47 protein-coding genes and 1 other annotated feature (1 of these 48 running past the window's edge) are annotated in these 57671 nt (G+C 47.0%); of the genes, 37 read left to right on the plus strand and 10 right to left on the minus strand.

The window, feature by feature from the left end:
* The first annotated feature begins 136 nt into the window (after positions 1–136).
* The 8 genes from B5F53_RS08775 (at position 137) to B5F53_RS08810 (ending at position 8210) form a co-directional block, all read left to right on the plus strand.
* Positions 137–964 (plus strand): MBL fold metallo-hydrolase, encoded by an 828-nt coding sequence (locus tag B5F53_RS08775; protein WP_087222457.1) that lies wholly within the window; start codon positions 137–139, stop codon positions 962–964.
* Positions 965–1076: 112 nt separating this feature from the next.
* Positions 1077–2666, plus strand: a complete 1590-nt coding sequence (locus B5F53_RS08780; RefSeq protein ID WP_087222459.1) for a WG repeat-containing protein — start codon at positions 1077–1079, stop codon at positions 2664–2666.
* 50 nt (positions 2667–2716) lie between these two features.
* The gene (locus B5F53_RS08785; RefSeq protein WP_087222461.1) at positions 2717–3343 is read left to right on the plus strand and encodes a sugar O-acetyltransferase; all 627 of its coding nucleotides are present in this window, start codon (positions 2717–2719) and stop codon (positions 3341–3343) included.
* A 356-nt stretch (positions 3344–3699) separates the two neighbouring features.
* Positions 3700–4644, plus strand: a complete 945-nt coding sequence (locus B5F53_RS08790) for an aldolase catalytic domain-containing protein (protein WP_087222463.1) — start codon at positions 3700–3702, stop codon at positions 4642–4644.
* Positions 4645–4727: 83 nt separating this feature from the next.
* Complete coding sequence (locus tag B5F53_RS08795) at positions 4728–5033, plus strand: type II toxin-antitoxin system RelB/DinJ family antitoxin (protein ID WP_087222464.1); 306 nt, start codon at positions 4728–4730, stop codon at positions 5031–5033.
* On the plus strand, positions 5030–5350 hold the full coding sequence (locus B5F53_RS08800) for a type II toxin-antitoxin system RelE/ParE family toxin (RefSeq protein ID WP_087222466.1): 321 nt from the start codon (positions 5030–5032) through the stop codon (positions 5348–5350). Before B5F53_RS08795 ends, B5F53_RS08800 begins: the two co-directional genes overlap by 4 nt.
* A 95-nt stretch (positions 5351–5445) precedes the next feature.
* The gene (gene clpB / locus B5F53_RS08805) at positions 5446–8040 is read left to right on the plus strand and encodes an ATP-dependent chaperone ClpB (protein WP_087222468.1); all 2595 of its coding nucleotides are present in this window, start codon (positions 5446–5448) and stop codon (positions 8038–8040) included.
* Entirely contained in the window at positions 8037–8210 is a 174-nt protein-coding gene (locus B5F53_RS08810) for a DUF4250 domain-containing protein (protein ID WP_087222470.1), read from the plus strand. The genes clpB and B5F53_RS08810 overlap by 4 nt, the downstream gene beginning before the upstream one ends.
* A gap of 73 nt (positions 8211–8283) precedes the next feature.
* Here B5F53_RS08810 and deoC read toward each other — a convergent pair whose 3' ends face one another.
* Entirely contained in the window at positions 8284–8958 is a 675-nt protein-coding gene (gene deoC / locus B5F53_RS08815; protein WP_087222472.1) for a deoxyribose-phosphate aldolase, read from the minus strand.
* 220 nt (positions 8959–9178) lie between these two features.
* On the opposite strand from deoC, the gene B5F53_RS08820 reads away from it, so the two are divergent.
* The 8 genes from B5F53_RS08820 (at position 9179) to B5F53_RS08855 (ending at position 19402) form a co-directional block, all read left to right on the plus strand.
* The gene (locus B5F53_RS08820) at positions 9179–9652 is read left to right on the plus strand and encodes a MarR family winged helix-turn-helix transcriptional regulator (RefSeq protein ID WP_242970279.1); all 474 of its coding nucleotides are present in this window, start codon (positions 9179–9181) and stop codon (positions 9650–9652) included.
* Between the two features lies 1 nt (position 9653).
* On the plus strand, positions 9654–11750 hold the full coding sequence (locus B5F53_RS08825) for an ABC transporter ATP-binding protein (RefSeq protein ID WP_087222474.1): 2097 nt from the start codon (positions 9654–9656) through the stop codon (positions 11748–11750).
* Positions 11743–13584, plus strand: a complete 1842-nt coding sequence (locus B5F53_RS08830; protein WP_087222476.1) for an ABC transporter ATP-binding protein — start codon at positions 11743–11745, stop codon at positions 13582–13584. The genes B5F53_RS08825 and B5F53_RS08830 overlap by 8 nt, the downstream gene beginning before the upstream one ends.
* A gap of 100 nt (positions 13585–13684) precedes the next feature.
* The gene (locus tag B5F53_RS08835) at positions 13685–14113 is read left to right on the plus strand and encodes an EamA family transporter (RefSeq protein ID WP_087222478.1); all 429 of its coding nucleotides are present in this window, start codon (positions 13685–13687) and stop codon (positions 14111–14113) included.
* Positions 14114–14317: 204 nt separating this feature from the next.
* Complete coding sequence (locus tag B5F53_RS08840; protein WP_087222480.1) at positions 14318–15454, plus strand: PsbP-related protein; 1137 nt, start codon at positions 14318–14320, stop codon at positions 15452–15454.
* Between the two features lie 337 nt (positions 15455–15791).
* Positions 15792–16553, plus strand: a complete 762-nt coding sequence (locus B5F53_RS08845) for a class I SAM-dependent DNA methyltransferase (protein WP_087222482.1) — start codon at positions 15792–15794, stop codon at positions 16551–16553.
* Positions 16554–16573: 20 nt separating this feature from the next.
* Complete coding sequence (hslO, locus tag B5F53_RS08850) at positions 16574–17467, plus strand: Hsp33 family molecular chaperone HslO (protein WP_204246923.1); 894 nt, start codon at positions 16574–16576, stop codon at positions 17465–17467.
* A gap of 24 nt (positions 17468–17491) precedes the next feature.
* Positions 17492–19402, plus strand: coding sequence for an NAD(+) synthase (locus tag B5F53_RS08855; protein WP_087222484.1), 1911 nt, complete (start codon positions 17492–17494; stop codon positions 19400–19402).
* Here B5F53_RS08855 and B5F53_RS08860 read toward each other — a convergent pair.
* Positions 19399–19827, minus strand: coding sequence for an FMN-binding protein (locus B5F53_RS08860; protein WP_087222486.1), 429 nt, complete (start codon positions 19825–19827; stop codon positions 19399–19401). The genes B5F53_RS08855 and B5F53_RS08860 overlap by 4 nt on opposite strands.
* Positions 19828–19927: 100 nt before the next feature.
* Between B5F53_RS08860 and addB the strand changes: the two genes are divergently transcribed.
* Genes addB through B5F53_RS08875 form a run of 3 tightly spaced genes read left to right on the plus strand, consistent with a single transcriptional unit; the run spans position 19928 to position 27938 of the window.
* The gene (gene addB, locus B5F53_RS08865) at positions 19928–23257 is read left to right on the plus strand and encodes a helicase-exonuclease AddAB subunit AddB (RefSeq protein ID WP_087222488.1); all 3330 of its coding nucleotides are present in this window, start codon (positions 19928–19930) and stop codon (positions 23255–23257) included.
* Positions 23254–27009: a helicase-exonuclease AddAB subunit AddA gene (gene addA, locus B5F53_RS08870; protein ID WP_087222490.1), complete on the plus strand. Its 3756-nt coding sequence runs from the start codon at positions 23254–23256 to the stop codon at positions 27007–27009. Before addB ends, addA begins: the two co-directional genes overlap by 4 nt.
* Positions 27006–27938: a ketopantoate reductase family protein gene (locus B5F53_RS08875; protein ID WP_087222492.1), complete on the plus strand. Its 933-nt coding sequence runs from the start codon at positions 27006–27008 to the stop codon at positions 27936–27938. Before addA ends, B5F53_RS08875 begins: the two co-directional genes overlap by 4 nt.
* Before the next feature lie 22 nt (positions 27939–27960).
* Here B5F53_RS08875 and B5F53_RS08880 read toward each other — a convergent pair whose 3' ends face one another.
* Positions 27961–29355 (minus strand): RsmB/NOP family class I SAM-dependent RNA methyltransferase, encoded by a 1395-nt coding sequence (locus B5F53_RS08880; RefSeq protein WP_087222494.1) that lies wholly within the window; start codon positions 29353–29355, stop codon positions 27961–27963.
* Between the two features lie 181 nt (positions 29356–29536).
* Here B5F53_RS08880 and B5F53_RS08885 point away from each other — a divergent pair, with 181 nt between their 5' ends.
* The 5 genes from B5F53_RS08885 (at position 29537) to B5F53_RS08905 (ending at position 31868) form a co-directional block, all read left to right on the plus strand.
* The gene (locus tag B5F53_RS08885; protein ID WP_087222496.1) at positions 29537–29860 is read left to right on the plus strand and encodes a PadR family transcriptional regulator; all 324 of its coding nucleotides are present in this window, start codon (positions 29537–29539) and stop codon (positions 29858–29860) included.
* The gene (locus B5F53_RS08890) at positions 29857–30567 is read left to right on the plus strand and encodes a DUF1700 domain-containing protein (protein ID WP_087222498.1); all 711 of its coding nucleotides are present in this window, start codon (positions 29857–29859) and stop codon (positions 30565–30567) included. The genes B5F53_RS08885 and B5F53_RS08890 overlap by 4 nt, the downstream gene beginning before the upstream one ends.
* Entirely contained in the window at positions 30564–31400 is an 837-nt protein-coding gene (locus tag B5F53_RS08895) for a DUF4097 family beta strand repeat-containing protein (protein WP_087222500.1), read from the plus strand. The genes B5F53_RS08890 and B5F53_RS08895 overlap by 4 nt, the downstream gene beginning before the upstream one ends.
* A gap of 15 nt (positions 31401–31415) precedes the next feature.
* A complete protein-coding gene (locus B5F53_RS08900; RefSeq protein ID WP_087222502.1) occupies positions 31416–31613 on the plus strand; it encodes a PspC domain-containing protein in 198 nt (65 codons plus the stop codon).
* 63 nt (positions 31614–31676) lie between these two features.
* Positions 31677–31868: a small, acid-soluble spore protein, alpha/beta type gene (locus tag B5F53_RS08905; protein ID WP_087222504.1), complete on the plus strand. Its 192-nt coding sequence runs from the start codon at positions 31677–31679 to the stop codon at positions 31866–31868.
* Between the two features lie 71 nt (positions 31869–31939).
* On the opposite strand, the gene B5F53_RS08910 is transcribed toward B5F53_RS08905, so the two are convergent.
* From B5F53_RS08910 to B5F53_RS08930, 5 genes are all read right to left on the minus strand, one after another.
* Positions 31940–32674 carry a GTP-binding protein gene (locus B5F53_RS08910; RefSeq protein ID WP_162610565.1) on the minus strand — a complete coding sequence of 245 codons (735 nt, stop codon included), beginning with the start codon at positions 32672–32674 and terminating at the stop codon, positions 31940–31942.
* Between the two features lie 19 nt (positions 32675–32693).
* Positions 32694–34085, minus strand: a complete 1392-nt coding sequence (locus B5F53_RS08915) for an SLC13 family permease (protein ID WP_087222508.1) — start codon at positions 34083–34085, stop codon at positions 32694–32696.
* A 16-nt stretch (positions 34086–34101) separates the two neighbouring features.
* Positions 34102–35214 (minus strand): uroporphyrinogen decarboxylase family protein, encoded by a 1113-nt coding sequence (locus B5F53_RS08920; protein WP_087222510.1) that lies wholly within the window; start codon positions 35212–35214, stop codon positions 34102–34104.
* A 177-nt stretch (positions 35215–35391) separates the two neighbouring features.
* Complete coding sequence (locus B5F53_RS08925; RefSeq protein WP_087222512.1) at positions 35392–36879, minus strand: PucR family transcriptional regulator; 1488 nt, start codon at positions 36877–36879, stop codon at positions 35392–35394.
* Positions 36876–37763, minus strand: a complete 888-nt coding sequence (locus B5F53_RS08930) for a LysR family transcriptional regulator (protein WP_087222514.1) — start codon at positions 37761–37763, stop codon at positions 36876–36878. Before B5F53_RS08930 ends, B5F53_RS08925 begins: the two co-directional genes overlap by 4 nt.
* Before the next feature lie 158 nt (positions 37764–37921).
* Between B5F53_RS08930 and B5F53_RS08935 the strand changes: the two genes are divergently transcribed.
* The 5 genes from B5F53_RS08935 (at position 37922) to yfcC (ending at position 42882) form a co-directional block, all read left to right on the plus strand.
* Entirely contained in the window at positions 37922–38206 is a 285-nt protein-coding gene (locus tag B5F53_RS08935) for a hypothetical protein (RefSeq protein WP_087222516.1), read from the plus strand.
* The gene (locus B5F53_RS08940) at positions 38169–39161 is read left to right on the plus strand and encodes an alpha/beta hydrolase (protein WP_087222518.1); all 993 of its coding nucleotides are present in this window, start codon (positions 38169–38171) and stop codon (positions 39159–39161) included. The genes B5F53_RS08935 and B5F53_RS08940 overlap by 38 nt, the downstream gene beginning before the upstream one ends.
* 350 nt (positions 39162–39511) lie before the next feature.
* The gene (locus tag B5F53_RS08945; protein WP_087222520.1) at positions 39512–40156 is read left to right on the plus strand and encodes a pyroglutamyl-peptidase I; all 645 of its coding nucleotides are present in this window, start codon (positions 39512–39514) and stop codon (positions 40154–40156) included.
* Positions 40157–40166: 10 nt separating this feature from the next.
* The gene (gene iadA / locus B5F53_RS08950) at positions 40167–41336 is read left to right on the plus strand and encodes a beta-aspartyl-peptidase (RefSeq protein ID WP_087222522.1); all 1170 of its coding nucleotides are present in this window, start codon (positions 40167–40169) and stop codon (positions 41334–41336) included.
* Positions 41337–41367: 31 nt separating this feature from the next.
* Positions 41368–42882, plus strand: a complete 1515-nt coding sequence (gene yfcC / locus B5F53_RS08955) for a putative basic amino acid antiporter YfcC (RefSeq protein WP_087222524.1) — start codon at positions 41368–41370, stop codon at positions 42880–42882.
* Between the two features lie 48 nt (positions 42883–42930).
* Here yfcC and trxA read toward each other — a convergent pair whose 3' ends face one another.
* Both trxA and B5F53_RS08965 read right to left on the minus strand, forming a co-directional pair.
* Positions 42931–43242, minus strand: coding sequence for a thioredoxin (gene trxA / locus B5F53_RS08960; protein WP_087222526.1), 312 nt, complete (start codon positions 43240–43242; stop codon positions 42931–42933).
* A gap of 4 nt (positions 43243–43246) precedes the next feature.
* Entirely contained in the window at positions 43247–44167 is a 921-nt protein-coding gene (locus tag B5F53_RS08965; RefSeq protein WP_087222528.1) for an NAD(P)/FAD-dependent oxidoreductase, read from the minus strand.
* Positions 44168–44368: 201 nt separating this feature from the next.
* On the opposite strand from B5F53_RS08965, the gene B5F53_RS08970 reads away from it, so the two are divergent.
* The 8 genes from B5F53_RS08970 to B5F53_RS09005 all read left to right on the plus strand — a co-directional run.
* Positions 44369–45121, plus strand: a complete 753-nt coding sequence (locus B5F53_RS08970; RefSeq protein WP_087222530.1) for an ABC transporter ATP-binding protein — start codon at positions 44369–44371, stop codon at positions 45119–45121.
* 27 nt (positions 45122–45148) lie between these two features.
* Positions 45149–47785, plus strand: a complete 2637-nt coding sequence (locus tag B5F53_RS08975) for an extracellular solute-binding protein (protein ID WP_087222532.1) — start codon at positions 45149–45151, stop codon at positions 47783–47785.
* 23 nt (positions 47786–47808) lie between these two features.
* A complete protein-coding gene (gene phnW, locus B5F53_RS08980) occupies positions 47809–48912 on the plus strand; it encodes a 2-aminoethylphosphonate--pyruvate transaminase (protein ID WP_087222535.1) in 1104 nt (367 codons plus the stop codon).
* A 13-nt stretch (positions 48913–48925) separates the two neighbouring features.
* Positions 48926–49696, plus strand: coding sequence for a phosphonoacetaldehyde hydrolase (gene phnX, locus B5F53_RS08985; protein WP_087222785.1), 771 nt, complete (start codon positions 48926–48928; stop codon positions 49694–49696).
* Between the two features lie 165 nt (positions 49697–49861).
* Positions 49862–50569 carry an ABC transporter ATP-binding protein gene (locus B5F53_RS08990; RefSeq protein ID WP_087222537.1) on the plus strand — a complete coding sequence of 236 codons (708 nt, stop codon included), beginning with the start codon at positions 49862–49864 and terminating at the stop codon, positions 50567–50569.
* Positions 50570–50578: 9 nt separating this feature from the next.
* Positions 50579–54253, plus strand: coding sequence for an FtsX-like permease family protein (locus B5F53_RS08995; RefSeq protein WP_087222539.1), 3675 nt, complete (start codon positions 50579–50581; stop codon positions 54251–54253).
* Between the two features lie 62 nt (positions 54254–54315).
* Positions 54316–54541 (plus strand) — a binding site (T-box leader).
* A 102-nt stretch (positions 54542–54643) separates the two neighbouring features.
* Positions 54644–57298, plus strand: coding sequence for a valine--tRNA ligase (locus B5F53_RS09000; protein WP_087222541.1), 2655 nt, complete (start codon positions 54644–54646; stop codon positions 57296–57298).
* 15 nt (positions 57299–57313) lie between these two features.
* Positions 57314–57671, plus strand: partial view of an LTA synthase family protein gene (locus B5F53_RS09005; RefSeq protein ID WP_087222543.1) — the beginning only. 1706 nt of this gene lie beyond the right edge of the window; 358 of the gene's 2064 nt are visible here — the first part of the coding sequence; the start codon lies at positions 57314–57316; its stop codon lies off the right edge, out of view.

Genomic DNA, 57671 nt, shown 5'->3' on the forward strand with positions numbered 1-57671 from the left:
ATTGAAACCGCCGTGTACCGAACGGTACGCACGGTGGTGTGAGAGGACGGGAGCTAATCACTCCCTCCTACTCGATTAAAACGGACAAGGCTGCTGAAAGGGCTGTCCAAAATTATGAAAGCAGGGAGGAAGAGGTATGGAACTGTTAACATTAATGGAAAATACGGCGTTGTCGCCTGCGTTTGTCTGCCATCACGGCCTGAGTTTTTACCTGGAATGGAAGAACCGGAAAATCCTGTTTGATATGGGACCGGATGGAGATTTCATAAAAAATGCAAAAGCTCTGGGCGTGGATTTAAAGGCGGTTGATCTGGCGGTGCTCTCCCATGGGCACTATGACCATGGAGGTGGTCTGAAAGCCTTTCTGGAAGAGAATGAGAAAGCGTCTGTTCATATTCAGAAGAAAGCAGAGGAGAATTATTATGCCCATGATCCCGATGGAAAAATCCGTTATATCGGACTGCCTGACGGGATAAAGGGATGTGCCCGGTTTGTTTCACATAAAGGGGATTATACTTTGGAAGAGGGGCTTTCGGTCTTTTCCGGGGTAACGGGAAGAGCCTGTTATTCTCCTTCCAATGACCGTTTGTATACGGAGATTCACGGCAGACAGATTCCGGATTTGTTTATGCATGAACAGAATCTCCTGCTGGAAGAAGACGGATATTTCATTCTGATTGCCGGCTGCGCCCACAATGGAATTGTGAATATTTTAAAAAGAGGACAGGAACTGACGAAAGGGAGGATACGTTATGTGATTGGTGGATTTCATCTGAAAAATGCCTTCGATGATGTGGATAAACAGAGAGAGTTCTGCAGGAAACTGGCTGAAACTCTGAAGGAATGGAATTGTCAGTATTATACCTGCCATTGTACAGGTGAAGAATCTTATGAATATCTGAAAGAATTTATGGGAGAGCAGATTCAGTATCTGGCTGCAGGCAGCCGGCTGGTGACCAGGTGAGTTTCCCATATTCTTTGGGAATACCGGCGCGGCTTCTTTAAGATACTTTCTTGCAGTTCTTTTTTGGGATATTTATAATGAGATTATAAACAGAAAGACAGGGGGAAGGCAGATGTTTTGCAGATACTGTGGAAAAGAAATGCAGGAAGGACAGGAATATTGCGGCCATTGCGGGAGGAAAAACTCGCCCGGCCAGCAGAAGAAGCAGTCACCGCTGCTTATTATAGCATGCGTGGTATGTGTGGTTCTTTTAGGAATCGCAGCGGCCGTTTCCGTTTTTTGGGCAGGAAGGAAATTTCTGAGGAAAACGGAGAAAACTTCCCAAGAAAAGAGAGCGGAATCCCCTGTCGTTGAAGAGGAAGAATATCTGGCAGGAGTAGCCTGTGTTATAAATGGAGACAAAAAGTACGGATTTATTGACAAAGACGGAGAAGAAGTGATTCCGCCCCGGTATGATTTAATCGGAGAGTTTCAGGAAAACGGTCTGGCAAAGGTTTCGCAGAAAATAGAAGGAGCCGATGGAGAGAGTGACTATTACTGGGGATGTATTAACAAAAAAGGGGAAGAAATTATACCCATAAAATATGAGTTTATTGGTCTGTTTCAGAACGGCCTGGCCGAAGCTGAGATAAATGCCGGAAAAGACAATGACGGTGATTCCAGAACCCTCAGCGGATATATCAATGAGAGGGGCGAAGAAGTGATTCCGTTGGTATATGATTCTGTGGGAAAATTCGGGGAGAACGGTCTGGCGGTTATTGGAGAACAGGTGGGAGAGGATGCAGACGGTTACAGGATTCTGAAGTATGGATTTATAAACCGACAGGGAAAAGAAGTGATTCCCGTACAGTATGACAGTATCTATGGATTCGCAGAAAATTCTCTGTGTCCGGTAGCAAAGGAAAGCGGAAAGGATGCAGATGGAGATGCAGAATATACCTGGGGATTTATTAATGAGAAAGGAGAGGAAGTCATCCCCCTTCAATACGATGACGTCAGGACATTCTCAGAAAACGGTCTTGTGGCGGTAGCCAAAAAGACAGGAATCGATCAGAATCAGGAAGCGGAATATAAGTGGGGATTTATTGATGAGACAGGCAGGGAAGTCATTCCCCTGATCTATGATGATGTAAGAGACTTTGATACCGGCAGCCTGGCTCCCATAGCCCGGAAAACAGGAAAATATGTGGACGGAGATCCGGAATATGAATGGGGATATGTAAATGAAGAAGGTCAGGAGATTGTTTCTTTCCAGTATGGAAAGGCAGAAGGATTTGCCGAAAACGGCCTGGCGGCAGTAGGGAAAAAAACGGGGGAAACAGCTTCCGGAGATCTGGAATATACCTGGGGATTTATTAATGAAAAAGGGGAAGAAGAGATCCCCATGCAGTATGATGAAGTGGGTTTTTTTTACGAAAACGGCCTGGTTTCCGTTGCCAGAAAGCTGGGTGAGGATGAAGACGGAGATGCGGTATATGCCTGGGGGTGTATTGATTCTACAGGAAGGAAAATCGTTCCTCTGCAGTACGAAGATGTATATCTGTCACACTCAGATGACTGGATTCTGACGGAGATGGAGGCCGGACAGGATGAGTACGATTTTACATTTTATGAATACGAATATTTCGATACCAGCGGGAAAAGTGTTTTAAAACTTCCTGCGAAATACATTGATGCAGATCCCTTTGAGAAGATTTCATAATAAAGATTAGTCTGACAGAACAGAATGGAGACAGAGAGGAGAAACATAAAATGAATAACAGGGAAAGAAGAGATGCCGGGCTTGCTTATATTTCGGATGACAGTGTGATGGAAGAGCAGAAAAAATGCAGAAAGATTACCCAGGAATTAAATACTGTGGATCGCTCGGATTTTGAAAAGATTGCGCAGATTGTGAAGAAACTTTTCGGAAAGTCGGACGGAGCATTTGTTAATCCGCCTTTTTACTGCGACTATGGATCTCATATAGAAGTGGGAAAAAATTTCTTCGCCAATTATAATTGTACCATTATTGACGTGGCGAAAGTGACCATTGGAGATAACTGTCAGTTTGCACCGAATGTGGCCATATATACGGCCGGTCATCCGGTTCATCCTGCTTCCAGAAACTCTCTGTATGAATATGGAGTAGAAGTAACCATCGGAGATAACGTATGGATTGGGGGAAATACAGTCGTTCTTCCGGGGGTCCATATTGGAAGCAATACGGTAATCGGAGCGGGAAGCGTTGTGACAAAAGACATCCCGGATTGGGTGGTTGCCGGAGGAAATCCCTGCCAAGTGATACGAAAGATCACAGAAGAGGATAAAAAATTCTATTATAAAAACAGGGAATTTGATGAAGAAGCTATGGCGCATATTGAGAGCCTGGAAAAGTAGACAAAAATTTGGTTGACAATTTGTATACATTCTTCTATAATACAGATAATTGATGAAAACAAAGGAGTTTTTCCGATGATGGCAGGAGAACAGAAACATGTAAATACAAATGCATATTTCTTTTTTGGTTACTGGTACTTTTTTGGTACCAGCTTTTGTGCTGCATTGGAAACATTCCGGGAAAGTCAGAACAGCCAGTAATCAGATTACTGAACAGATGAATGACGAGCCGATGTTTGCTGATGCAGACATCGGCTTTTTTATGTAATAGGAAATTCCGTTGGATTTCCTGTTGCAGAAAAATCGCTTCGCACACAATGCGCAGAAAATCAGAAAAGGCAGAAAGGAGAGTTTTTATGAAGCAGAAAATTTTGGATTGCACATTAAGGGACGGAGGACTGGTAAACCGCTTTTATTTTACAGATGAGTTTGTAAAGAAACTGTATCAGACGAATCTGGAAGCGGGAATTGACTACATGGAGTTTGGCTATAAGGCGTCTGAGGAGCAATTCGACAGGGATGCTTTCGGAAAATGGAAGTTCTGCCGGGAAGAGGATATTCGGGAAATCGTGGGAGAGAATCCCACTTCCATGAAAATTTCTGTGATGGCAGATGTGGGAAGGACGGATTATAAGAAAGATATTCTGAACCGAAAAGACAGTGTAATTGATATGGTTCGGATTGCCACCTACGGAAACACCATAGAAGAAGCTCTGGAAATGACAGAGGACTGCTCAGAAAAGGGATATGAAACCACTGTGAATATAATGGCTGTCTCCAATCATACAGAGAAGGAACTGGAAAAGATTCTGGAAAAACTGAAGGATTCTCCGGTAAATACGGTTTACCTTGTGGACAGTTACGGCTCTTTCTACCCGGAGCAGATTCGCAGACTGGCAGACTTATACCTGGGAATCATGAAAGGTACGGAAAAAGAAATCGGGATACATGCCCATAATAATCAACAGCTGGCATTTGCAAATACTATTGAGGCAATGCGCCGGGGAGTGTCCTTTCTGGATGTGACAGTCAACGGCATGGGCAGAGGCGCCGGAAACTGCTCCACCGAGCAGCTTCTGGGATATCTGGGAGATGGTTTCCAGGAAATTCCGGTTCTGAAATTTATTGAAGAGCAAATGCTGCCCCTAAAGAGGCAGGGAATTCTCTGGGGATATGATATTCCCTACCTGCTGACGGGACAGGAGAAGCAGCATCCGTCTTCTGCTATTGCATTTATGCAGGAGCAGAAGACCCAGTACAGCCAGCTTCTTAAGAATCTTCAGGCATTAAGCGCTTCATGAAGTTTGAAAAGATATTGCGTTTGTACGCACAATGCAATATAATGAAGATGACAAAAAATTCTATATGAGAGGAGCGCATCTCTATGGCAAAATCAGCAAATTTATATGCAAGAATAGAACCAGAGGTAAAAGAACAGGCAGAGAGTATCTTATCAGCACTGGGTATTCCAGCGTCAAATGCTATTAATATGTTTTATAAGCAGATTATCATGCACCGTGGACTTCCTTTTGATGTGAAAATCCCGACAGAAAAGCCGCTTAACATGGCTGTTTTGTCTGAGGAACAATTCCATGCGGAACTTGAGAAAGGATATGCGGATATGAAAGCGGGACGTACAAAGGACGCACGACAAGCCTTTGACGATATTCGCAAAGATTACGGATTATGATGTTTACAGTAAAATTATCAGAACAGGCAGACAAAGATTTAAGGTCGATATATGAATATATTGCGTATGATTTACAGTCACCAGACAATGCACGTGGACAGCTTGACCGTCTGGAAACTATGATTTTCAGTCTTGACAGTATGCCGAAACGCTATAGGAAATACGAGAAAGAACCGTGGCACAGCCGAGGACTTCGTATCGCTCCTGTAGATAATTATGTCGTATTGTATATCCCTGATGTGGAAACGACAACAGTAACGATTATTCGTGTAGCATATGTTGGGCAGGATATTGAACGATTGCTTGCTTTTACGTAATCTGAAAATATTAGCACTCACCTCTTGACAGTGCTAACAACAAGTGTTATAGTCTCAATAGAACAAGAAGTGAAAGCAAGTGAGGAGGTAAGTGTATGAATATCAGTAAATTTACACAGAAATCCCTTCAGGCAGTGCAGGATCTGGAAAAAACAGCAATGGAATTTGGCAATCAGGAAGTAGAGCAGGAACATCTGCTCTATAATCTTCTGCATCAGGAAGACAGTCTGATTCTGAAATTAATAGAGAAAATGGAAATTAATAAGGAGCACTTCCTGAAGAGAGTGGAGGAAGCCTTAAATGCAAGGACGAAGGTTTCCGGAGGACAGCTTTATATCGGACAGGATTTAAATAAGGTGTTGATTCATTCCGAGGATGAAGCGAAAGCTATGGGAGACGAATACGTCTCTGTGGAACATTTGTTTTTGTCTATGCTGAAACAGCCCAACCCGGGGATCCAGAAGCTTCTGAAAGAGTATGGAATTACCAGAGAGCGGTTTCTGCAGGCGTTATCTACAGTAAGAGGAAATCAGAGAGTGACCAGCGATAACCCGGAGGCCACCTATGATACCCTGAAGAAATACGGCGAGGATCTGGTGGAGAAAGCCAGAAATCAGAAACTGGATCCGGTTATCGGACGGGACAGCGAGATCCGTAATATTATCCGGATTCTCTCCAGAAAGACCAAGAACAATCCGGTATTAATCGGCGAACCCGGCGTTGGCAAGACGGCGGCAGTGGAAGGGCTGGCCCAGAGAATTGTAAGAGGCGATGTGCCTCAGGCACTGAAGGAAAAAACGATTTTTGCGCTGGATATGGGTGCCCTGGTGGCAGGAGCCAAGTACCGGGGAGAATTTGAAGAACGTCTCAAAGCGGTACTGGAAGAGGTAAGACGCAGTGAAGGAAAGATTATCCTTTTCATTGACGAGCTGCATTTGATCGTGGGGGCCGGCAAGACCGACGGCGCCATGGATGCAGGCAATATGCTGAAACCGATGCTGGCAAGGGGAGAACTTCACTGTATCGGCGCCACAACTCTGGACGAGTACCGGCAGTATATTGAAAAAGACGCTGCCCTGGAGCGGCGTTTCCAGCCGGTACTGGTAGACGAACCCTCGGTGGAGGATACGATTTCCATTCTCCGTGGTTTAAAAGAACGCTATGAAGTGTTCCATGGAGTTAAGATTACGGACGGGGCGCTGGTTGCAGCAGCCACCCTTTCCCAGAGATATATCAGCGACCGGTTCCTTCCGGATAAGGCCATTGACCTGGTGGACGAAGCCTGTGCGCTGATTAAGACGGAACTGGATTCTATGCCGGCAGAACTGGATGAGATGAGACGAAAGATCATGCAGTTGGAAATCGAGGAAGCAGCTTTAAAGAAAGAAACAGATAACCTGAGCCGGGAGCGGCTGGAGGATCTGCAGAAAGAGCTGGCGGAACTGCGGGATGGATTTAACAGCCAGAAGGCCCAGTGGGACAATGAAAAACATTCAGTAGAACGTCTGCAGAAGTTAAGAGAACAGATAGAGGATCTCAATAAACAGATTGAAAAAGCCAAACAGAACTACGACCTGAATAAGGCTGCGGAGCTTCAGTACGGAGAACTTCCCCGTCTGCAGCAGACCCTGGAGGCGGAGGAGAAGAAGAGTAAAACTTCTCAGCAGCGTCTGGTTCATGAAAGTGTTACAGAAGATGAAATCGCCAGAATTATTTCCAGATGGACGGGAATTCCGGTGGCAAAACTGACAGAAGGGGAGCGGACGAAGATTCTGGCTCTGGAAGAACAGCTTCATCAGCGGGTAATCGGCCAGGACGAGGGTGTCCGCCGGGTAACAGACGCCATCCTGCGTTCTAAGGCAGGAATTAAGGATCCCTCCAAACCCATAGGTTCCTTCCTGTTTCTGGGACCCACCGGTGTCGGTAAGACCGAACTGGCGAAAACCCTGGCAGAGGCCTTGTTTGACGATGAACAGAATATGGTCCGGATTGACATGAGCGAATATATGGAAAAATATTCCGTCTCCCGCCTGATTGGAGCGCCTCCCGGATATGTGGGCTATGAGGAAGGCGGTCAGCTGACAGAAGCCGTCCGCAGAAAACCCTACAGCGTGGTGCTTTTCGATGAAATCGAAAAGGCCCACCCGGATGTCTTTAACGTGCTTCTTCAGGTATTGGACGACGGAAGAATTACGGATTCCCAGGGAAGAACCGTAGACTTTAAAAACACCATTTTAATTATGACTTCCAACATCGGCTCCTCCTATCTGCTGGAAGGAATTAAGGAAAATGGGGAAATTGATGAAAGGGCGGAAGAACTGGTCATGGAAGACCTGAAAGGCCATTTCCGTCCGGAGTTCTTAAACCGTCTGGACGAAATAATTCTGTTTAAGCCCTTGACAAAAGAGAACATTGGGAACATAGTAGACTTGATGGTTGCCGATCTGAACCGGCGTCTGGCGGATCAGGAACTGTCCCTGGAGCTGACCAAAGAAGCGAAAGAGATGGTGATTGACAACGGTTACGATCCGGTTTACGGAGCCAGACCTCTGAAGCGGTACCTTCAGAAATACGTGGAAACCCTTGCTGCCAAAAGAATCCTGCAGGGAGACGTTCACGAGAGAGACACCATTGTTCTGGATGTGGAGAATGGTTCGTTTATTACAAGAGTAAAGGAAGGCGGACAATGATACCTAAGGACCCTATGATTCTGCTGAGTTATGTCAATACTCAGCTTCGGGATTATTACGATTCCCTGGATGCCCTCTGCTCCTGCAGAGGACTGAATAAAAAAGAGCTGCTGGAAAAAATGGAAGGAATCGACTACCATTACAGCGAATCGGAGAACCGATTTCTGTAGCAGACCAAAAGACGGGTGAAAAGCGTTGCTTTTCCCCGTCTTTTTTGGACTTTGCCGGAACCGGTATCTGAGTTTAACAGCAGGAATCGGTGAGAATGGCAATTCCCGAGCTGGTTCCCAGACGGGATGCGCCCGCTTCCAGCATGGCCAGAGCGTCTTTTCTGGTCCGGATTCCGCCGGAAGCCTTGACTCCCACGTCTTTCCCCACGGTCTGACGCATAAGCGCCACATCTTCTAAAGTGGCTCCGCCGGTGGAGAAACCGGTGGAAGTTTTTACGAAATCTGCTCCGGAAGCTACGGCAATTTCGCAGGCTTTTCGGATTTCTTCTTTTGTAAGGAGACAGGTTTCCAGGATGACTTTCAGCAGGGCGTCCTTTTTTACAGCGGCGACAGCGGCAATATCGGATGCCACAGCGTCCCAGTCATGACTTTTTACTAATCCGACGGCAATTACCATATCAATTTCTTTTGCCCCGTCTTCGATTGCCAGGCCGGCTTCAGAGGCTTTCGCCTGAGAGGACATGGCGCCCAGAGGGAAACCCACCACACAGCAGGGGGAAACTCCGGTTCCCGCCAGTTCTTCTGAAACAAGTTTCACCCAGTAGGAATTGACGCAGACCGAGGCGAAGTGATACTCTCTGGCCTCCTGGCAGAGGCGTAAAATCTGTTCACGGGATGCGTCTGGTTTCAGCAGCGTATGGTCAATGGAGGCGGCAAGCTGCTCTCTGGTTATGGAAATATTGCTCATAGTATCTCTTCCTTTCATAAATGCTTCTTTTACTATAGCAGATTCCCTTTAGTAAGAACAATAGATTTTTTATATAGTTAGTTAAATAATTAATAATTGGACATATAGCTCAAAAATAAATTGTTAAAATTTTATAAAATGCACAATAGATGTTGCATTGATGGGGTGATATGACTATTATATATTTAGTTGACTAATCAATAGAAAGGAAGGTGAGAAGATGCTTGAGAAAGAGATGGAAAACAGTATCCAGAGTCTGTTTATGGAAATCACCCATCAGTATTTTGTGAAAAACTTCCATCAGTTATCTCAGTGGGGAATTCATCCCGGTCAGCTTCCCATGCTGTGGCTGCTGGGAACAAAGGAAGGACTGAGCCAGAAAGAGATAGCAGAGAGACTGAAAGTGAAACCGCCCACCGTCACCATGACCATACGGCGGCTGGAAAAGATGAATCTTCTTTCCAGACAGCAGGATGAAAAAGATCAGAGAGTCAGCCGGATATATCTGACGGATGAGGGAAAGGAATGTTTTGAAAAGATTCGGGGCATTCTCCATAGAAATGAGGAATTAATGTTCCGTGGATTCGACGAGGCAGAAATCTGTCTGATGCGGAGATTCTTTAAACAGATTCTGGAAAATGTGAAACAGATTTCCATCGAAGATAATTCAGACAAAAAAGGAAAGGGAAAATAAGATGCTGAAATTAATGAAGTATATGAAGGGATCCGTTAAGTATATTATCTGCATTATCCTGCTTTTATTCCTTCAGGCAAACTGTGATCTGGCGCTGCCCGATTACACTTCCAGGATTGTCAATGTGGGAATTCAGCAGCAGGGAATCGAAGACGGTGTTCCGGAAAAGATTCGGGAATCTTCCCTGAAAGAATTGTTTCTTTTTATGGAAGAAGAGGATCAGAAGACCGTGGAAGAAGCCTATACAAAAGACGGTGAATTGTATCTTCTCAATGAGATAGACAAAGAACAAAGGGAAGTGTTAAATGAGATTCTCAGCCAGCCGATGATGATTGCACAGAGTATGAAACTGGACAGCGCGCAGATGGAAAAAATGCAGGCGCAGATGCAGAAACAGACCACAGAGGGTGACAGCCAGATGCCGGAATCCCTTGTGACACAGGCGGCGGTTTCCTATGTGCGAAGTGAATACGAAGCCATCGGAGAAGATGTGGATGCAATCCAGATGGCGTATATCCGTGACTCCGGGATTCAGATGCTGGGAATGGCCTTTGTGATTATGATAGCCTCCGCTCTGGTTACCTTTCTTTCGGCCAGGGTTGCTGCTACGCTGGGCCACGATTTAAGAAATATGGTTTACCGGAAAGTAATGGGATTTTCCAGTGCAGAATATAACCGGTTCTCCACGGCATCCCTGATAACCAGAAGCACCAACGACATTCAGCAGATTCAGCTTGTAACCGCTATGATTTTCAGGATGGTATTGTATGCGCCAATCCTGGGTATCGGCGGGATTATAAAAGTACTTAATACGGACGTTTCCATGACCTGGATCATTGCCCTTGCAGTGGCGCTGATTTTATTTGTGGTGTTCCTGTTATTTAAAATTGCAATGCCTAAGTTTACAAAACTGCAGACACTGATCGATAAACTGAATCTGGTTACCAGAGAAATCCTTACAGGTATCCCGGTCATCCGTGCATTCAGCCGGGAAAAACATGAGGAGGAACGGTTTGAAGAAGCCAATCAGATGCTGACCAAAACCAATTTATTTGTAAACCGGGCTATGACGTTTATGATGCCGGCTATGATGCTGATTATGAACGGAATTTCCGTTTTGATTATTTACTGTGGCTCTTATGCGGTGGATAACGGCACTATGCAGGTGGGAGATGTGATGGCGTTTATTCAGTATTCCATGCAGATTATCATGTCTTTCCTGATGATAACTATGATGTCTATCATGCTGCCGAGAGCCAATGTAGCGGCAGTCCGTATCCGGGAAGTATTAAACACCGAAGAGACGATTCTGGATCCTCAGAATCCTGTAAAACCAGAGGAAACGGTAAAAGGAGAAGTGGAATTCGACCATGTTTCCTTTGCTTACCCGGGAAGTGAAGAATATGCATTAAAGGATATAACCTTTACTGCCAAAAAGGGGCAGACGGTGGCTTTTATCGGAAGTACGGGAAGCGGAAAAACCACCCTGATAAATCTGATTCCCCGCTTTTTTGATGTGACAAAAGGAGCAGTGAAAATTGACGGGGTGGATGTGCGCCGGATGTCTCAGCATGATTTGAGACAGCGTCTGGGATACGTTCCACAGAAGGGAGTTTTATTCTCCGGAACCATTGCTTCCAACATCCGTTACGGAAGGACAGAAGCTACGGATAAAGAGGTAGAACAGGCGGCGGAAATCGCCCAGGCTTCTGAATTTATTGAGGAGAAGGATGAACGGTATGATTCCCCCATTTCTCAGGGAGGTACCAATGTATCCGGAGGTCAGAAACAGAGACTTTCCATCGCCAGAGCCATTGCCTGTCAGCCGGAAATCTTTATTTTCGACGACAGTTTTTCCGCTTTGGATTACAAAACAGACGTAGTGCTTAGAAAAGCTTTAAAGAAAGCAACGAAAGAAGCTACCACACTGATTGTGGCCCAGCGAATCAGCACCATCCTTCATGCAGATAAAATTCTGGTTCTGGATGAGGGCTGCGTCGTGGGACAGGGAACCCATCAGGAACTGTTAAATACCTGTGATGTTTATCGTCAGATAGCCATGTCACAGTTGTCAGAGGAGGAATTGGCCAATGAGTAATCAGAGTCCGAGAAGGGGTATGATGCCGGGGGGAAGAAACATGAGAGCCACAGAAAAGGCCAAGGACTTTAAAGGCTCCATGATGAAACTTTTTTCCTATATGAAACGTTACAAGTACCGGTTTTTACTGATGCTGGTATTTGCCGTACTGGGAACGACCTTTAATATTATCGGTCCAAAGATTTTAGGAAAGGCGACTACAGAACTGTTTAACGGGCTGGTTGCCAAGGTGCAGGGAACGGGAGGCATTGATTTTGAAAAAATCGGAATGATCCTGCTGGGGACTTTGGGCCTGTATCTGGCAAGCGCCGCCTTCTCCTTTATCCAGGGATTTGTGATGACAGGAATTTCCAACGACGTTACGTATTCCCTCAGGAAAGATATTTCTAAGAAACTGAACCGTCTGCCCCTAAACTATTTTGAGAGCAGAACCCACGGGGAGATTCTCTCCAGAGTAACCAACGATATTGATACTCTGCAGGTCAGCTTAAACCAGAGTATCACCCAGCTTATCACCTCTGTGACTACGCTGATCGGCGTTGTGGTGATGATGCTCTCCATCAATGTATGGATGACTTTGATAACCTTTCTGATTCTGCCCCTTTCCATGGCCATTATCGGAGCCATTATGAAACGCTCCCAGAAATATTTCCGGGATCAGCAAAGCTATCTGGGCCGGGTAAACGGTCAGATTGAAGAAAACTACGGCGGTCACAATGTGGTTAAGGTCTTTAATAAAGAAGCAGATACGGTAGAGGAATTCGAAAAGGATAACCGGAAATTATATGAATCCGCCTGGAAATCTCAGTTTTTCTCAGGAATTATGATGCCGATTATGCAGTTTGTGGGAAATCTGGGATATGTGATGGTAGCCCTTCTGGGCGGAATCTTTGCCATCCGGGGTGCTATTGAAGTGGGTGAAATCCAGTCTTTCTTCCAGTACATCCGAAACTTCACACAGCCCATTCAGCAGATTGCCCAGGTTAGTAATATGCTGCAGTCTTCAGCAGCGGCTTCGGAGCGTGTCTTTGAATTCCTGGAGGAAGAAGAGGAAGATCAGAAAGTGGAAAATCCGGTGGATATTACCAATCTGAATGGAAATGTGGAATTTGAACATGTAAAATTCGGTTATGATCCGGAGAAGATTATTGTCAGCGATTTTTCCGCGAAGGTAAAAGACGGACAGAAAATTGCCATTGTAGGTCCTACGGGAGCCGGAAAAACCACCATGGTGAAGCTGTTAATGCGTTTTTATGATGTGAACGGAGGCAGCATCAAAGTGGACGGACATGATTTAAGAGATTTTAACCGGAGTCAGCTTAGGGAAATGTTCGGTATGGTGCTTCAGGATACCTGGCTGTTCTCTGGAACCATTATGGAAAACATTCGTTACGGAAGACTGGATGCTACGGATGAAGAAGTAATCCAGGCGGCAAAAGCGGCGCATATTCATCACTTTATTACCACCCAGCCGGGCGGCTATCAGATGATGTTAGATGAGGAGACCAGCAATATCTCCCAGGGACAGAAACAGCTTCTGACTATTGCAAGAGCAATTTTGGCCGATAATAAGATCCTGATTCTGGATGAGGCCACTTCCTCCGTGGATACCAGGACGGAGATGCAGATTCAAAAGGCTATGGATAATTTAATGAAAGGGCGGACCAGTTTTGTTATCGCCCACCGGCTTTCCACCATTAAAGATGCCGATTTGATTCTGGTAATGAAAGACGGCGACATCATTGAACAGGGTACCCATGAACAGCTTCTGGAGGCAGATGGTTTCTATGCGGGACTGTATAACAGCCAGTTTGAAAAGATGGAAACTGCCTGAAAACTGCCTGTTTTCACGCTCTCGGAATTATGGTAGAATATAAGCACGGGTGGGCACCTACCGACAGTCAGGCCAAATATTTTTGTAGGAGGAACAAGATATGTTCAGCTATGTTTGGCCGATTGGATTGGTCATATTATCAAATGTGGTATATCAAATTTGTGCAAAATCAGTTTCAAGCGGAATGAACCCCATCGCGTCACTTGTCATTACTTATTCTGTGGGTGCCGCATTTTCACTCGTAATGTATAAAGTGCTTTTTCGTAATGAGAGTCTAATAGCAGAGTTTTCAAAAATGAATTTTTCTCCAGCATTGCTCGGAATTGTGCTTGTTGGTCTTGAAGTCGGTTTTATCTATGCTTATAAGGCCGGCTGGCAAGTTAGCATGTTGTCTATTGTGCAAAGTGCTTTCTTAGCGATTGCTTTAATTTTTGTAGGTTATCTTCTCTATCATGAAGCTATCACATGGAATAAACTTGTAGGAGTTGTAATTTGCCTGATTGGACTTGCATTTATCAATCATAAATAGGGGTAATTCAGACCAGAACGCCTAAAAGACCTGCGTTGTTCCAGGGCGCCGTCCTATGCCTGTACATCTGTGCAAGTAAACTTGCCATCTGTACAGACATAGGACGGGCTTTCTTAGAAAATCTTAGGATACCGTTGACAGATTTGTAATAAAATTGTAAAATAAAGAATCCAAGGGAGGTTTTTTTGAAATAAGGAGGATATTATGAGTAGAAAGCATAAGAATTTAGTGATTCTGGCAACGGTTCTCTCTGCCGCCTGTATTTTCAGTGCGTGCGGAAAAGACAAGGAGGATCAGGTTGTGGTTGCTGAGGCACCGACACCGACTCCAACTGTAGCACCTACGATAACCCCGGTTCCTTCTGTGGCTGCAACAGCACAGAAAGTAACCTATACATCCAAAGACAGCAGTGTTTCCATTGTCCTTCCGGATAATACCTGGAAGAATACTTCAGATAATGGAAAGAGCATTATTTTTAATTCAGATACTCAGGGAAATATTTCCATTACTTATGCAAATACGGATGCAGATCTGGCGAAAGTTCAGATCCCCTCATCCAAGGAACTGGCAGGTTCTATTACCGCCGGCACCAGTTTAACAGAGGGTACCGATTTTGATATTCTGGATTATACAGCCACAGAGATGGATGGCGTTGATGTTTACCGCTATACGGTAAAAGCAGCAGACGCGTCTAAGATGAACGGTTATGCTTATATAGAGAATTATTATCTGACAGATGGTTCGGAGCTGTATCAGATTAGCGGTTCTTTAAAACTGCAGGATCCCACTTCTTTAAATACGATGAAAGAAGCAGTAACCAGTTTCCGGATTCTGAAGGCAGATTCCCCTCTGAAAGCAGCGGCTGATACCATTGCTTCTCAGAATTCTTCTTCTGCCACACCGTCTGTAACACCGTCTGTTACACCGGCAGCATCCGGAGATTCCGACAACAGTGATTCTTCAGATGATTCAGATACAAATACCAGCAGTACTTCAGACGGAAGTTCTTCTGACAGCTCTTACGATGACAGCAGTTCTTCCGGGGACGATTCCGGAAGCGGAAATTCCGGCCAGAGTTCAGAAGACGGATGGTATGACGGAGATACCTTCATTTCTTACGATGATGGATATTTTGATGATGACGGTTACTGGCACTGGTACGGCGATGATTCCGGAGACGATGGATCCGGAGATGACGGATCTGACGATGGATCCAGTGATGATGGATCCGGAGATGACGGATCCGGAAGCGACGACGGCGGCTGGTATGATAATAACGGAAACTATTTCTCCTATAACGACGGATATTTTGATGATGACGGCGTTTGGCAGTGGTATTAAGTAAACGAAGAACGGGCTGTTGCAGAAATGCAGCAGCCTTTTATTATGTAATAGGAAATTCCGTCGGATTTCCTATTACATAAAAATCGCTCCGCTGTGGATGCGACCAGATGCATGTGGAATTATGACTGCCTGCGGCAGTCTGCATCTGGCGCGCAAAGAGTACAAGTCCCTCATGAGTGAGGGATATAGGGAGTTGAAGAGGACTTGTCCTCTTTGTTCTGTAATAGGATTAAGGCGCAGGCGGAGAATCCTGCCAGCAGGATTCTATTTACTCATGAAAAGCTCTATGGTATATTTAAACAGGAGTTACAGACAGATACAGGAGGATTTGAGTATGGAAGCATATACAGAGTTTGCAAAAGTATACGATCTTTTTATGGACAATATTGATTATCCGCGTTGGTGCAGATATCTGACAGGGCTTCTGAAAAAATACGGAGTCTCGGAAGGTCTTGTTTTAGAACTGGGCTGCGGCACAGGAACCATGACGGAACTGCTGGCCGGCCAGGGATACGACATGATCGGTGTGGACAATTCTGAGGAAATGCTGGCAAAAGCCATTGAAAAAAGAGTGGAATCCGGTCAGAACATTCTGTATCTGCTTCAGGATATGAGAGAATTTGAGCTTTACGGAACGGTAAGGGCAGTAGTCAGTGTCTGTGATTCCATGAATTACATTCTGACAGAAGAGGATTTGCTGCAGGTTTTTTCCCTGGTGAATAATTATCTGGATCCGGGAGGAATTTTTGTTTTTGATTTAAATACAGTATATAAGTATAAAGAGATACTGGGCGATCAGGTGATTGCAGAAGATCGGGAGGAAGGAAGTTTTATCTGGGAAAATCAGTACGATGAAGAAACCCGGGAGAATCTGTATCAGTTGGTTCTGTTTCTTCCAAGAGAAGACGGACTGTATGAAAGATATGAAGAAATCCATTATCAAAAGGCTTACACCATAGAGAAAATCCGGAAATTGCTGGAGAAAGCAGGAATGGAGTTTGTGGCGGTTTACGATGCGTTTACAGAAGAGCCGCCCCTGGAAAGCAGCGAGCGGGTCTATGTTGTGGCAAGAGAAAAAGGGAAAAGCAGAGAATAAAAACGGAATGAGGAAAGGAAATGACAATGGAAGGGCATAAGGATTATATTGTAAGAGCAACAGCAGCAGGAAATCAGGTGCGGGCCTTTGCGGCCACAACGGATGAGGTTGTGGAAATGGCCAGAAAAGCCCATAATACCAGCCCGGTGGCAACGGCCGCTCTGGGACGTCTGCTGACGGGAGGCGCCATGATGGGCGTGATGATGAAGGGAGATAAGGATCTGCTGACCCTCCAGATTAAAGCAGGAGGCCCCCTTCAGGGAATTACGGTGACTGCAGATTCTCACGGAAATGTGAAAGGCTATGTGGGAAATCCCAACGTCTGTATTCCGGCCAATAAGAAAGGAAAGCTGGATGTGGCATCCGCCGTGGGCGTGGGATTTCTCAATGTAATAAAAGATATGGGGCTAAAGGAACCCTACATTGGGCAGACTACTTTACAGACCAGTGAAATTGCGGAAGACCTGACCTATTATTTCGCCACCAGCGAACAGGTGCCCTCTGCCGTGGGGCTGGGAGTTTTAATGAATAAAAATAATACGGTGGCTCAGGCCGGCGGTTTTATTGTGCAGTTAATGCCTTTTGCGGAGGAAAAAGTTATTGCAAAACTGGAAAAAAACGTGGCGGGCATTACTTCCGTTACCGCTCTTTTAGAGCAGGGACACACACCGGAAAGTCTTTTGGAAACGGTGTTAGAAGGACTGGATGTGGAGATAAACGAAAGGATTCCCACTCAGTTTTACTGCAACTGCAGTAAGGAAAGAGTGACCCGGGCTCTTATCAGCGTAGGAAAGAAAGAACTTCAGGATATGATTAAAGAGGGAAAGGAAGTGGAAATGAACTGTCATTTCTGCAATACCAATTATACTTTCTCAGTGGAAGAACTGAAACAGCTATTAAGCCATTGCAAATAAACAGGAGAGGGATGGAGGAAGAAAATGAGGCAGGGATTTATTAAAACTGCGGCGGCCACACCCAATATTCAGGTGGCAGACTGCATTCATAATGCAGAAGAGATTTTAAGAAACATCCGGGAAATGGCAGAGAAAAAAGCAAAGGTCATGGTCTTTCCGGAACTTTGTATGACCGGCTATACCTGTCAGGATCTGTTCTGGCAGAAAAAACTTTTAGACAGTGCAAAGGAGCAGCTCCTTCGTCTTGCCCGGGAAACCGGGGAAGTGGATGGACTGATATTTGTGGGAATTCCCGTGGAACATCAGGGAAAACTGTACAATACGGCGGCTGTTTTAAACCGGGGGAAAATCATAGGAATGGTCCCCAAGGTACATCTTCCCAACTATGGGGAATTTTATGAGAAACGCCACTTTTCTTCCGGAGAAGCCCAGATGGAGGACTTCCGGCTGGGACAGGAAACCATTCCCTTTGGAACGAATCTGATCTTTGAATGTGAAGAATTACGGGAGTTTACCGTTGCCGCCGAGATTTGTGAAGATCTCTGGGTACCGTCTCCCCCAAGTATTTCCCATGCCCAGGCAGGAGCCCATATTCTGGTAAATCTGTCTGCCAGTGATGAAATTGTGGGAAAGGATACGTACCGCAGAGAACTGGCGTCCAGCCAGTCGGCACGGCTTATCAGCGCTTACATTTACGCCACTGCCGGAGAAGGAGAGTCTACCCAGGATCTGGTGTTTGGCGGACAGAACATGATATGGGAAAACGGATGTCTGCTGGCAGAAGGCAGACGGTTTGAAAACGGAATTATCTATGGAGATGTGGATGTGGAAAGGCTGGCTTCCGAGAGAAGACGGCAGACCACGTATCCTGCGGCAGACCGGAGAGACTACCGGGTGATTTCTTTCAAAGCCCGGATGGAAGAGACGCAGCTTGAGAGAAAATTTGATCCCATGCCTTTCGTTCCTTCAGGAAAGGAAGAGCGGGAGAGACGCTGCGATGAGATTTTAAATATTCAGGCAATGGGACTGAAGAAGAGGCTGTGCCATGTAAATGCAGGAAGGGCTGTTGTGGGCTTATCCGGGGGACTGGATTCTACCCTGGCTCTTTTGGTAATGGCCAGAGCTTTTGATTTGCTCGGACTGCCCAGAAAGAATATCTTATGTGTGACCATGCCCTGCTTCGGAACCACAGACAGAACGTATCAGAATGCCTGCCAGCTAAGCCGGAGCCTGGGAACCACATTAAAAGAAATTAATATTAAAGAAGCTGTACAGGTGCATTTCCGGGACATCGGACAGGATATGGAAACACATGATGTGACTTACGAAAACAGCCAGGCCAGAGAGAGAACGCAAATCCTGATGGATCTGGCCAATCAGACCAATGCGCTGGTAGTGGGAACCGGAGATCTGTCCGAGCTGGCTCTGGGATGGGCCACTTATAACGGAGATCACATGTCTATGTACGGAGTCAACAGCTCCGTGCCCAAAACCCTGGTGCGGCATCTGGTACGTTATTATGCAGATACCTGTGAGGATACCGTTTTACAGCAGGTGCTTCTGGATATTTTGGATACCCCGGTCAGCCCGGAACTTCTTCCCCCAAAGGACGGAGAAATTGCACAGAAGACAGAAGACCTGGTAGGCCCCTATGAGCTTCACGACTTCTATCTGTATTACATGCTGCGTCTGGGATTTTCCCCAAAGAAAATCTACCGGCTGGCGCGTCTGGCTTTCCAGGGCGTATACGACGACGAAGTAATTGCAAAGTGGCTGAAGACTTTTTACCGGCGTTTCTTTACCCAGCAGTTTAAGCGTTCCTGTCTTCCCGACGGACCGAAGGTGGGAAGCGTAGCGGTTTCACCAAGAGGAGATCTGCGTATGCCAAGCGATGCATGTGTCAGAATCTGGCAGGAGGAATTGGCGGAGATTTAATTCTCCGCCTTTTTTAATGCTGTCTGTATGGCATCCAGAAGCAGCATAGACGTATATTGGTTTTCCTGGGAATAGGTAAGGTTCTCCAGGGACTGGGTTTCGCAGATCTGGCTTTCCAGAGATTCCAGAGCCGGTTCCATTAAAGGGAACATGGCCTGGGTGCTTTCACTTAAGTTAACTAATTCTATGGACTGAATACGGGAAGAGTCTACCGTAACAGCAACGTCAAAGGTATTATCGTTCAGATGAATGGATGAAGTGTAAACACCGGCCTGATACCGCGCCCGGGCAGAGGCAGATTCTGATGGGGCCGGGCGGAACATTAAAAACAGCAGAATCCCCATTATGACGGCTAAAACAAGGAAAATGACTGTGTAGATGACTTCCTTCATATGTAATACGACAATTTTGGTTTTTGCACTCATGGTATACGCCTCCTGGTTTACTTTCTATATCTTATTACACAGGCAGAGGATTTATGATAGAATAGGAAAAAGAAGACGGAAAATTTTTAGGGAGGAATCCATGTCATTACAGATGATTTTAGGAAATTCCGGTTCCGGAAAATCCTACTACGTTTATAAAAAAATAATTCAGGAATCCATAGAAAATCCGGACACCCTCTATTACGTTATTGTTCCGGAGCAGTTTACCATGCAGACCCAGAAGACCCTGGTAGAAATGCATCCAGGCAGGGGAATTCTAAATCTGGATGTACTCAGCTTCCAGAGACTGGCTTACCGGGTGCTGGAAGAAGTGGGAGGAGAAGTCAGACAGGTTCTGGAAGAAACGGGAAAGAGCCTGGTGATTCAGAAGATGGCTCAGGAAAAGGGGAAAGAGCTGACTTACCTGGGCGGCCAGATGAAGAAAAAAGGTTATGTTTCCGAAATGAAATCTCTGATTTCCGAACTGATGCAGTATGATATTTCCGTAAGCCGGATGGAAGAACTGGCCCGGGAAGAAGAGGGAAACCAACTCCTACGGTATAAACTTTCGGATGTGGCCGTGCTGTATCAGGCCTTTGTGGATTATTTAAAGGAACGGTATCTGACAGGGGAAGAAATCTTAGATATTCTCTGTACAGCGGCGCCCAAATCCCGGAAACTGAAAGACTGCGTAATGGTTTTGGACGGCTTTACCGGATTTACACCCATACAGAATAAACTGATTGAGAAGCTGCTTTCCATATGCCGGAAAATTTATGTGACGGCAACTCTGGATGAACGGGAGAGTACCTTATGGAACGGAAATTATCACCGGCTGTTTTCCATGAGTCAGAAGATGATTTCCACCTTATACCGCATGACAGAGGAGCGGGAAGAGGAAATCCGGATCGATAAAACCGGGCATCCTTACCGTTTTTCCCGGGCGAAGGCGCTGGATTTTCTGGAGCAGAATCTGTTTCGTTATGGAAAAAGGACTTACAGCAGAGAACAAAAGGAGATTGTTCTGTATGCGGCCAACAATCCCCAGCAGGAAATACAGGAGACAGCCAGGCGGATTCGCGCTCTGGTGGCAGAAGAAGGCCTCCGGTACGGAGAGATTGCCGTTATTACGGGAGATTTAAAGGAATATGCCAGCTATGCCAGACAGGTATTTGAAGAAAATGAGATTCCCTATTTCATTGATGAAAAACATTCGGTGCTGATGAATCCCTTCGTGGAATTTATCCGGGCGGCTATGGATCTGGCGGTGAAAGATTTTTCCTATGAATCGGTTTTTCGTTATCTGCGGTGTGGGATGTCGGATTTGACCAGAGAGCAGGTGGACCGGCTGGAAAATTATGTGATTGCCCTGGGAATCCGGGGCTGGAGCCGATGGCAGGAAAAGTGGGTCCGCATTTACCGGGGAGAAGATCCTCAGGAACTGGAGGAAATCAACCAGTTCAGAGAAGCGGTCACAGAAGAGTTAAAACCTTTTATGGACGGAATCTCCCAGAGAGGGCTGAAAGTACGGACCTACTGTGAAGCCCTTTACCAGTGGATTGTACAGCGGGAAATCCAGCAGAAATTAAAGGAACAGGAACTTTTATTTCAGAAAAGCAAGAAGAAGGCCCTGGAAAAAGAGTACGCCCAGATATACGGGATTGTGATGGGGCTGTTTGATAAGATGGTCGAGATTCTGGGAGAGGAACGGGTGAGCCGGAAAGACTTCCAGGGACTTCTGGAAGCGGGGCTGGAGGAAACCCAGGTGGGTATTATTCCTCCCAGTACGGATCAGGTTCTGGTGGGGGACATGGAAAGAACCCGTCTGAAAGATGTACGCGCCCTGTTTTTCGTGGGAGTCAACGACGGGAGTATTCCAAAGAACGAACAGACCGGGGGAATCCTGACGGAGCTGGATCGGGAATCCCTGAAGGAGAGGGGAACAGAGCTTGCGCCCAGTCCCAGAGAGAGGACGGCGCAGCAGCAGTTTTACCTGTATCTGAATCTGACGAAGCCCTCTTACCGGCTGTATCTTTCCTACAGTCATGCCAATGGGAAAGGAGAGGCCTTAAGCCCCGCCTATTTAATTGCCAGTATCCGGAAACTGTACCCGAAGCTTTCCATACAGGAAACGGGGAACCAGCAGGAACCCCTGGAGCAGATCTGGCATCCCAGAAGCAGTATGGAATATTTCCTGAAGGGACTTCAAAATGGCAGAATGGGATGGAGCCAGCCACTGTGGGAAGAGCTTTACAGTTGGTATCTGAGCCGGGAAGGGTATGAAAAGACGGCCAGGTCTCTGGTGGAGGCGGCTTATCATACCAATCCTCAGGATAAAATCAGCAAAAGTGTGGCCCGTATTTTATACGGGGAAGTTTCGCCCTACAGCGCCACCCGTCTGGAGCGTTTCTGCGCCTGTGCCTTTGCCCATTTCCTGCAGTACGGGCTGAAGGTCAACGAGCGGGTGGAATATCAGCTTCGGGCTATGGATATGGGAAATATTCTCCATCAGGCCCTGGAAAAATTTGCCCGCACTCTGCGCCGGGAGAAACTGGACTGGGCAGAGCTGGAAGAAGAGCGGTGCGAAGAAATCGCCAAAGCGTGTATGGAAGAAGTGGCCGCGGATTATGGAAATACAGTTTTTCACAGCAGCGCCAGAAATACGTATATGATTGCCAGGGCCACCCGGCTTTTGATAAGAACGGTGTGGGCTTTGAAACAGCAGTTAAAAAGAGGAAGTTTCCGGCCGGAAGGATTCGAGATTTCTTTCGGAGGCGGAAGAATCGATCGGGTGGATGTCTGCGAAGAGGAAGAGAACGTTTATGTGAAAGTCATGGACTATAAAACAGGGAACACCGCCTTTGATTTGCTGGCGGTTTATTACGGACTGCAGATTCAGCTTCTGGTCTATCTGGATGCGGCTATGGAGGTGGAGAAGAAGAAGTTCCCGGGGAAAGAAGTAATCCCTGCAGGAATTTTTTACTACAATGTAAAAGATCCCCTGGTTTCGGCATCCATTCACGAGGCGGCAGAGGACGTACAGAAGAAACTTTTAAAAGAACTTCGGATGAACGGACTTGTGGCGGCGGATCCGGAAATTATCCGGAAGATGGACGCTACCTTAGAGTCCCTGCCGGTGGCCTTTAATAAAGACGGAAGCCTGAAAAAGGGCTCATCGGCCGCCACAGGCAGACAGTTTCAGCAGTTATCCGGATATGTGAAGAGAAAAATAAAAGAGATACAAAACAGTATTCTGGAGGGAGAGGCAGCGGCAGCGCCCTATGAACTGGGAAAACAAAAAGCCTGTACGTATTGCCCTTACCATTCGGTCTGCGGCTTTGACGAGCGGATGGAGGGATATTCTTACCGGAGACTGAAGGAATTTACAGAGGAAGAGATCTGGAATTTGATGAAGGAGGACCAGGAATGAGTGTAACATGGACAAAAGAACAACAGCAGGTCATCCGTCTGCGGGAGCGGAACCTTCTGGTCAGCGCTGCCGCCGGATCCGGCAAGACTGCAGTTCTGGTAGAACGGATCCTTCATATGATTTCCGATCCGGAAAACCCGCTGGATATTGACCGGCTGTTGGTTATGACCTTTACAAGGGCGGCGGCCGGAGAAATGAAAATGAGACTGACCCAGGCTCTGGAGGAGGCCCTGGAAGAACAGCCGGAAAATGATCATCTCCAAAAGCAGATGAATCTGGTCCACAGTGCGCAGATTACCACCATTGACGGATTCTGTTCTTATGTGATCCGAAACTATTTCCACACCATTGGTCTGGAGCCGGGGTGGAGAACCGCAGATGAGGGCGAGTTAAAACTCTTAAAAACAGATGTGGTGCGGGAGCTTCTGGAAGAAGAATATGCCCAAAAAAGACCGGAGTTTCTGGAATTTGCAGAAAGCTACGCCCCGGGGAAGCAGGATGAAGAGTTGGAGAAATGGATTTTAAAGCTTTATGAGTTCTCCATGAGTAACCCCTGGCCCCGGGAATGGCTGCAGGAGTGTGTCAGCACGTATCAGGCGGAAACCTATGAAGAGCTGATGCAGGCCTCCTGGATGGAGCCCATGTGGGAAGATGTGCAGCAGAATCTCAAGGAGGCCAGGCGGATTACCGGCCAGGCCCTTGCGCTGACCCGGGAGGCAGACGGGCCTTATATGTATGAAGAAGCGCTGGCTTCCGATCTGCAGGCGGTTGAGCAGATGGAAGAAGCCCAGAAAGACTACCGGCAGATACAAAGGCTTCTGGAAGGACTGTCCTTTGCCCGTCTGTCGGCAAAGAAAGACGCCAATGTGTCGCAGACGGCCAAAGAACAGGTGAAGAACCTGCGGCAGCAGGTAAAAGATATTGTAAAGGGGCTGAAAGAGCAGTATTTCGCCTGTACGGCTGAGGAACTTCTGGAGATTCTGGCTTTGTGCCGGACGCCGGTAGAAGAACTGGTTCGTCTGACCCTGAAGTTTGCAGAGGATTTCGCAGAGAAGAAACGGGAGAAAAATATTCTGGATTTTTCCGATATGGAGCATTTCGCCCTGGACATACTGGTCAAAAGAGTGGACGGCAGGTGCGAGCCCACAGATGCGGCCCGGGAACTGTCTCTGAAGTATGAGGAGATTCTGGTGGATGAGTACCAGGACAGCAATTACGTTCAGGAACTTCTGATGACTCAGGTCTCCGGCTGGGCAAAGGAAAAGAATAACATTTTTATGGTGGGGGATATTAAACAGAGTATTTACCGGTTCCGTCTGGCCAGGCCGGAGCTGTTTGCCGAAAAATTGAAAACTTACCGACAGGAAGAGAGTGAGAAACAGCGTATCGATCTCCACCGGAATTTCCGGAGCCGCAGGGAAGTGCTAAGCAGTGTAAATTACATTTTCCGCCAGATTATGGGAGAAGATCTGGGACAGGTGGAGTACGATGACGCAGCGGCTCTGTATCCCGGAGCTGCTTATCCGGAAGGAAACGATCCGTCCTTTCAGAAAACGGAAGTCCTTCTGATTGAACGGGATTCGGAAGTGATACAGGAGGAAGATAAGGGACAGACGGCTCAGGAGCTGGAAGCCCTGGCCATAGCCCAGAGGATTAAGAAAATCGTGGGAAAAGAGCTGGTCTGGGATAAAAAGCTGGAACAGTACCGGCCCGCCGGGTACGGGGATATTGTAATCCTGCTGCGTACGGTCTCCGGCTGGGCGGAAACCATGAACCAGGTACTGCAGGGGCAGGGAATTCCGGCCTATACCGTGTCAAAGACAGGATACTTTTCCGCCCTGGAAGTGGTCACAGTCCTTAATTATTTACATATCTGCGACAATCCCCGGCAGGATATTCCCCTGGCCGGTATTCTTCACTCTCCCATTGGAAATCTGACGGCACAGGAAATGGCTGAGGTGAAAAACGCCTATCCCAACCGGTGTCTCTACGAGGCCGCCTGCGCCTATGCAGGAGTCTGTCTTCCCTCTCTTCGCCAGGAAGAAGGAGAGATGGAGGGGCAGCTTGTGTGGGATGAGGGGATTCTGAAAGGCCATGATCCAAAACTGGAAGAGAAACTGAAAAACTTTTTGAGACAACTGGAAGAGTTCAGACAGATGGTTCCCTACACCCCCATTCACGAGCTGATTCTGGCGATTCTTCAGAAGACGGGTTACGGTTATTATGCAGCGGCTCTGCCGGCAGGAGAACAGCGGCAGGCCAACCTGCACATGCTGGTGGAAAAAGCCCTGGACTATGAAGAAACCAGTTACCGGGGGCTGTTTAACTTTATTCGCTATATCGAGCATCTGCAGCAGTATCAGGTGGACTTCGGCGAAGTAAATATAGGGGGCTCCACAGAGAACTCCGTGGAAATTATGAGTATTCACAAAAGCAAAGGACTGGAATTTCCCATTGTCTTTGCGGCAGGAATGGGAAAGACCTTTAATTTTCAGGATTTGAATACCAGTCTGGTGTTTCACCCGGATTACGGGGTGGGAGCCGACGGGATTTCCAGCAAGAGACGGATTCGGGTGCCTTTTCTGCAGAAACAGGTTCTGCGCCGCCAGCTTCAGAAAGAAAGCCTGGGAGAAGAACTGAGGATTCTCTATGTGGCTCTGACCAGAGCAAAGGAAAAGCTGATTCTGACAGGCACCATAACCAGGCTGGAAAAAATGGCGGAAACCCTTCAGCAGACGGCAGGATTTCCTTATGAGCGGCTGCCTTATCAGACCCGCGTGAAGGCCAGGACATACTGGGACTGGATTTTACCTGCTCTGTCCAGACACAGAGGGATGGATGGCTTTTTTGATAAGTATGAGAGAGATACCAGGCCTGCCAAATCTTTCTACGAAGACGAGGCAGAGTTTCAGGTTGTTACTCTGACACCGGAAGATCTCATTGAGGAAGAAATGAGCCGGCAGGTGAAGCAGCAGTTGGAGAAGGAGACGCTCCTTGGCTGGGAGAAGGACAAAGTTTACGACGAAGGAATCCGAAAGATTCTGAAAGCGCGGTTTGAATATCAGTATCCCTACGCACAGCTTGGAGAAATTCCGGCGAAGATTTCTGTTTCAGAGCTGAAAAGAAAGGAGCAGGAGCAGGAGGAGGCCGAGGAACTTTATTCCCGGCCGGAGGTGATTCCTCTGATTCCGGCTTTCATCCGGGAGAAGGAAGAGGAATACACGGGAGCTTTAAAGGGAACCGTTTATCACAAAGTCCTGGAACATCTGGATTATGAAAAAATCGAAAGCCGGGAGCAGATCCAAAGCCAGATCGATCAGATGCTTCTGGAAAAGCAGTTGGACCGACAGGCCTGGGAAAGTATCCGGACAGAAGACTTTCTGAAATTTGCAGAATCCCGATTGGGACAGAGAATGAGAGAGGCTGCCAGGGAAAAGAGACTGCACCGGGAACAGCCTTTCGTGATTCAGGAGAAGGCCCAGGCCATGAACCCTCAATGGGAAGAAGGAGAGCTTCTGGTACAGGGGATTATAGACGCCTACTTTACCGAAGGAGAAGAACTGGTACTGGTGGACTATAAAACAGACCGGGTGCCGAGGGGCGCAGAAGAGATGCTGAAAAAGAAATACCAGATTCAGCTTGCCTATTACGCCAGAGCCCTTACAAGACTGACCGGGAAAAAAGTAAAAGAACAGTGGATTTATTCGTTTTCATTAAAGAAAGCGGTTTTAATAGAAAGGAGCAGCATATGAAAATTCAAAAAGCAGCGTTAATCGGCCTGGGAGCTATGGGGGTGTTTTTTGCTCCCAGAATGGAAAAGACTCTGGGAAGGGAGAATTTCTCCGTCATCGCCCAGGGAGAGAGAAAGGAGCGTTTAAGCAGCCGGGGAGTAACCATCAATGGAGAAACGTACCGCTTCCCCCTGTGTACGCCCCAGGAAGGAAGCCCGGTGGATTTAATCATCATGGCCGTGAAAGACATGGGATTAGAGCAGGCCATTGGGGATATTAAGAATTTCGTGGGAGAGCAGACGCAGATTCTGTGCGTCATGAATGGGGTAAAAAGTGAGGAACAGGTGGCAGAAGTTTACGGATGGGACCACGTACTGTATTCTTATATGCGGATGTCCATTGTGATGAAAGACGGATGCGCAGATTTCGATCCTTACTGGGGAAAAGTACATTTCGGAGAGAAAACCAATGAGACTCTGACGCCGCGGGTTCAGGCGGTGAAAGAATTCCTGGAGCGGTGTGACATTCCTTATCAGATCGAACCGGATATGCTGCGGGGACTCTGGTTTAAATTTATGTGCAATGTGGGGGAAAATCTCACCTGCGCTCTGCTTGGAATCCCCTTTGGCGCATTCCGGCTCAGCGATCATGCCAACGCCATCCGGGAAGGAGCCATGCGGGAGGTACTGGCCATAGCCAATAAGAAAGGCATCGCCCTCACAGAAGAAGATATAAAAAATCAGAAAGAAACTCTGATGAAAATTCCCTTTGGGAATAAACCTTCTACCCTGCAGGATCTGGAGGCGGGTAAAAAGACGGAAATTCAGATGTTTGCAGGAACGGTGATCCAAATGGGAGAAGAGCTGGGAATTCCCACCCCCATCTGCTGGATGTATTATCACGGCATTTCTGTATATGAAGAAAAAAATGAGGGAATGTTCCAAAATTAAGAGAAAAGAAATACCCTGTCGGTCAGGAGAGCCTCCAGCCGGCAGGGTATTTGTTTTTCAGGGTCTGATTGACCAGTTTGCCCCATCCCAGGGGAAAGTCCTCTGCGCAGAGCAGCCCCCATCCTTTGGATACCGGACATTCTTCCGGGGAGAGCTGGATGGTCTCACCCCTTAAATACCGGGAAATCCTCTCGTCTGAGGAAGGCAGGGAAAACCGGGTCACAGACTGCCCCAAGAGAGCCAGGGCGAAGGGCTGGGAGGGTTCAAACCGGTTTTTCTTAATGTCTCCCAGATACAGCCCGTTTCTGAGAAAATTGGCCTTTCCTCTGGGCAGAGAGACTGGAGGGAGCAGGAACGCTTTCCCGCTTCGTACTTCTATCCGGTTCCAGGCAATGGCATCGGTCATTCCCAGAGACTTCAGAGAAACGGAGGAGAAAAATTCTTCCATCAGTTTCCGGGAGGCGGCATCTACCTTTCCCTGTGTGGCCGTTACCTCCTGTGAGGAAAGGCCGTCCTTTTTCAGAAGAGCCATAAAATGGCCTTCACCGTCCATTTTATGAGGCCAGATCCGGACACACTTCCGTAATTCTTGGGAACCGTTTCCCCAGAGAGGATTTCCCGGAGAAAATCCTTCATATGCAGGCAAATCCACGAGTTTCATTTCAGGGAAAGTTTCCAGTATATAAGAAATAACTTCCTCGTTTTCGCAGGGGGCGAAGGTACAGGTGGAATACAGCAGATACCCGCCGGCGCAGAGCATGGATACGGCCCGGGCCGCCAGATCTTTCTGAATGGCAGACAGCTCCTGGGTACGGGCAGGGGACCAGGTATCGATCACGGAAGGATCTTTTCGGAACATCCCTTCCCCGGAACAGGGAGCATCCAGCAGGATTTTCTGAAAATATTCCGGAAAACGGGAGGCCATATGGGCCGGGACTTCCGAAGTGACAAAACTGTTGGAGCATCCAAAGAGTTCCAGATTGCGAAGCAATGCTCTTGCCCGGGAGAGGCTGATGTCGTTGGCCACCAGAATCCCCTGTCCTTTCAGGCGGGCGCCCAGCTCCGTGGCTTTTCCTCCGGGAGCGGCGCATAAATCTAAAACCCGATCTCCCGGTTCCACAGGAAGACAGGCGGCGGGAGTCATGGCGCTTGGCTCCTGCAGATAGTACAGCCCGGCCTGGTAATAGGGGTGGCGGGCCGGATGATCCTGAGAAGAATAGAAAAATCCGTTGGGGATCCAGGGGATTTTACGAAGGGAGAAAGGGGAGCGTTCCAGGAATTCTTCCGGAGAGATTTTCAGAGTATTCACCCGCAGTCCGAAGCAGCGGGGATTTTCATAGCTGTTTATAAAATCCTGGTATTGATTTCCAAGCATATCTTTCATGCGGCTGGTAAATTCCAAAGGCAGATGTATCATAGAGTTCCTCCAAATGATAATAAACTGTGTGTATTATAAAACAATCAAAAAAGATTATAAATACTATTGACAAAACTATATTATATAATATATAGTATTGTCAAAGAAATAATATTGGAAATAAAATAATAATGTAAAAAAAATAATATTATTTACAAAAAAGGAAAAAGGGAGTGATTCCATGGTTTTTAACACAGGAGCAGCACTTCTGGACGCAATTGTACTGGCAGTCGTATCGAAGGAAAAGGAAGGAACCTACGGATATAAAATTACCCAGGACGTGCGGAGTGTTCTGGAAGTTTCCGAATCCACACTGTATCCGGTTCTGAGAAGGCTGCAGAAAGACGACTGTCTGGAAGTCTATGACAGAGAATACGGAGGGAGAAACCGCAGATACTATAAGCTGACAGAAAAAGGGGCGGCGCAGTTGAATCTTTACAAAGTCGAATGGAAGAACTATACATCCAAAATTTCACAATTGTTCGAGGGAGGGATCAGCAAATGAACAGAATGGAGTTTATGATACAATTGGAAAGGCTTCTGGCAGACATTCCGGCCAGTGAACGCCAGGAAGCTTTAGAATATTATAACAGCTATTTTGACGACGCCGGTCCGGAAAACGAGGCCTCCGTCATCCGGGAGCTGGGGAGTCCCGGAAAGGTGGCGGCGATTATCAAGGCCGATCTCAGGGAGAATAATGAAAGATACGGGGAATACACCGAGAGAGGTTATACAGACACCCGCATGAAAGAGGACGCGCAGATGCCGCAGAATCCCCGGGAAGCACGGGAGAGGGGCAGAAGAGGGTACCATCCTTCCAATAAGCAGAATACAGCCAAAGTTGTTCTGCTGATTATAGCGGCGGTAATTTTCCTGCCGGTTCTGGCGGATTTAAGCGATAATCTTTTCGGACTTCTGGTAAGCATCCTGCTGTTTCCTGTGATTCTGGCCATTGGAGTGATTGGAGCGACCCTCGGTGTTTTTATCGGAGGCGTGGTTATGATTGTAATTGGAATCCCCACCTGCTTTCTCTCTGTGCCGGGAGGAATTCTCTGCATCGGAATCGGTTTTTTACTTCTGGCCATTGGAATCATTTTACTGCTTTTATCCATTTGGATCTGTGTAAAAGTACTGCCCTGGCTTATCCGGGTAATTGCCAACGGAGTTCAGAAACTATTTCATAAAGGGGCGAAAGGGGGAAATCAGGCATGAAAAAACTGACGAAAATCTGTATTATAATCGCCGCGGTTTTCGGTGTTTTAGGAATCTTTTTAGTTATTGGAAGCATTGCGGGAGGCGCGACCTGGGCGACCCTGAAAACGGCGGTTCCGTTTCTGGAAGACAGGGAGTTTGATCTGCTGGAAGAAATAGAGGATAAAGGAGGCGACGCCCGCTACAGAGAAGAGGCAGGAGCCTATTCTGAGAAAGAGTATGAGGATATCCGGGAGATTCAGGTGGAGTTAAGCGATGACCGGATTGAGTTCCTTATATATGACGGCCCCGACGTGCGAGTAGAGGTTCAGGATGACGTTCAGAGCCGGGTGGCTCACTATCTGGACGGCAGTCATGAACTGGTGATTGAAAGCCATGGGAAAGGAAATCCCTATTCTACAGTACTGGTTTATCTTCCGGAAAATCTGTCTCTGGAAGAGCTGGATATTCAGGTAGGAGGCGGCGTCGTAGAGATGAAAGAAAACATTCAGGCAGATGAGATTCAGGTGGAAATCGGAGCCGGAGCCTATCAGGGAGAAGCTGTCCGGGCCGAAAAGTCCAAATGGACGGTAGGTGCCGGAACCATCCAGCTGGAAAACCTGGACTGTCCGGATATTGAACTGGAATGCGGAGTAGGAAAAATAGAAGCCTCTGTAAATGGAAGCCAGACAGATTATAACTATAAATTAAGCAATGCAGCAGGTGAGATTCTTCTGGGAGAGGGCCAGTACAGCGGAGTCGGCGTGGATGAGAAAATAAAAAATGAAAATGCTTCCGGGAAAATGGAAATATCCTGCGGACTGGGAAACGTAACTATAGGATTTATACAATAAAGGAGGATGTGAAAAATGGGAGATTTCAAGAATAAACGGCTTTACCGGTCACATGTAAACTGTATGCTGTGCGGAGTCTGCGGAGGGATTGCGGAATACTTTGAAATCGATCCGACTCTGGTGCGTCTGGCCTGGATCCTGATTTCGGTTTTCTCTGCATTTACTCTGGGAATCCTGGCTTATGTGATTGCGGCCATTGTGATTCCAAACTAAAAATGGTTTTCGGGTATAAAAGGAAAAAATCAGGTTCATACTCCCAATAAAGGAGTGTGAGGTATGAATAAAGACAAGGAAATAGAAGCTTACCGGAAACATGAATTATCCCCCAAAGAGCAGCTTAAATATGAGATTGCCGGGGAGCTGGGGCTGTTGGATCGGGTTCTGCAGGATGGCTGGAAAAGCCTTTCCGCCAAAGAGACGGGAAGAATCGGCGGTCTGATGACCAGGAGAAGCTCCAGAAATCAATAGAACATACGGGTAAGCAAAGAAGAGAGAGAAGGCCTTTTGGATTTGATTCCAGAGGGTCTTCTCTTTTGCAGTTATTTTTTCAATCTGCCGTAGCGGATTTTAAGAGGAGCGGGTTGGAGGACGGGAACTGACGGGAGTTTCGTACGGGAGCAGAAAGCGGCAATTGTTCGGGGAGAAAGAAAGCCGTCCGGGTCTAAGTAAGAAGAAAGCTCCGGCTGAGACAGTGGACAGGAGGGAATATCTGCGGTGAGATCTTTGCAGATAGAAAAAAGAAGGGCCTCCCGGTTTACTGCTTTAATTTCCTTCAGGATAAAATTTCTTTCTTCTTTTGGCAGTCTGGTAAAACGGTTCAGCAAAATAACAGGAGAGGAACGAAGCTGGCGGAAAAATAAACTTCCCATAACTGTTCTCATGGCGGAAAATCTGCCTGCGTCCAACAGATAGAGAAGCTGATTGGGACGGCATTGAGGAAGATAGGAGAAAAGGGAGAGAAGCTCCCGCATATTTCCTCTGCCGGACAATTCGATAAGGATCCGCTCCGGCGCCTCTTCCTGAAGGCACCGGCGGATTCGGGAAACCAGTTCCGTCTGAGCGCTGCAGCAAATGCAGCCGCCCATGACCGGGTGAATGGAAAGAGAGGAAAGGGAAGGATAGGTTTCCTTTCCCTCCTCATTCAGAAACAGACAGATTCTGGAATTTTTATAGGCGGTTTCCAAAAGACCGCGGAGATAGGAGGTCTTGCCGGCTCCCGGGAAACCGGCAACGATGTCTACCGGAATTTGAGAGAGATAAGATTCAGATTTCATAAACAGCCTCCTTTTTAGTTTACAAGCCAAACAGCCCCACATAGAAAGGCAGAAAGGACATCAGAGCCACCATGGACAGAGAGGGAACTGTGCCGTATTTCAGCAAATCTTTAGGGGTGTAATAATTATAGCCATAGCTGAACAGATAAATCGGTTCAATCCAAAGAAGCATCGGTGCACAGGCCCAGAAAGCGGGAATCGCCAGCAAAGCTGTAGGGGTTGCGCCTGTCAGTGCCGTCAGGGACAGCAGGGGTGCTCCGAACAGAGCCACAATGGCCGGGGCAGTGGGAATAAAGGCGCGCAGCACACAGACCACCAGACCAATGACAAAGAACATAGCAAACAAATTCCAGGAAGTAATGCCGGCAAACAGTTTTTCTACGATCCAGTCCATAATGCCGGTTGCAGTCATACCACCGATTAACACGCCCACAGAGCCGATAGTAAAGCACAGATTCCAGTTGATTTTTTTTACGGTGGAATCCCAGTCCAATACCTGAATCCCAGGGAAGAACAGCAGAGCCATTCCTACTACAGCCACTACTGTAACATTGAGGACGGAAACCCAGGTGCCCAGAAACCAGCAGATAAGCATCGCCAGAATAATCAGGATGGTTTTCTTTTCATAGGTTTTCAGAGTGCCGCTTTCAGCCAGCTTCTGTTCCAGGGACTTCATTGCTTCGGGTGTGATTTCCTCAGGTGCAAACAGACGGGTCAGCCAGAAAGCGCCGATGAGAATACAGATGAGGGCCAGAGGGGCAAAGATCAGGCACCACTGCATAAAGGACATGGAAATATTTACTGTCTGTAAAAGGTCAATAATTAGCAGATTGCCGGGCGTTCCGGCCGGTGTGATAAGTCCGCCAACGCCGGCACAGCAGGGAAGGCCGATCATGAGACATTTTCCCAGATTAGAGGAGCCGGGCTTACACTGATTAGCAGATAAAAGAGCCAGGCCCAGATTCAGGTAAATAATACAGGTAGAAAGGTTGGACATGACTGCGGATGTCAGTCCGCAGGCTAAGCACATGCCGATGACCAGATGTTTGGGGTTTCCTTTGGACCATTTAGTAAGTACATGACAGATGCGTAAGGGTACGGAGGTTTTCTCCAGTGCAATGGATACGGCGAAGGTTGCGATAGCAAAGAAAAAAGAACTGCCGCCAAAAGAGGTAAATACCGTATTCAAATCCTGAATTCCCAGAGCCGGCATCAGAAAAATCATCAAAAGAGCCGTGATGCACATAGGGAGGGAATTTAAAATCCACATGAGAATGGCTCCGAAGAAAACGGCAAAGGAGAGAAGGCCTGTACGTGTAATCCCCTCCGGAAGGGGGAGAAGCTCGGCGATGAGAATTAAAAGAGCCGCGCAGATCAGACCCGCGAGGGATTTTTTCGTATCTGTTTTCATCGCTTATCCTCTCCTTTCATCTTTTGGCAGCATCATCAGCGGCCTTGGCCATCATCTGCATATTTTCCACTTTTCCGTTATAGGGAATATCACAGCCGGAACAAATCATATAACCGGTGGGGCCAACAGTCTGAATCAGATTTTTCGTATAGTCATAGACCTGCTGCGGGGTGGAAAAGGCCAGCATGGAAGCAGGCACATCGCCCATGATGCAAATGGTATCTCCGACGACTTCTTTTGCCTTGTGAATATCGGTTTTGCCATCCAGGGCCATGACAGCTTTTCCGGCAGGGATGTCCCGGAAATACTCCAACCCCAGATCCCAGCAGGCATCCAGATGCATAATAGGAACCACATGATACTGGATACAGAGGTCTACCAGTTCCCGGAAATACTTCCAGGAGAAATGCCGGAACATGGCAGGGCTTAAGGTCTCCGGTGTACCTCTCCAACCGCCGACCCATACGCCGAAAGGTTTTGCGGGCGATTCAAACCGTTGGATATAACGCTCCATATTGTATTTGTGAATTTCTGCAAAGACCTGATCTACTTTCTCCGGAATATCCATCAGGTCATCTATCAGGAAGGCCTCCAGAGAGCGGCCGCCGCACAGCATTTCAAAGGGCGTTAAAAGGGACATATTTTTGACTACCACATAGCCGGCTTCTTCAAAACGTTTTTGGGCAGTGGGGCCGTAATCGTTCAGCGGTTTCATCCTTGTGAGAGGATCCCGCAGTTTTTCCTTCATAAACTGCTGATACCAGGGGCCGAATCCGTCTTTCAGAATAAGGTCATAATCCTCCTGGGTTACCAGCTCTTTTTCGATTACCTGCCAGAGCTGATCGTCTTCGATGTCCTCGCCTGGTACGCCGATGTTGGAAAGCCAGAGTGTAGGAAGTCCTTCCGGAGAGGCCAGGGTAGCCTGTACCCCATCTACATTTCCAAGCATATCCGTGGCTCTGATATTGCAGGTGCAGTTCAGCTCCATATCCGAGAGAAATGCAGACATTCTGGTATTGGTCATGGGGGCGGCCACAGCAGAAAGACCGGAGATTACCGGCACCTTATCTACTGGCTCCAGAGCGATAGCAGCCTGTATACGATTGAGACGTTCTTCATAAATTCCCATAAAAATCCTCCTTTTCCTGTTGGTTTTTCTGTTTATACTTCTATTTTAAATAGTTTCCGGAGGATAAGACAGATACAGTTTCGTACAATTGAAAAAACTTTTTGTGCAAAAAAGTAGACAGCCCGGCGGACTGTCTCGGACGGAAAATACTATAGGTAAGGCAGAGGAATTCTGAAACTATCTTTCCAGGGAATCCAGATACATAAAGGAATACAGATACTCATTTATCCGGGGGATGTCACGGCTGACGGAGATTTGATCAATTTCCTCAAAAGAGATCAGTTCCCGCATCCGTTCCATCCGGTAGTTAAAACTGTTTCTGTGGATCCGAAGAAGAGAAGCGGCTGCTGTAGGATGAAAACCGCTGTAAAACCAGGCCCGGAGAGTCTCATAATAATGGGAACGTTCTTTTTTGTCATATTCCATGAGGGTGAGAAGGGATCTTTTTACATAGGCCCCGTTCATGGGATCCTGCTTTAAGAGCCAGGTTAAATGGAACCCTGTATGCTCAGCGCCGTATGAGCGGGAAAGCTGCAGTTCTTTACAGCGTACCAGCTCCGCCAGGGCCTGCCGGTAATAAATGCCGGCCTGTTCTATTTTTTGGAAAGGATTGCTGACTCCGCAGTAGAAATTTCTGGAAAAAGAATCCAGAAGCAGGTTCAGCTCTTTTTCACGCAGGGCCAGATGCTGAAGATTTACCAAAAGAATCAGCAAATTATTTTCTAAGAAAACCACGCTGCCAAGGAGAAGCTGAGACAGCTTCAAATGAACTCCGGAGAGACGGACGGGTTCGCCTTTGACAGTCTCCTTTAAAATGAAAAACTGATAGGTATCTTCTTCATTATTCCAGCGAAGAAGTTTTTGCAGAAGCAGAAACTCCTTCCGGGAATAGGGGCGTTCATGGATGAGGGCGGCAATGAATTCGCTGATACGGGAAGTGGGGCTGTAAATCTCATAGTGCTCTTCCATATATTGGGTAAGATAACGGATCAAATGAGAAACCAGATGCTCCAGACCGGTTTCAAAGTCCTTCAGGAGACTGAAGACGACAAAATGGCCGGCCATATAGCCGTTTGCCACAATACTGCAGTGCATATACTGATGTTCTCCCATGTGGGAATCCCGTGTGGTGGGCCTGCGATCAGTAAATACATTGGTAAGATCAATGGTTTCCTGGAGGTTTTCCAGCCTTTCTTCCGTCAGTCCCCGGTTTTCCAGGATCTCCTGCCAGTGCCAGTGGATGGAACCGGGATAACCAGGAGCAATGGCCAGGGCTTTGCCGTCCGGGGCATAGATGAAAGAAGGATTCTGCAGAAAAGGAGAGCTGACTTTTAACATTTCGGTCAGTCCATTGGGAAGAGAGAGACATTCCTTCAGAGCCAGCTCCCATTTTTGGTACATTTCTACAATTCCTGAAACATCGTTAAAGACTTCTTCAGGATCCGCATGATGAATCAAAATCATGTCGTTACGGTGAACAATGAGAGTATTTTCTCTGGCATCGGCAAAGAAATCCGCTTCGCTGCCTATGTAGATTGTGCTGGGATTCAGATCTCTGGAAACGATCCAACGGATTTTTTCAATGGTGGGGCTCCCGTCTTTAATCAGGGGAATTTTATCCGGATAGGGAAGCCGGTGATAGATGTTCCACATACTTAATTTCATAGACACTCCTTTAGCCGTTCTAAAAACAATTCTGCCGCGGGGGAGAAAACCTGATATTTTTTCCAGATAATATTCAGGCCCGATTCCAGACGCGGCCGCAGAGGCCGGAAGCAGAGGATGCTGTTTTCTGAAGTATTGGCAAGTCTATCCAGAGTTACCGCATACCCCATGCCTGCTTCTACCATAATGGCGGCGTTATATACAAGGTTATAAGAAGTTACCACGTTCAGTTTGTCAAAATCCTCCCCAAACCAGTCGGAAAATTCGTTTCCGCTCTGATAGGTAGACATGACCTGTCTGGAACAGATAAGAGGAAGATCCAGTAAGTCCTCTTTTTCTACAAATTCCTTTGCTGCAAGGGGGCTGTCTTTTCGCATAATTACTCCCCAGGTGTCCCTTTCAGAAAGGTTGAGAAAATCATATTTTGTAATATCCGCAGGCTGTATCAGAAGTCCGAAGTCCAGAAGGCCTTTGTCCAGCCGATCCGTCACATCCGGGGCGTTTCCGCTGTGCAAATGATACCGGATGCCGGGATAAGTCTGTCTCAGATCCGTCATGATCTCTGCAATCCGGCGGATTGCCTGTGTCTCCCCGCTGCCAATGTAAATATCTCCGCTTACGGTATTTTCCATGGAAGTAAATTCCGTTTCGGTTTTATCCACCATGGCGATGATTTCTTCCGCCCGTTTCCTGAGAAGGACGCCTTCCGGGGTAAGGGCTACCCGGTGGCTTTTCCGGATCAGAAGCTGTTTTCCCAGTTCCTCTTCCAGATCCCGAATCTGGCGGGATAAGGTCGGCTGCGTCAGATGGAGAAAATGGGCGGCTCCGGTAATACTTCCTTCTCTGGCAACGGCAAGAAAATAACGCAGTACACGAATTTCCATAGAATTCCTCCTTTTTTGATACAGTAAGAAGTTCAATGCCCTTTCTTTTATTATATTTCAAAAATTATATACCTGTAAAGCATATCATGGAATAAAAACCAAGTATTTGTTATTTTAGAAGAAATAAAATACAATAAAAGCAACAAGGAGGTGTGCCTATGGAAGAGATTACCCGGGAACGGATTTTTAAAATACAGAGAAATCTGTCGGACGCCGGATGTGAGGCTGCGTTCATAGAAGAATTTCTGGAACTGGAAAAAGGAAAAAAGCGCAGGGAACAGTACTGTCTGCTTTCCCGGCACAAAGCCTCCCTATTAGAGGAACTGCATCAGAATCAGTATAAAATCGACTGTCTCGATTATCTGGTTTATGTAATGGAAAAAGAGGAAAAGGAGGAGCATAATAATGGAAGAAAAATTAAAACTGACAGAAGAATGGGATAAGACGTTTCCGAAAGATAATCAGGTATCTCACAGTAAGGTGACCTTTCACAACCGTTATGGAATTACCCTTGCAGCCGATCTTTACGCACCGGAACATGCACAGGGAAAGCTGCCGGCCATTGCCGTCTGCGGTCCCTTTGGAGCAGTAAAGGAGCAGGCCAGCGGACTGTACGCGCAGGAATTGGCGAAGAGAGGATTTCTGACCCTGGCTTTTGATCCGTCCTTTACCGGAGAAAGCGGGGGAACGCCCCGTTATATGGCGTCCCCGGATATAAATACCGAAGATTTTCAGGCGGCGGCAGACTATCTGTCCCTCCATGAAAAAGCAGATCCCGAAAAAGTGGGAATTCTGGGAATTTGCGGATGGGGCGGAATGGCTCTTAATGCGGCCGCTCTGGACACCCGGATTAAAGCCACGGTGGCTTCTACCATGTACGATATGACCCGTGTCAATGCAAAAGGTTATTTCGATGCCGAAGATTCTGCGGATCAGCGTTATGCCAAACGACAGGCCTTAAACGCACAGAGACTGGAAGATTATAAAAACGGAAGTTATGCTCTGGGAGGAGGCGTTGTGGATCCCCTGCCGGAGGACGCTCCCTTCTTTGTAAAAGATTACTACGATTATTACAAGACAGAAAGAGGGTACCATCCCCGCTCTTTAAATTCCAACGGCGGATGGAATGTTACCGGGTGCATGTCGTTTCTGAATCAGCCTATCCTGTGTTACAGCAATGAGATCCGCAGCGCCGTTTTGTTGATTCACGGTGAGAAAGCCCATTCCTGCTACTTCAGCAAAGACGCCTATGCGGATATGGTGAAAGGGAACCCCTATGCAGACAATAAAGAGCTGCTGATTATTCCGGATGCCGTTCATACGGATCTGTACGATAAAAAAGAGGTTATTCCCTTTGAGAAAATTGCGGATTTCTACCGCAAAGCAATGGAATCATAGAAGAAAATAAAAAGAACAATGCCGTCATGAATGAAAAAGTCATGGCGGCATTTCTGCTAAAATGTAACTATTCAGCCATGTATCTCGGATTCTCGCAGCTGACGCTGCTCTACCGCCGCTTACGCGGCTGAATCCTCAATTACGGCTAAACACCATATGTCTGCTGATGGCAAAATTCCTCTGCAAGCAAGCTTGCGTTGTATTTTTGCCATCAGCAGCCGCATAGCTGAATAGTTACGCTAAAATAAAGAAAAACAGAAATTTCAGATGATATTTCTCCTGTTTTATGTTACAATTTAAATCTGTCGAAAAAAGGACAGTGAAAAAGACGGATGCAGGAGGGCTAAACCATGAAGATTCTGGTAACTGGCTTTGAGCCTTTTGAGGGAAACCGGCGAAACGCTTCCCTGGAGGGAATAAAACTTCTGCCAGATTATATGGGAGATACGAAGATTGTAAAAGCCCGGATCCCAACTGCTTTCAAGGCGGCAAGGCAGCGGATAGAAGCTCTTTTGGAGCAGGAGAAGCCGGACCGGGTAATAAGCGTGGGACTGGCGGGAGGCGACAGCTTCATCAGTGTGGAAAAGGCGGCCTTAAATTTAATCGAAGCGCGGATTTTGGACAATGACGGAGAACAGCCTTTTGATACGCCTGTGCGCGAAGACGGAGAAAACGCCTATTTTGTTCCCCTTCCGGTAAAAAGAATTGCGCAGGCCATCAGGCAGAGAGGAATACCGGCAAAGGTAAGCTATTCTGCGGGAACCTTTGTATGCAATTTTTTACTTTATGATTTGCTTTATCTGGCTCAGAAGAAATATCCGGAAATGAAATGCGGATTTCTGCACGTTCCCTATGATGAGGAAACTGCAGGGCAGATGCAGGAGGAAGTTCCCTGTCTGGCCATAGAACAGATAAAAGAAGGGATTCTGACTGCCCTGGAAGTTCTGATAAATCAGGAAGAAGAACTGCAGCAGCCGGCCGGGTCGATTTTTTAAGGAGAAGACAATGATTTTAATTCAAGGAGCGCATGTATTTGCCCCTGAGGATCAGGGAATACAGGATGTTTTGATTGGCGGAGGAAAGATTTTAAAGATAGGGAGACAGCTTCCGGTACAGGAGTCTTATGGAGTAACCTGCATTGACGGAAGGGGAAAATATCTGTTTCCCGGTTTTATTGACGGTCACGTCCATATTCTGGGCGGAGGCGGAGAAGGGGGTTATAAAACCCGTACGCCGGAAATTATGCTGACAGATATTATAAAAGGCGGCGTTACAACTGTAGTCGGCTGTCTGGGAACGGACGGCACCACCCGTACCATGACGAACCTGATCGCCAAGGCACGGGGACTGGAAGAAGAGGGAATTACCGCCTGGATTTATACGGGTTCCTATCAGGTTCCTGTAAGGACTTTGACAGGGACGATTATGGATGACTTGATTTTAATAGATAAGGTTATCGGTACCGGAGAAGTAGCTCTTTCGGATCACCGTTCTTCCCAGCCGACGGTGGATGAATTTAAGAGAATTGCCGGCGATACCCGGGTGGGAGGAATCCTCTCCGGAAAGGCCGGGATTGTAAATATCCATCTGGGAGACGGGAAGAGAAAGCTTTCCTACCTGAAGGAGGTACTGGAGCAGACGGAGATTCTGCCGGAAAATCTGCTGCCTACCCATATTAACAGAAGCACAGCTTTAATGGAGGAAGGGATTTCCTATGCAAAAGACTACCGGGGGTACATTGACCTGACTACCAGTTCGGATCCTGATTATCTGGAGCCGGATGAGGTGAAAGCCAGTACCGGGCTGAAAATGGCGCTGGATGCGAAAGTCCCGGTTTCTCAGATTACTTTTTCCTCGGACGGACAGGGCAGTCTGCCCATTTTCGATGAGGATGGAAAGTTCGCAGGTCTGGGAGTGGGAAAAGTGACGTCCTTATACCGGGAAATGAAGGACGCCGTTATCCAGGAGGGAGTTCCCCTTTCCGATGCTCTGCGTGTGATTACGGAAAATCCGGCCAGACTTTTGAAACTGCCGGGCAAAGGTCAGATCCGGGAAGGAGCAGACGGAGATCTGGTTCTGGCAGATTCTGAAAGCCTGGAAATTGATACCGTACTGGCAAAAGGAAAACGGATGATTTCAAAGGGAGAGATCCTTGTAAAAGGAACCTTTGAATAATTCATAAAAATAATTTACGAGGGAGGAAGAAATGGAAAAGAAGAAACGTTCATTCCAGATGCCGCATACGTATGTGATTATTTTCTTTGTAGTTGTGGCGGCAGCGATTATGACGCTGTTTATACCAGTCGGAACTTATCAGACCAAAGAAATCACATATGTTCAGAATGGCGAAGAAACAACAAAGACAGTTTTGGATCCGGACAGCTTTGAATATGTGCTGGACGAGGATGGAAACAAGGTGACAAAGGCCGCCCCCATTTGGGGAACGGAAAGCTTTGGCGGACAGGGCGTATTAAATTACGTCTTTGAAGGTATGACCGTAGGAGACAAGAACGGAACAGCCGTAGGAATCATTGCCTTTATTCTGGTGGTGGGAGGTGCGTTTGGTATCGTTCTTCGCACAGGAGCCATTGAGGCGGGAATTATGCGGGTAATTTCCCATACAAAAGGAAAGGAAATTCTTCTGATTCCCCTGCTGATTATCCTTTTTTCACTGGGAGGCGCTGTATTCGGCATGGGGGAAGAGGCAATTCCCTTTGTTATGATTGTGGTGCCCATGTTTGTGGCTATGGGATATGATGCGGTAGTGGGAATTATGTGTACCTATGTGGCGACCCAGATTGGATTCGGAACGTCCTGGATGAATCCCTTCGGACTGGCTGTGGCTCAGGGAATTGCACAGATTCCGGTTATGTCCGGAGCTATTTTCCGAATTATTGTCTGGGTGATTTTCACAGGAATCACCTGTGCGTTTACTATTCGCTATGCCATGGCGGTGAAGAAGAAACCCACCATGTCAGTGGCTTACGAATCCGATGCCTATTACCGTCAGGAGTTTAATCCCCAGGAGAAACAGAATATGCCGTTTACCCTGGGACATAAACTGGTAATCCTTACTCTGGTGATTACCATTGTGTGGACGATCTGGGGCGTAGTAACCCAGGGCTACTACATTCCGGAGATTGCTTCTCAGTTCTTTGTGATGGGCTTTGTAGCCGGTATCCTGGGAATTGTATTTAAGCTTAACGATATGAAGTTAAATGACCTGGCCAAATCTTTCGACAGAGGGGCGGCCGATCTTCTGGGCGCAGCTTTATGCGTGGGTATGGCTCAGGGAATTATTATTGTGCTGGGCGGTACAGAGGCCACCGACGGAACTGTTTTAAATACCATACTTCATGCGATTGGAGAAGGAATGAAAGGATTCCCTCCTGCAATTTCCGCATGGATGATGTATCTGTTCCAGTCTGTATTTAATTTCTTCGTGGTTTCCGGCTCCGGCCAGGCAGCTCTGACTATGCCGATTATGGCTCCTCTTGCTGATATTGTGGGAGTGACAAGACAGGTAGCGGTACTGGCATATCAGCTTGGAGACGCTTTTACCAACTTTATTGTTCCTACTTCCGGATGTCTGTTAGGCGCTCTGGCAGCAGCCAGACTGGAATGGGGAAAATGGGCGAAATTCCAGATTAAATTCCAGGCTGTTCTGGTGGTGTGTGCCTCCATTACGGTACTGGTAGCCGTATTTATCGGGTTTGCTTAAAAAAAAGCCAGATGGCTCTGTGCTCTGCACTTCTGCCATCTGGCTTTTTTAAGCTTTCTTTATCCTTTTTTCCAGTTCTTCCTTGGGCAGAAATCCGGTTATGGAATCTACAGACGTCCCGTTTTTTATGACAAAGAGGGTGGGAACGGACTGCACCTTCCACTGTCTGGCCAGATCCGGATTTTGATCAATGTCTACCTTTACGATGGAATACCCTTCGCCGGGGTTCATCTCCTCCAGCTCTTTTCCCAGCATTTTGCAGGGTCCGCACCACTGGGCATAAAAGTCCAGCAGCACCGTTTTTTCTGACCGGAGGACAACTTCTTCAAAATTTGTACTGTCTGCATGTAATATTTCCATATTCTTAATACGCTCCTTTGATTTTGTGAAATGCATCCTGGGCGGCCACAGCCCCGTCACTGACGGCTGTCACCACCTGACGGAGAAGTTTCTTTCTTACGTCGCCTGCTCCGTAGAGAAGTTTTATTTTCGTTTCCATGTTCTCCCCTGTTATCAGATAGCCTTTTTCATCCAGCACATCCAGACCTTTCAGGAATCCGGTTGCGGGATCGGATCCGATATAGGGAAAGATTCCCTGGACCTTCAGCAGGAATTCCTGTCCTGTTTCAGATTTTTTCACCCGGATTCCCGTCACATGTTCCCCGTTATCCAGGATTTCAGTGGGAATCACTTTCGTAAGTATCTGGATCCGGGGATTTCTTTTTGCAGCATCGATGATGGTCTGCTGAGCCCGGAATCCTTCTCTTCTCATGAGAATCGTTACCTTTCGGGCAAATCGGGTCAGATATACGGCTTCTTCCAGAGCTGAGTTTCCGCCTCCGATGACTGCTACTTCTGCGTCACGGTAGAAGGCTCCGTCACAGACGGCACAGTAACTTACACCCTGTCCGATATTCTCTTTTTCCCCGGGTATCTGCAAAAGCCGTTCCCTGGTGCCGGAGGCTGCAATCACTGCCCGGCTTTTTAAAGACTCTCCGTTTTCCAGAAAGACGGTTTTAAAGTAGCCATCCTGCATCTGAACCACTTTGCCGTACCGGTATTCTGCCCCAAAAGCTGTGGCATGTTTCCGCATATTTCCTGCCAGATCGGCGCCTTCCTCCTTTATGAGCCCCGGCCAGTTGCTGATTTCACTGGTTTTCAGAAGTTTTCCTCCCGGCGCGCTCTCCTCCAGCAAAAGGGTGGAAAGACCTGCCCGGGAGGCGTAAATAGCGGCAGTCATTCCCGCCGGCCCTGCTCCGATAATAATCACATCCTGTTTTTCCATTTCGTTCCTCCTGCATATGGTACAGTATCTCTTGATTCCCACTTTTTTATGCGGGAGTATGTCCGGTGTTTTACATGATTTTTACCTGGATTTAATTTGGATTTGGTAGAAGAAAAAACATTCTGTGAATAAAATAAGCAATAGAAAAAAGCTGAGATACAGATTTACAAACAGCAGGTAATACGGAGAGGAGTCAGAGATATGCTGGAATTAAAAAATGTGACAAAATCATACAATGGAAATGTAATCTTAAATGATATGAGTCTGAACGTACAGGAAGGTGAAATCGTATCTATTCTGGGACCGTCAGGGAGCGGAAAGACCACCCTTTTAAACGTGATCCTGGGAATTACGGAGATTGATCAGGGTGAGTTGATTTATAAGGGAGAGAATCTGACCAATGTGCCCATGGAGCAGAGAGGCTTTAATATTGTTTTTCAGGATTACGCTTTATTTCCCAATTTAAACGCTTATGAGAATATTACATACGGACTGAAAAATAAACCCGGAATTTCTTCTGAAGAAGAAGTCGAAGATTTAATTGATCTGCTTGGTTTAAGAGAGCATCTGGATAAGAGAATCGAACAGCTTTCCGGCGGGCAGAAACAGAGAGTGGCTCTGGCCAGAACCATGGTGATGAAACCGAGAATTCTTCTGCTGGACGAGCCTTTAAGCGCGTTGGACGGAGTTATCAAAGAGTCTATCAAAGACAGGATTAAGACCATTGCCAGAGAATATCATCTTACCACGATTATTGTTACCCACGACCCGGAGGAAGCCTTAACCCTTTCGGATCGGGTGCTGATTATTAATCAGGGAAAGATTTCCCAGTATGCCGAACCGGCGGAAATCATTAACCGGCCAGGTAACCATTTTATCCGGGAATTTATTCTGAATCAGCTGGAGATTAAGAGAAACAATATCTTTTCTCTGTTCCAGTATAAGACAGCGTAAAGAAATCAGAGGAAAAGGGAAAGAACAATGAAAGAAAAGAAAAATCCGGAGATTAAGCTGATTTTTGCTGCAGTCCTCCTTTTGTTTCTGTGGTTTCTGGCGGTTCCCATTCTTACCCTTCTTCTGAAATCCTTTCAGAATGAAACAGGAAGTATTTTCAGCCATTATGCAGAAGTATTTACCGGTGATGGGTTCTGGCAGGCTGTGGGAAACAGTTTCACAGTGGCGGCAGGCAGCGGACTGATTACTACGGTGCTGGCGTTTTTCCTTGCTTACAGCGTACATTATTCCAACCTTCCGAAAATGGCCAAAAAGATAATCCGAAACGGAGCCGTACTGCCCATGCTTCTCCCTACCATTACCTATGGATTTGCCATTATTTATTCCTTCGGAAAGCAGGGGCTGGTCACCCGTATTTTTGGCAGGCAGATTTTTGACATTTACGGGTTCTGGGGACTTTTGCTGGGGTATATGGTTTATACCCTTCCTGTATCCTTTCTGCTGATTCAGAATACCATGGGGTACATTGATAAGAAATTCATGGTTGTTTCCCGGGTGATGGGAGATAAAGGACGGAAGACCTTTTGTATGACTATTTTAAGACCTCTGGCAGGGACCCTGGCGGCGTCCTTTATCCAGTGTTTCTTCCTGGCGTTTACCGATTTCGGTATTCCCGCTTCGGTAGGAGGACAGTATGAAGTGGTAGCCTCTGTGCTCTACGACGAGATGCTGGGAAGCATTCCCAACTTTCACAACGGGGCGGTGGTCGCTATTGTGATGCTGATTCCATCGATTGTCAGCATTGGCCTTCTGTGCTTCCTGGAAAGATATAACGTACGGTACAATAAGATTTCACCGGTGGAAAACAGGAAGAATCCGGTAAGGGACGGACTTTGCGCAGTTTTTTCAGGTATGGTTTTGCTGGTGATCCTGATTCTGTTTGCGGTGATTTTCCTGGTGCCCTTTGTGGACGAGTGGCCTTATCAGATGTCCTTTACACTGAAGCATGTGAAAGAGGCATTCCAGGACAATACTCTGACAGGTGTCTTCAGAAATTCTCTGTTTGTGGCCATTTTAACTGCCATTGCAGGTTCCCTGACTGCATATGGAGCCGCTCTGGTAACGGCCAGAAGCCGGATCTCGAAAACCTGTAAGCAGATCATTGAGAGCATTGCCCTGGTTACCAACACCATTCCCGGAATGGTCATCGGTATTGCCTTTCTGCTGCTGTTTTCGGGAACTCCCCTGCAAAACACCTTTGTACTGATTATTATTTGTAATATGATCCATTATTTTTCCACCCCCTATTTAATGATGAAAAATTCTCTGGAAAAGATGAACAGTTCCTGGGAAACGACTGCGATGCTGATGGGGGATAACTGGATGAAAACCATTTTCCGTGTGGTAACGCCCAATGCCCTGCCCACGATTATAGAAGTGTTCAGTTACTATTTCGTAAACGCCATGGTAACAGTCAGCGCAGTGATTTTTGTTGCAGGAGCCAGAACCATGGTTATTACCACGAAGATTAAAGAGCTGCAGCATTTTGCAAGATTTAATGAAATCTTCGTTTTGTCCCTGTGTATTTTATTTACCAATCTGGCGGCGAAAGGTCTTTTCCGTTTCCTGGCAGGCCATAAAAAGAAGGCGGCGCAAAAAGAGAAGGGAAAAGGAAAATCAGGTAAGCCCCTGGCTCTGGCAGCGGCCGCTGCGGCAGTGGTTCTGGGCGTCGTTCTTTACCCGGGTCAGAGTGACGGACAGCAGCAGGTCATTATCTATTCCAACGCAGACGATGAAGCGGTGGACGCCATGAAACATGCCCTGGATGAAAATGGTTATGAAGGTCAGTATATGTTCCAGACCTTCGGTACTTCCGAGCTGGGAGGAAGACTGATGGCGGAAGGGAAAAATATGGAGGCGGATCTGGTCACCATGAGTTCCTTCTATCTGGACAGCGCCCAAAAGCAGAATCAGATGTTTCTGGATCTGACCTTTGATGCGGAAACCCTGACAGAGTTTCCGGATTTTTACCGGCCAATTACTTCCCAGGAAGGGGCAGTCTTTGTGAATACGGAAGTGATGAAAGAGGAAAATCTTCCCATGCCTTCTTCTATAAAAGACCTGGCCGATCCCATATATAAAGGCCAGATCTCTGTAACAGATATTAAGAGCTCTTCTACAGCATGGCTGCTCATTCAGGCTCTTGTCAGCGAATACGGAGAGGAAGATGCTGCAGAGATTCTCACAGATATATATGAAAATGCAGGTCCCCATATGGAGGATTCCGGTTCCGGACCTCTGACCAAAGTCCGCTCCGGAGAAGTAGCTATTGGATTCGGACTGCGCCATCAGGCGGTAGCCGATAAAGGGGAAGGAATGCCTGTGGATTATGTGGATCCCACAGAAGGTAACTTCTCCTTAACGGAATCCATCGCCGTACTGGATAAAGGGGAAGATACCAATCCCCTGGCTATGGAAATGGCCCGGTGCATCATTGAAAATGGCCGCAGTGAACTGCAGGAAACCTATCCGAATCCCTTATATGAAGGAGAAACTGTGGACAAGGCCAATGAGTCGGCTTATCCGAAAGTATATCCGGAAGCCCTGACGGCGGAGCTGTTAGCAGAACATCAAAAGTTGTCCGAAAGCTGTAAATCAAAATAGATAAAAGTAGAAAGGAAAGACAAATGGTACATTACAAATTATTAACACCTGGCCCACTGACCACTACAATCAGCGTAAAGAAAGAGATGATGACCGATCACTGCACCTGGGACAATGACTATAAACAGATTACCCAGAAGATCCGTAAGAAACTGCTGGATTTGGCCCATGTATCCGAAGAGGACTATACGGCAGTTTTGATGCAGGGAAGCGGAAGTTTCGGAGTAGAATCGGTTCTGACCAGTGTGATCGGAAAGGATGAGAAACTTTTAATCATAACCAATGGGGCTTACGGGGAGCGCATGATTGATATTTGCAGCCACGCGCAGATTCCATATTCCGTTTACGAGACTCCCTATGATCAGATTCCATCAGCCGCCCGGGTAAAAGAGATTCTGAAAGAGGATCCGGCCATTACCCATGTGGCAATGGTACACAGTGAGACGACTTCCGGGATTTTAAATGATATAGAGTCTGTAACCAAAGTCGTAAAAAAAGCGGGCAAAACCATGATTGTAGACGCTATGTCCAGCTTTGCCGGAGTGGAGATTGAGGTCGGCAAACTGGGAATCGACTTTATCATCAGCAGCGCCAATAAATGTATCCAGGGCGTGCCGGGATTCTCCTTTATTATCTGCAGAAGAAAGAAACTGACAGAGAGCAAAGGCAAGGCGAGAAGTCTCTCCCTGGATCTGTACGACCAGTGGGAAACCATGGAAAAAGATGGAAAATGGCGCTTTACTTCTCCTACTCACACGGTGCTGGCTTTTGCAAAAGCTATGGAAGAGCTGGAAGAAGAGGGCGGAATCCCTGCCAGATCGAAACGGTATTATGACAACAACCGGCTCTTAATCGCCCGGATGAAAGAGATGGGTATTAAGACCTATATTGGAGAGGAACACCAGGGACCGATTATCACCACCTTTTTCTACCCCGAGCACCACAATTTCTCTTTCCAGGAAATGTATGCCTTTATTAAAGAGAGAGGATATGCTATTTATCCGGGGAAAGTAACCGATGCAGATACCTTCCGGATTGGCAATATCGGGGAAATTTATGAAGAAGATATTATAAAGCTGTGTGATATTTTCAAAGAATTTTTTGAAAAAGCAGGCGCGGATGCATAAGGAGAGAAATCAGATGAAGACAAAAAAAGAAGCAGTCATTTTCGACTGGGCAGGAACTACGGTAGACTACGGATGCTTTGCTCCGGTGCAGGCATTCTCTGAAGTTTTTAAGGAAGCGGGAATAGTTCCCACCATGGAAGAAGTCAGAGAACCCATGGGAATGCTGAAATGGGATCACATTTACACCATGCTGAACATGCCCGGAATCAAAGAAGAATGGAAGAAAAAATACGGGAAAGAACCGGGAAAAGAAGAAGCAGATCAGTTGTATGCCCGGTTTGAACCGGCTCTTTTAAAAATTTTAAACCAGTACGCCGAGCCCAAGCCGTACGTTTTGGAAACCGTTGAAAAGTTAAGAGAGATGGGAATCAAAATAGGGTCTACCACAGGATATACAGATCTTATGATGGAGATTGTAGTTCCGGCGGCGAAGGAACTGGGGTATGCGCCGGACTGCTGGTTCAGCCCCGATTCCACCGGAGGAATGGGACGTCCCTACCCCTACATGGTTTTTAAGAATATGGAAGCTTTAAAGATCTCTTCTACAGAGAAAGTCATGAAAGTGGGAGACACAGTTTCTGATATTCTGGAAGGGAAGAACGCCGGGATGTTTACCATAGGAATTCTGGAAGGAAGTTCTGCTATGGGACTGTCTTTGGAAGAATATGAGGCTCTTTCTCAGGAAGAACAGGAAAAACAGAGGGAGCAGGCCAAGAAAAAATTTGAAGAAGCCGGGGCCGATGCGGTTGTAAGAGATATTCGCGGAATTTTAGAATACATTTAAAAAGATGAGTTGTCTTAATGCGCCATATGATTTCCAGTCATGTGGCGTATTATTTTGAATTTACAAGTGAGTTTCTATGATGTATAATTAATTGCATAATAATATTAGTAATATCTGAAAGTTTAGAAAAACAGTGCATGATAACCCATAAAGCGAGGACAGCATATGGAGGAAGGATTTGTAAGATTAGAAAAGGTATCAAAAATTTATGGATCCGGAGAGGTACAGATTAAAGCGGTAGACGAGATCGAATTTTCCATTGAAAAGGGAGAATTTGTAATTATTGTAGGACCCAGCGGCGCCGGTAAGACTACGGTGCTCAATATTCTGGGAGGGATGGATGCGGTCACTTCCGGAGAAGTATGGGTGGACGGAAAAAATATTGCTCAGTATAACAGCAGGCAGCTTACCCGGTATCGGAGAGAAGACATTGGATTCGTTTTCCAGTTTTATAATCTGGTGCCCAACTTAACGGCTCTGGAAAACGTGGAGCTGGCGCTGCAGATCTGTAAGAATCCTCTGGATGCAGCTACAGTTTTAGAGGAAGTGGGACTGAAGGAACGGGTGAAGAATTTTCCCGCTCAGCTTTCCGGAGGAGAGCAGCAGAGAGTTTCCATTGCCAGGGCTCTGGCTAAGAACCCGAAACTGCTTTTGTGTGACGAGCCTACGGGAGCTCTGGATTATCAGACAGGAAAATCCATCTTAAAGCTTCTTCAGGATATGTGCCGGCAAAGAGGAATGACCGTTATTGTTATCACGCACAATTCTGCGCTGACCCCCATGGCGGACCGGGTAATTAAGATTAAGAACGGAAAAGTATCCGCAATGAAACGAAATGAGACCCCGGTTCCTGTGGAAAATATCGAGTGGTAGGTGGAGAAGATGAAAAAAGCTTTGAAAAAAGATTTCTGGATGGAAATCCGTAAGAGCCCGGCCCGGTTTATATCTATCTTTTTCATTGTGGCCCTGGGGGTGGCGTTTTTTTCAGGGATCCAGGCATCCTCACCGGATATGCGGGCCTCCGGAGACGCCTATTTTGATGCCAATCATCTGATGGATATAAAAGTAGTCAGTACGCTGGGCTTTGAGGAAAAGGATATTCAGGCTCTGGCCGGTGTGGACGAAGTGGAACTGGCAGAAGGAGCTTACGGAACAGATGTCCTTTGCGGAGAAGAAAATTCTCAGAGTGTTTTACATATAGAAAGTATCAATGATCAGGTAAATGAGCTGACAGTATCAGAAGGAAGGCTCCCGGAAGAAAAAGGGGAGTGTTTTTTAGATACTGCTTTTTTTGAATCTAAGGAGTTCTCTCTGGGAGATACCCTTCAGGTGCAGGAAGAGGGAGAGAACGGAATCCTGACTACAAAAGAGTTTGAAATTGTGGGGCATGGAAGCAGTCCCCTTTATATTTCCTTCAGCCGGGGAAATACCACCCTGGGAACCGGGGAGGTGGACGGATTTATTTACGTGCCTGCGGAAGCTTTTTCCCAGGATACTTATACCCAGGCCTATCTTCTGGTTGATCAGGCTGCGGATTTAAGCAGTTATTCCGACGGCTACAGCAATCTGATTAAAAAGATCAGAGATCGGCTGGAGGGGATTGAAGAAGAACAGTGCAGGATCCGCTATGCCGATGTGAAAGAAGAGGCCGAAGAAGAGCTGGCCGATGCCGAAAAAGAACTGGCCGACGGAAAGAGAGAAGCCGAAGAAGAGCTGGCCGACGCCCGTAAAGAACTGGCCGACGGAAGGAAAGAGTACGAAGACGGGCTGGCAGAGTATGAGGACGGAAAGAAACAGTTAGAAGATGCAAAGAAAGAGATTGCAGACGGAAAGAAAGAACTGGAAGATGGTAAGAAACAACTGGAGGACGGGAAAGAGCAGATACGGGATGCAAAGAAACAGGTTGCAGAAGGATATAAGGAACTGGCCGACTCCAGAGCAAAGCTGACGGACGGAAGACAGGAGCTGGAGGACGGCAAACGGCAGGTGGAAGAGGGACAGCAACAACTGGATCAGCAAAAAGAAGAAGCCGGGCTGGAAGAGGCCCAAAAGGAACTGGAAGCAGGAAAGGAGCAGCTTGCAGCGGGATGGAAGGCCTATGAAGAGGGAGTTTCCCAGATTCAGCAATACGAAGAAAACCTGCCCCAGGTAAAAGAGGGATATGCCCAGGCATCTGCTCTTCTTGCCCAGGCACAGGAAGGGTATGCCCAGGCGCAGACGGCCTATGAAGCTCTGGGGGTGGCCATAGAAGCGGGAATCGCCACAGAGGAAATGAAGGCGGAGTACGAAAAATTAGGGGCTCAGATTGCAGAACTGGAAGGAAATATTGCTGTCATTCAGGAGAATATGGCAACCTTACAGGCTATTCTGGACAGGGAGGAAGAAATTGCTCTGGCAAAGGCCGCTCTTCCCGGACAGAAGGAGCAGTTAGAGGCCAGTCAGGCTCAGTTGGAGGCCGGGGAGGCCGAGCTTTCGGAAGGCCTGAAACAGATAGAGGCGGCCCAGACCCAGTTAGATGCGGCAAGGGCCGAAATCGAAGCAAATGAAGCAGTCATAGTTCAGGGAGAGGCCCAGATAAAGGAGGGAGAAGCTCAGCTTGAGTCAGCCCAGGCAGAAATCGAGGCCAATGAACAGACAATCAAAGACAGCGAAAAAGAGATAGCAGAAAATGAGACGAAGATAGAGGATGGAGAAAAAGAGATTGCGGAGAATGAAGAGAAACTTGCGGACGCCCGGAAGGAATTAGAAGACGCTCAGAAGAAACTGGAAGACGGGGAAAAAGAATACGAAGACGGAAAGAAGGAAGCAGAAGAGGAGATTGCCGAGGGAGAACAGAAGCTGGCCGACGCCAGGGAGGAATTACAAGATCTGGAAGTTCCCCAGTGGTACATCACCGATCGGGAAGATTTGCCGGAATACAGCGAGTATGGGGAAAACGCAGACAGGATCCAGAATATCGGAAAAGTTTTCCCGGTCATCTTTTTCCTGGTGGCTGCTCTGATCAGTCTGACTACCATGACCCGTATGGTAGAGGAACAGCGAACGCAGATAGGAACCTTAAAAGCCCTGGGATATGAAAAGGGGGAAATCGCCGCCAAGTATCTGCGGTATGCTTTCCTGGCCACAGTGGGGGGAAGTATCCTGGGAGTTCTGTTCGGAGAAAAGGTTCTGCCCTTCATTATTATAAAAGCTTACGGAATCATGTATCACAGTATGGATACCCAGCTTCGCATCCAGTATGAATGGAAATTTGCCCTGATTGCTTCAGGAGCCGCTATTGCCTGTACCATGGGCGCAACCTTTGTCTCCTGCCGCAGAGAGCTTGCGGAGACTCCGGCGAACCTGATGCGTCCTCCGGCGCCTAAGGAAGGGAAACGGGTATGGCTGGAGAAAGTTCCCTTTATCTGGAAACATCTGAATTTTACCTGGAAATCCACGGTTCGGAATCTGTTCCGTTACAAAAAACGATTCTTTATGACCATTTTTGGAATTTCAGGCAGTATGGCGTTGATGCTGGTGGGATTTGGCCTGCGGGATTCCATTATGGATATTGCCAATATTCAGTATGAGGAACTGCAGCATTTTGACGGTACAGTTATTTTAGATGAGGATGCCACAGACCAGGAAAAAGAAGAGCTGACAGAATATCTGAATGGGCAGGAAGAGATTGAGAGAGCGACTCAGGTTCTGATGAAGACCATGACAGCAGATACCGGAAAATCCAAATTAAGCGAGTATATTTATGTGCCGGGGGATATGGAGTCCTTTGAAAAGGATGTGACCTTACGGGACAGAAAGACACAGGAGGAATTTCAGCTTGACGATACCGGAGCGGTAATCTCTGAAAAGACGGCCAGCCTTCTGGATGTGAAAGCCGGAGAAACCATTGTTCTTGAGGAAGACAACCGGGAGTATGAGGTTTTGGTGGCGGCAGTCTGTGAAAACTATATGGGACACTATGTATATATGACAGAAGCCGTTTACCGGGAGATCTTTGAAGAAGAACCGGAATATAATGACATTTTGATTACTTACAAAACGGAGGAAGAGTCCCGGATGGAGGAGATTGGGCAGGAAATTCTGGAGAAGCCGGCGGCTTTAAGCATCAGCTATACAGGAAGTATCAAAGAACAGCTGAACCGGATGTTAAGCAGTCTGGGAATGGTTATTGTGGTTCTGATTGTGTCTGCAGGAATGCTGGCCTTTGTGGTGTTGTATAACCTGAATAATATCAATATCACAGAGCGTCAGAGAGAGTTGGCTACTTTAAAAGTTCTGGGATTCTATGACAAAGAGGTGGCAGGGTACGTTTTCCGGGAAAATGTCCTGCTGACCCTGATCGGGGTGCTGACAGGAGCCCTTCTGGGAATCGGACTTCACCGCTACGTGATTACCACAGTGGAAGTGGAGGCCTGTATGTTCGGACGCAACATCGGCATTTTAAGTTATCTTATAAGCGGCGTTCTGACCTGTGCCTTTGCGCTGATTGTCAATCAGGTGATGCACCATAAACTGAAGAAGATAAATATGGTGGAATCTCTGAAAAGCGTAGAATAAGAAGATTTCCCAAAAAGATTCTTGACAAATAAAAAAAAGACAATTATTATACTTTTTAACAGAGAAAGGCTGGGAAAAAGAGGAGTATGTCTGTACTGCCAAAAGAGAGAAACGTTCTCAGGCTGAAAGACGTTTCGGGAGAAGGCAGGCAAAAAGTAGCTTTGGAGCCGGGGGATTGAAGGTGGACACTGTGTAGATTCCCACGTAGAATTCCGCGTTAAGGAATGGAAAGATGAAGTTTGGGAAAACTTCAAAGAAGGTGGTACCGCGTTTTTTATCGCCCTTCACACAGTGTGTGAAGGGCTTTTTAATGTAACAGGAAATCCAACGGAATTTCCTGTTACAGAATAAAGCGCTCCGCGCAGGTATTAAATTTATAAGGAGGATGCTATGAGCAAAGAATTGGCCAAGACTTATGATCCGAAAGGAATCGAAGATCGTCTGTACCAGAAATGGATTGACCGGGGATACTTTCATGCAAAAGTAAATCCGGATAAAAAACCTTTTACTATCGTGATTCCGCCGCCCAATGTAACCGGGCAGCTTCATATGGGACATGCCCTGGATGAAACCATGCAGGACATTCTGATAAGATTTAAAAGGATGCAGGGATATGAGGCTCTCTGGCAGCCGGGAACCGACCACGCAGCCATTGCCACAGAAGTAAAGGTAACAGAAAAATTAAAAGAACAGGGAATTGATAAAGCGGAAATCGGCCGGGAAGAATTCCTGAAACATGCCTGGGCATGGAAAGAGGAGTACGGCGGAAAAATTATCAATCAGCTTAAGAAGCTGGGCGCTTCCGCAGACTGGGAGAGGGAACGGTTTACCATGGATGAAGGCTGTTCCGAAGCGGTTCAGGAAGTATTTATCCGTTTATATGAGAAAGGCTACATTTATAAAGGAAACCGGATCATCAACTGGTGTCCGGTCTGCCAGACTTCTATTTCTGATGCAGAGGTAGAGCATGAGGATCAGGACGGATTCTTCTGGCATATTAATTATCCTATTGTGGGGGAAGAGGGAAGATACGTGGAGATTGCCACCACACGTCCCGAGACGATGCTGGGCGATATGGCTGTGGCAGTGAATCCGGAAGATGAAAGGTATCAGGATCTGATCGGTAAGATGCTGAAACTTCCGCTGACGGATCGGGAGATTCCGGTGATTGCAGACAGCTATGTGGATAAAGAATTCGGGACCGGATGCGTGAAGATTACTCCCGCCCATGACCCTAACGACTTTGAAGTGGGAAAACGTCATCATCTGGAAGAAATGAATATTTTAAATGACGACGCCACCATTAATGAAAAAGGCGGAAAGTATGCAGGAATGGATCGCTATGAGGCCAGAAAGGCCATGGTAAAGGATCTGGAAGAACTTGGACTTCTGGTGAAGGTGGTACCCCATTCTCATAACGTAGGTACTCACGACCGCTGCAAAACCACAGTAGAACCTATGATCAAACCCCAGTGGTTTGTAAAAATGGATGAAATGGCGAAAGAAGCTATCCGTGTCTTAGAAGACGGAGAACTGGAATTCGTACCTTCCCGGTTTGATAAGACCTATCTTCACTGGCTGGAAAATATCCGCGACTGGTGTATTTCCAGACAGTTGTGGTGGGGACACAGAATCCCGGCTTATTACTGCCAGGACTGCCAGGAAGTGGTTGTTGCCAGAGAAATGCCGAAGAAATGCCCGAAATGCGGCGGTACCCATTTCGTTCAGGATGAAGATACTCTGGATACCTGGTTTTCTTCTGCTTTATGGCCCTTCTCCACGCTGGGATGGCCCCATAAAACACCGGAGCTGGAATATTTCTATCCCACAGACGTACTGGTAACAGGCTATGACATTATTTTCTTCTGGGTTATCCGTATGGTCTTTTCCGCACTGGAGCAGACCGGAAAGGCTCCTTTCCATCATGTGTTGATTCATGGTCTGGTGCGCGACTCCCAGGGAAGGAAAATGAGTAAGTCCCTTGGAAACGGAATCGATCCTCTGGAAGTGATTGACAAATACGGGGCAGATGCGCTGCGATTAACGCTGATGACTGGAAATGCACCCGGAAACGATATGCGTTTTTACTGGGAGAAGGTGGAAGCCAGCCGGAACTTCGCAAATAAAATCTGGAATGCCTCCCGTTACATTCTGATGAATCTGGAAGGAAAGGAAGTAAAAGAGCCGGAAGATCTTCAGAACTTATGCAAAGAAGATCAGTGGATTCTCTCCAGACTGAACCAGGTAATCAGGGAAGTAACAGATAATATGGAGAAATATGAACTGGGAATCGCCGTACAGAAAGTATACGATTTCCTGTGGGATGTGTTCTGCGACTGGTATATTGAAATGTCCAAAGTACGTATCTGGAAGGCAGAAGAAAACCCGAAGGCAGCAGAGGAAGCCCTCTGGACGCTGCGGACAGTACTGACACAGAGCCTGAAGCTTCTGCATCCCTATATGCCGTTTATTACCGAGGAAATTTACTGTGCCCTTCTTCCCGGGGAAGAGTCCATTATGATTTCTTCCTGGCCGGTATACAGAGAAGAATGGGAATTTGCCGGGGCAGAAGAACAGCTCGCCCACGTACAGGAACTGGTTCGGGGAATCCGCAATACAAGAACAGAAATGAATGTACCGCAGAACCGGAAAACCAGTCTGTATATTGTAGCTGCAAACGCTCAGGCGGGGAAAGAGTATGAGGAGCTGAAAGCCTCTTATGCAAACCTGGCCTTTGCAAAAGAGATTCACGTTCAGGAAACGAAAGAAGGAATCGGGGAAGACGCGGTTTCCGTTGTGCTTTCCAATGCAGTTGTCTATCTTCCACTGGAAGATCTGATTGACAGAGAGAAAGAACAGGAGCGTCTGGAGAAAGAACAGGAACGCCTGAAGAAGGAAATTGCCCGCTGCGAGGGAATGCTGGGAAATCCAAACTTTGTAAATAAAGCGCCGGCGGCAAAAGTAGAAGCAGAGAAGGAAAAACTGGAAAAGTATAAAGAGATGATGGATAAGGTAACCATGCAACTGAAACAATTGCTTAAATAATCAGGAAGTGTTTGTATGAAAAAGACATGGTATGAACAGTTGAACAAGATTTCACTGCCGCTGCAGTTTCTGGGATGCTGCCTTTTGTATTTTGCAATTGAGGGCATATCCCGTCATTCTGCCTGGGAAGCCTATGATTATATGACGAACAGCCCTCTTGTATTTCTCTATAATACGGCTTTGATTTTTACAACGACCCTTATTGTCTATTTAGTGAGACGCCGGTTTTTTGCCAGGATTTTGCTTGGGATTTTCTGGCTGTTCCTGGGATGTGTAAACGGGGTGATTCTGGCCAACCGGGTGACGCCCTTTACAGGCCCGGATCTCCATCTTTTAACAGACGCCACGGAAATCGCAGAGAAATACCTTCCTG

It is taken from the genome of Blautia sp. An249 (genome assembly GCF_002159835.1).
Taxonomy (GTDB): domain Bacteria; phylum Bacillota; class Clostridia; order Lachnospirales; family Lachnospiraceae; genus Blautia_A; species Blautia_A avistercoris.

Excerpts from the sequence above, each read along its gene's own strand:
- B5F53_RS08900 (WP_087222502.1), top strand. The coding sequence starts at position 31,416 with ATGGGAGATTTCAAGAATAAACGGCTTTACCGGTCACATGTAAACTGT.
- B5F53_RS08835 (WP_087222478.1), top strand. The coding sequence starts at position 13,685 with ATGTTCAGCTATGTTTGGCCGATTGGATTGGTCATATTATCAAATGTG.
- B5F53_RS08880 (WP_087222494.1), bottom strand. The coding sequence starts at position 29,355 with ATGATACATCTGCCTTTGGAATTTACCAGCCGCATGAAAGATATGCTT.
- B5F53_RS08975 (WP_087222532.1), top strand. The coding sequence starts at position 45,149 with ATGAAAGAAAAGAAAAATCCGGAGATTAAGCTGATTTTTGCTGCAGTC.
- B5F53_RS08945 (WP_087222520.1), top strand. The coding sequence starts at position 39,512 with ATGAAGATTCTGGTAACTGGCTTTGAGCCTTTTGAGGGAAACCGGCGA.
- B5F53_RS08890 (WP_087222498.1), top strand. The coding sequence starts at position 29,857 with ATGAACAGAATGGAGTTTATGATACAATTGGAAAGGCTTCTGGCAGAC.
- clpB (WP_087222468.1), top strand. The coding sequence starts at position 5,446 with ATGAATATCAGTAAATTTACACAGAAATCCCTTCAGGCAGTGCAGGAT.
- B5F53_RS08785 (WP_087222461.1), top strand. The coding sequence starts at position 2,717 with ATGAATAACAGGGAAAGAAGAGATGCCGGGCTTGCTTATATTTCGGAT.
- B5F53_RS08915 (WP_087222508.1), bottom strand. The coding sequence starts at position 34,085 with ATGAAAACAGATACGAAAAAATCCCTCGCGGGTCTGATCTGCGCGGCT.
- addA (WP_087222490.1), top strand. The coding sequence starts at position 23,254 with ATGAGTGTAACATGGACAAAAGAACAACAGCAGGTCATCCGTCTGCGG.
- deoC (WP_087222472.1), bottom strand. The coding sequence starts at position 8,958 with ATGAGCAATATTTCCATAACCAGAGAGCAGCTTGCCGCCTCCATTGAC.
- B5F53_RS08940 (WP_087222518.1), top strand. The coding sequence starts at position 38,169 with ATGGAAGAAAAATTAAAACTGACAGAAGAATGGGATAAGACGTTTCCG.
- B5F53_RS08820 (WP_242970279.1), top strand. The coding sequence starts at position 9,179 with ATGCTTGAGAAAGAGATGGAAAACAGTATCCAGAGTCTGTTTATGGAA.
- B5F53_RS08775 (WP_087222457.1), top strand. The coding sequence starts at position 137 with ATGGAACTGTTAACATTAATGGAAAATACGGCGTTGTCGCCTGCGTTT.
- hslO (WP_204246923.1), top strand. The coding sequence starts at position 16,574 with ATGACAATGGAAGGGCATAAGGATTATATTGTAAGAGCAACAGCAGCA.
- B5F53_RS08905 (WP_087222504.1), top strand. The coding sequence starts at position 31,677 with ATGAATAAAGACAAGGAAATAGAAGCTTACCGGAAACATGAATTATCC.
- B5F53_RS08855 (WP_087222484.1), top strand. The coding sequence starts at position 17,492 with ATGAGGCAGGGATTTATTAAAACTGCGGCGGCCACACCCAATATTCAG.
- phnX (WP_087222785.1), top strand. The coding sequence starts at position 48,926 with ATGAAGACAAAAAAAGAAGCAGTCATTTTCGACTGGGCAGGAACTACG.
- B5F53_RS08970 (WP_087222530.1), top strand. The coding sequence starts at position 44,369 with ATGCTGGAATTAAAAAATGTGACAAAATCATACAATGGAAATGTAATC.
- B5F53_RS08885 (WP_087222496.1), top strand. The coding sequence starts at position 29,537 with ATGGTTTTTAACACAGGAGCAGCACTTCTGGACGCAATTGTACTGGCA.
- B5F53_RS08965 (WP_087222528.1), bottom strand. The coding sequence starts at position 44,167 with ATGGAAAAACAGGATGTGATTATTATCGGAGCAGGGCCGGCGGGAATG.
- B5F53_RS08875 (WP_087222492.1), top strand. The coding sequence starts at position 27,006 with ATGAAAATTCAAAAAGCAGCGTTAATCGGCCTGGGAGCTATGGGGGTG.
- B5F53_RS08810 (WP_087222470.1), top strand. The coding sequence starts at position 8,037 with ATGATACCTAAGGACCCTATGATTCTGCTGAGTTATGTCAATACTCAG.
- B5F53_RS08860 (WP_087222486.1), bottom strand. The coding sequence starts at position 19,827 with ATGAGTGCAAAAACCAAAATTGTCGTATTACATATGAAGGAAGTCATC.
- B5F53_RS08825 (WP_087222474.1), top strand. The coding sequence starts at position 9,654 with ATGCTGAAATTAATGAAGTATATGAAGGGATCCGTTAAGTATATTATC.
- B5F53_RS08930 (WP_087222514.1), bottom strand. The coding sequence starts at position 37,763 with ATGGAAATTCGTGTACTGCGTTATTTTCTTGCCGTTGCCAGAGAAGGA.
- iadA (WP_087222522.1), top strand. The coding sequence starts at position 40,167 with ATGATTTTAATTCAAGGAGCGCATGTATTTGCCCCTGAGGATCAGGGA.
- B5F53_RS08780 (WP_087222459.1), top strand. The coding sequence starts at position 1,077 with ATGTTTTGCAGATACTGTGGAAAAGAAATGCAGGAAGGACAGGAATAT.
- B5F53_RS08830 (WP_087222476.1), top strand. The coding sequence starts at position 11,743 with ATGAGTAATCAGAGTCCGAGAAGGGGTATGATGCCGGGGGGAAGAAAC.
- yfcC (WP_087222524.1), top strand. The coding sequence starts at position 41,368 with ATGGAAAAGAAGAAACGTTCATTCCAGATGCCGCATACGTATGTGATT.
- B5F53_RS08920 (WP_087222510.1), bottom strand. The coding sequence starts at position 35,214 with ATGGGAATTTATGAAGAACGTCTCAATCGTATACAGGCTGCTATCGCT.
- B5F53_RS08845 (WP_087222482.1), top strand. The coding sequence starts at position 15,792 with ATGGAAGCATATACAGAGTTTGCAAAAGTATACGATCTTTTTATGGAC.
- addB (WP_087222488.1), top strand. The coding sequence starts at position 19,928 with ATGTCATTACAGATGATTTTAGGAAATTCCGGTTCCGGAAAATCCTAC.
- B5F53_RS08800 (WP_087222466.1), top strand. The coding sequence starts at position 5,030 with ATGATGTTTACAGTAAAATTATCAGAACAGGCAGACAAAGATTTAAGG.
- trxA (WP_087222526.1), bottom strand. The coding sequence starts at position 43,242 with ATGGAAATATTACATGCAGACAGTACAAATTTTGAAGAAGTTGTCCTC.
- B5F53_RS08910 (WP_162610565.1), bottom strand. The coding sequence starts at position 32,674 with ATGAAATCTGAATCTTATCTCTCTCAAATTCCGGTAGACATCGTTGCC.
- B5F53_RS08795 (WP_087222464.1), top strand. The coding sequence starts at position 4,728 with ATGGCAAAATCAGCAAATTTATATGCAAGAATAGAACCAGAGGTAAAA.
- B5F53_RS08990 (WP_087222537.1), top strand. The coding sequence starts at position 49,862 with ATGGAGGAAGGATTTGTAAGATTAGAAAAGGTATCAAAAATTTATGGA.
- B5F53_RS08790 (WP_087222463.1), top strand. The coding sequence starts at position 3,700 with ATGAAGCAGAAAATTTTGGATTGCACATTAAGGGACGGAGGACTGGTA.
- B5F53_RS08925 (WP_087222512.1), bottom strand. The coding sequence starts at position 36,879 with ATGAAATTAAGTATGTGGAACATCTATCACCGGCTTCCCTATCCGGAT.
- phnW (WP_087222535.1), top strand. The coding sequence starts at position 47,809 with ATGGTACATTACAAATTATTAACACCTGGCCCACTGACCACTACAATC.
- B5F53_RS09000 (WP_087222541.1), top strand. The coding sequence starts at position 54,644 with ATGAGCAAAGAATTGGCCAAGACTTATGATCCGAAAGGAATCGAAGAT.
- B5F53_RS08995 (WP_087222539.1), top strand. The coding sequence starts at position 50,579 with ATGAAAAAAGCTTTGAAAAAAGATTTCTGGATGGAAATCCGTAAGAGC.
- B5F53_RS08895 (WP_087222500.1), top strand. The coding sequence starts at position 30,564 with ATGAAAAAACTGACGAAAATCTGTATTATAATCGCCGCGGTTTTCGGT.
- B5F53_RS08935 (WP_087222516.1), top strand. The coding sequence starts at position 37,922 with ATGGAAGAGATTACCCGGGAACGGATTTTTAAAATACAGAGAAATCTG.
- B5F53_RS08840 (WP_087222480.1), top strand. The coding sequence starts at position 14,318 with ATGAGTAGAAAGCATAAGAATTTAGTGATTCTGGCAACGGTTCTCTCT.